The following is a 57,671-nucleotide window of genomic DNA, read 5'->3' as shown; positions in this document are numbered from 1 at the left end:
GGCGAAAACCTCGATCTATTTGACGAGCTACGCGCGCAAGGCTTTGTACGGGTGCGGGTGGATGGTGAAGTATTCGAGATGGACGAGCTGCCCAAGCTCGATAAAAACAAAAAACACAGTATTGAAGTCGTGATCGACCGGCTGAAAGTGCGTGCCGATTTGCAGCAGCGCCTGGCTGAATCATTCGAAACCGCGCTGCGCCACGCCGATGGCCGCGCCATTGCGGTAGAAATGGATTCCGGCCAAGAGCATTGGTTCTCGGCCAAATTTGCCTGCCCGGTCTGCAGCTACAGCCTGCCCGAGCTCGAGCCGCGCTTGTTCTCGTTCAATAACCCGATGGGCGCCTGCCCCAGCTGTGATGGCTTGGGCCAGCGCACTTTCTTTGATCCGAAACGCGTAGTGGCGCACCCCGACATCAGCCTCGCCGCCGGCGCAATCAAGGGCTGGGATAAGCGCAACCAGTTTTATTTCCAGATGCTGCTGAGTCTGGCCAAACATTACGATTTCAATATCGACACCGCCTGGAGCGACTTGCCCGAGCGCATTCAGCAAATCGTGCTGCATGGTTCCGGCCGCGAAGAAATTGCCTTTGTGTATATGAATGAGCGCGGCAGCAAGTTCGAGCGCGTGCACAATTTCGAAGGCATTATCCCGAACCTGGAACGCCGCTACCGCGAAACCGACTCCACCTCGGTGCGCGAAGAGCTGGCCAAATATCAAAATAACCAAGCCTGCCCGGCTTGCCACGGCGCGCGCCTGCGCAAAGAAGCCCGCCATGTACAGGTGGGGGGTAATACCCTGCACGCCTTATCCAAGCTGGCTTTGCGCGATACACTCCACTTCTTCCAATCGCTCAACTTGGAAGGCAGCAAGGCGCAAATCGCCGAAAAAATCATCAAGGAAATCAGCGAGCGCTTGGGCTTCTTGGTGAATGTCGGGCTGGATTACCTGTGCCTTGAGCGCAGCGCCGATACCCTGTCGGGCGGCGAAGCGCAGCGCATTCGCCTCGCCAGCCAGATTGGCTCCGGCCTCACCGGCGTGATGTATGTGCTGGATGAGCCCTCCATCGGCTTGCATCAGCGCGATAACGACCGCCTGATCGGCACGCTGAAACACCTGCGCAATCTCGACAACACCGTGATCGTGGTCGAGCACGACGAAGACGCGATGCGCGCCGCCGATTATCTGGTGGATATGGGCCCGGGCGCCGGCGTGCATGGCGGGCAAGTGATTGCCTGCGGCACGCCCGACGAAGTATTTAATAATCCCGACTCGATCACCGGCCAATTTATGACCGGCAAGCGCAAAATCACCCAGCCCGACCAGCGCCGCGTCCCCGATGCCGACAAATGGCTGCGTCTGATCGGCGCCACCGGCAATAATCTGAAAGACGTCACGCTGGAATTACCGGTGGGCCTGATGGTCTGCATCACCGGCGTATCGGGCTCGGGTAAATCCACGCTGATCAACGACACGCTGTACACCATTGCCGCGCGCGACCTCAACGGCGCCAGCGCCGAGCCCGCGCCGTACCGCGAAGTGACTGGCCTGGAGCATTTCGACAAAGTCATCAACGTCGATCAATCGCCGATCGGCCGCACCCCGCGCTCGAATCCGGCCACCTACACCGGCCTGTTTACCCCGATTCGCGAGCTATTTGCCGGCGTGCCCTCCAGCCGCGAACGCGGCTACGGCCCGGGGCGCTTCTCGTTCAACGTGAAAGGCGGCCGCTGCGAAGCCTGTCAGGGCGATGGCGTACTGAAAGTCGAAATGCACTTCTTGCCCGATGTGTACGTGCCCTGCGACGTCTGCCACGGCCAGCGCTACAACCGCGAAACGCTGGAAGTGCAATACAAAGGCAAAAACATCACCGAAGTGCTGGAAATGACGGTGGAAGACGCGCTGGAATTCTTCAGCGCCGTACCGACAGTGGCGCGCAAACTGCAAACCCTGCTCGACGTCGGCCTCGGTTACATCCGCCTTGGTCAAAGTGCGACGACGCTCTCGGGCGGTGAAGCGCAGCGGGTTAAACTCGCGCTCGAGCTCTCAAAACGCGACACCGGCCGCACGCTGTACATCCTCGACGAGCCCACCACCGGCCTGCATTTCCACGACATCGACCTGCTGCTAAAAGTGGTGCAGCGCCTATCCAGCCACGGCAATACCGTAGTGATCATCGAGCACAATCTGGACGTGATCAAAACCGCCGACTGGATCGTCGACCTCGGCCCCGAAGGCGGCGCCGGCGGCGGGCAGATCGTAGCGACCGGCACGCCGGAAGAAGTGGCGCGCAATCAGGCTAGTCATACAGGGTTGTATTTGGCGAGGACGTTGGGGATAGCGCGGGAGTAATTGGTTTTATTGGTATACGGCTGTAGCTATTGATTGGATTGGGCTACAGACATATACCCATGCATAACTAGCGTAGGGCGAGTTAGCCGAAGGCGTAACCCACCAATTTAGCGATTGATCAAGTTGCAGTTCAGCGCGGTTCATGAACTATCCTACATGGCTTCATGTATAGCGGGCCCTTAAGCCTATTATGTAGCACCAACCGATTAATGCAATTACATTGCGGCGTGGCGTTTATTTGAATGAATTACTTTGTAATTTCTCTATATTCACTGGCACTTATTTTTGCCATTTCTTCTTTTTGCATTGTTTGCCGAATTTGGTACCGCCCCACATTTAAAGACAAATGGTCTGGCACCATTTCAAAAATGCTGACTTTTTACTCTAGAAGAGGCTCTGCTTTAGCCAAGACTGGATTGCTACTTTTTAGGGCGTGGCAAGTAATGGCTTTGCTAGTTCTATTGGTTGTAATAATTGGAAGAAGTAAATAATCATTGAAAAAGCCTTGTCGCTCCATAGGTCGTAATCTCAAGACACCACGACACACGAATCAAACTCAAGCTAGCCAGTTACAGCTGTTCTTCTTTACGAACAATTTATGATCCCCCCAATTGGCGGCTATGCGCCGCGGCACTTACTTCTCTTGCTTTGCCAAGAGAAGTAAGCAAGAGAAGGCAACCCGGGCGAAAAGCACTCCGCGCTGCCCTTGCTTCGTCGTGAGCCAAACGATAAAACCGTTTGTCTCCCTCCTCGCCGCGGTTTTCGCTACACGGGAAACCAAGCCCCAGCTTCACCAGCGCGGTAAATACTGGCAGCAGTATTGTGTTGAAGGTGATGCTGCTTTTTGGTTTCGTGAATATACCCCTGCCGAGATTAGCACAGTTCGCCCGTGGAGCCGCGCCGTTCGGGAGGCGGTTGGCAAGGTTTTAAGATGCGGCTGTTTGAGCGTTGCGACGCTAGCGCAACGCGAGTTTCCGCATCGCCTTGCCAAGCGCTGGACGGACGGGGTTTCGCGGTGATCGGGCGCGCGGGGGTTGCAAGGGGCGGAGCAAGACCCGCCCCTTGCTCGTCCGGCGGGCGAAACCGCCGGTTTACCGCCTGCGCCAGCAGGCTAAGCACAGAAGATCAAACCGTCTTGCTTGGCATTTTGGCTGGCAATATGCAATCAACGGGCATTGGCGGCTATGCGCCGCGGCACTTACTTCTCTTGCTTTGCCAAGAGAAGTAAGCAAGAGAAGGCAACCCGGGCGAAAAGCGCTCCGCACTGCCCTTGCTTCGTCGTGAGCCAAACGATAAATCCGTTCGTCTCCCTCCTTGCTGCGGTTTTCGCTACACGGGAAACCAAGCCCCAACTTCACCAGCGCGGCAAATACTAGCTGCAGTATTGTGCTGAAGGCGTTGCAGGACTTTGGTTTGGCGCATATACCTCTGCACTCCACAGCAGTTGCTTTATTCGCGCTGTGTGGCTTGGGGCTTTAATCCCCTGTCGCCCATCGCCGAGGGAGTGGAGTGAGACAAATGGCTTTATCGTTTGGCTCACGACCGACTGAGGGTAGCCCGGAGGGCCGCAGGCGAGGGGCTCCTTTGGGGTGTTGGGGGCTTTGGAGAAGCAAAGCCCCCAACCTGCCCGCGCGGCGGAACGCGCATTCAAACATCGCGACGTAGCCGCATAAAACCCAAACTCGCGTAGCGAGTTTTGCGGCGCATTGCCAAGCGCTGGACAGACCGGGGTTTGCGGTGATCGGGCGCGTTAGGGCTGCAAGGGGCAAGGCAAGACCGACTGGCCTAAGGCCACGGCCTTCGCTAAGGCGCTAAAGCGCCAAGCTTCGTCACGCCTTGCTCGTCCGGCGGGCGAAACCGCCGGTTTACCGCCTGCGCCAGCAGGCCATCCCCAGCATGAAACAAGCACTACACTTACCGCCAGCGCAGAGGCCCCTAACTTTCCCAACGTAGCTTATGCAAGCAGAAGTATTGCGTTAGAGGATAGGTGCACTATGCCATTGCTGAGCATACCCCCAGCACCCGTACACAGGCCGCAAAACAAAAACCCCGCCGTAGCGGGGTTTTCATCACAGCTAATCACGCTCGATCAGCCGCCTACCGACAACAGTCGATCCAGCCATTTACTGGCAGTCAGCCGCTGCGACATGCTGCCGCGATACAGCATTTCCTCCAGCCGCTGGAAGGCTTCCGAGCGGGCGCCGGCTTCGATCAGCTCGGCGATTTCTTTCAGGGCCGGGTCCTCCGAATTAAACCCGCTGCTGGGGGCCCGCGGCGCGGCGGCGGGGCTGGTGGCTGGCGCACTGGCAGCTGGTGCGGCCACTTCAAGCGGGGTGACGATGTCTTCAATAACCGGCTGCAACTCCACTTCATCCAGCGTTTCAACCGCATCGATTGAAATTTCGATTTCTTCGGCGTCGGCCTGCTCGGCCACTGGGCTAGCGCTAAGCTCGCTTAAGGCCGATTCGTGCACCGAATCTAGCGCCAAGCCCTCGCTGGGGCTGTGATACACCAGCTCGGGATTGAAAATGGTATCGCGATCAAGCTGGCTGGCCTGCCCTTCTTCCCACGTCCAGCCGCTGGGTTCATCCAGCGTTGGCGCGGGCGCTTCGTCCGCGACTGCGGCGCTGCCGGCGGCCTGCATGGCGCTGGCAAAGGCTTGCTCTTGCTGCTGATTTTGCGGGGCTAGCAGCATCGGCTCAGCGGGCTCTAGGTTTTGATATAAGGGGTTGGAAGGATCGAGCTGGCGGCCCATATCCTGAACATTGCGCCACATGCCATCGCTGGAAAATTGCAGGCGGAAAGCCACGGCTTTTTCCTGAAATTCATCGGCCAAGCCATTGCGTTGGAAAATTTCAAATAGCTTCATCCACAGCGCCAGCGCAGTGGGGTATTGCTGGATTTCGTGATTAAGCAGATTGATGGCCTGCGGTACCAGGCCATGATCAAGCAGCAGCTGGGCTTCTTCGGTGACATTGCCGGGCGAGACGACATCCATATCGGCATCGTGCCACTCTTCGCGAGCTTCGCGATGAATTGGCGTGGCGATTTCGCGTGTATCTAGCCCGCCAGAAGTGAGGGTATGGCGCGGCGCGCTATTCTCGTATTGGTTTTGCGCCAGATACGTGGTGGAAATCGGGATAGCCGTGTATAGCTCTTGCTCATCTTGCCGCCGGCCTTGCCAATAGCGCCATGCCAGCCACAGCGCCGGCACGCACACCAGCCCCAGCAGCGCCCAAACCCAGTCGCCCAGCGGCGAGCTGCCGCCCTCGGCATCCGGCTCGGTGCTGGCGGGCTTGGCTTTCAGATGGGCGAGCTGTTTTTCCAGATCAGCAATCTGGTATTTCAGCTGCAGCATTTGCGCGGCCTGCTCGTCCGACTCGAGCGAAAGCAGTTGCTCTCGCAATTGCAGGGTTTGTTCGGGCGTGAGGGTGTTTTGTCGCTGGGTATCCAGTTGCGGCATCGACAGGCGCAGGCGGAATTCGCCGCTGCCGCTATTATTCGGCGCGGGTACGTTGTCGCCATCCAGCGTCAGCCGATCCGCAGGCGGATTGGCCGGTAAGGCAGGGAGTGGCAACGGCGCCAAGCGCATCGCTTCGAGCGGGCGCGGCGCTGGCGCGGCGGCAGGTTTGCTCAGGTTAACGCCCGGCGGCAGCTGAATACGCCAGTCACCGGTCAGCCGTGCCGTGGTGCTTTGCGGCAGATCGGGGTTTAGCTCGTAAATACCAGCCACCAGCGCTTGCTGGCGGGCTTTATCATTGGGGTAATAGCTGGCGGCGATTTTGGCGACCGAATCGCCCTCTTCACTCAACCACGCCGTGCCCAGCGGCGGCAGTTTGCGGCGGCTGGTGGCAGGCTTGGTAGCCGGCGTGCTCTGGCCAATGGCTGGTAAATTGGGTCGGTATTCGGGCGGATCGAGCATGATGCGGTAATCACGCTGAAATACCCGCTCATCTTCACCGGGGCATTTTACTTTGATGGCCAGCGTTACCAGCGGCTCGTTCAGCGTATCGTCGCCGCGAATCAGCAGGCGGCCACCACCGGCTTCGTATTGGTAGACCAGCCGTGCGCGGCGCAATACGCCGCTGGCTTGCTCATCTTGCGGGCTAACCAGCCGAAAACAGGCCGCGCTCAGCTCTTCATCATCGGCCGCGGCGACAGTCACCACCGCATTAAAGCGGTCCCCCAATGCCGAACGCACCTGGATCTCGCCAAGCATGGCGGCCAGGGCTGGTTGGGCTAGACCCGCTGTCAGCCAAATCCACAGTCCGGCCCGCAGGGCAAACTGTGGCATGGAAGTTAAAATCATAGATCCCGCAGCGCTAGGTTTACTTCACGATGTCCAGGTGCTCAAGACCCGACAGCACATCGCGTTTTTTGGCATCCGAGCCGTTCAGCTTGATCTGCAGTCGCAAATCATTCACCGAGTCGGCATTGCGCAATGCATCTTCATATGTGATCCGGCCACCTTCAAACAGATCAAACAGCGACTGATCGAAGGTTTGCATGCCCAGCTCACGCGATTTCTTCATGATTTCTTTGATCTCGTGCACTTCGCCTTTGAAGATCAATTCAGAGATCAGTGGTGAATTGAGCATGACCTCCACCGCCGCTACGCGGCCTTTGCCCGAGGCATGCGGAATCAAGCGCTGCGACACAAAGGCTTTCAAGTTCAGCGACAAATCCATCAACAGCTGCTGGCGACGCTCTTCGGGAAAGAAGTTGATAATCCGGTCCAGCGCCTGATTGGATGAGTTGGCGTGCAAGGTGGCCATACACAAGTGGCCGGTCTCGGCGAAGGCAATGGCGTAATCCATGGTTTCGCGGTCGCGAATCTCACCGATCAAAATCACATCGGGAGCTTGGCGCAGCGTGTTTTTCAGCGCGGCCATCCATGAATCGGTATCTACACCCACTTCACGCTGGGTAATGATCGAGTTTTTATGCTCATGCACGTATTCGATCGGGTCTTCAATCGTGATGATGTGGTCGTAAGCATTGTCATTGCGGTGACCAATCATCGCTGCCAGCGAAGTTGATTTACCCGAACCGGTACCGCCGACAAAAATCACCAAGCCGCGCTTGGTCATCGCGATGTCTTCCAGCACTGGCGGCAGATTAAGCTCAGCCAGTTTTGGAATTTCCGAGTTGATCGTCCGCAGCACCATGCCGACCCGGCCTTGCTGCATAAAGGCATTCACCCGAAAGCGCCCCATATTGCCGGGGCTGATCGCGAAATTACACTCTTTATTGGCCTCAAAATCTTCGGCCTGCCGATCATTCATGATCGCTCGCGCCAGCTCTTTGGTGTGCTGCACGCTGAGCTGCTGATTGGAGACTGGCGTTACCCGGCCATCGATTTTCATTGCCGGCGGAAAATCCACGGTGATGAACAGGTCGGATGCATTCTTGGCGCGCATATGGCGCAGCAAGTCATGCATAAATTTGGCGGCTTGTTCTTTTTCCATCTTGCATCTACCTAGCGGGCTTAGCCTTTGAAGTTATCCGGGATCGCGGCTTTATTGCGCGCTTCGCCCACCGAAACAATATTGCGCTGGACAAGGTTTTGCAGGCACTGATCCAGCGTTTGCATGCCAAATTGCGACCCCGTCTGGATCGCCGAATACATTTGCGCGATTTTGTTCTCGCGAATCAGGTTACGAATTGCCGGAATCCCGATCATGATTTCATGCGCCGCCACCCGGCCGGTGCCGTCTTTGGTTTTTAGCAGCGTTTGCGAAATTACCGCGCGCAATGATTCAGAGAGCATCGCCCGCACCATTTCTTTTTCCGCCGCCGGGAATACGTCCACAACCCGGTCGATGGTTTTTGCCGCCGAACTCGTGTGCAGGGTACCAAACACCAAGTGACCGGTTTCCGCCGCGGTCAGTGCCAAGCGAATAGTTTCCAAATCCCGCATCTCGCCCACCAGAATCACATCCGGGTCTTCCCGCAGGGCGCTGCGCAGCGCATTGGAGAACGACATGGTATGCGGGCCCACTTCACGCTGGTTGACCAGACATTTTTTCGATTGGTGCACAAACTCGATCGGGTCTTCCACAGTCAGGATGTGGCCGTATTCATTGTCGTTGATGAAGTTGATCATCCCCGCCAAGGTGGTGGATTTACCCGAGCCAGTAGGTCCTGTCACCAGCACCAGCCCGCGCGGGTTCATGGCGATATCCTGGAATACTTTCGGGGCGTTAAGCTCTTCCAGCGTCAGTACTTTGGAAGGAATCGTCCGGAACACGGCGCCAGCACCGCGATTTTGCACAAAGGCATTCACCCGGAAACGCGCGAGATTAGGGATCTCGAAGGAGAAATCGCACTCCAGCGTGTCTTCGTAAATTTTGCGCTGGCCATCGTTCATGATGTCGTACACCATGTCGTGCACATCTTTGTGATCCATCGGCGGCAAATTAATCCGCCGGACATCACCATGCACACGAATCATCGGCGGCAAGCCGGCTGATAAATGCAGATCGGAAGCCTTATTCTTAACTGAAAACGCTAAGAGTTCTGAAATTTCCATTTATAATTCTTCCTCTCATCCATTCGCGACAGCCCCGCGTAGCCCGTATTTATTAGGCTAGCGGCGTTTGAGCCTGACAAAATTCTGTTCATTATGGCAACGTTATTTGAAGCATGGCAAGGCGTACAGAGCCGGATCGACGCTGCGAGCACGGCCTGCGGTCGAAAAGCGACAGAAATCACTTTATTGGCGGTGAGTAAAACCTTTTCGTCCGCCGATGTGCGCGCGCTGTACGCGGCGGGCCAGCGCGCATTTGGTGAAAATTATGCGCAAGAGTTACAGCAAAAACACGCCGAGCTCAGCGATTGCCCGGAGTTGATCTGGCACTTTATCGGCCCGCTGCAAAGCAATAAAACCCGCATGGTGGCCGAATGTGCCGCCTGGGTGCATAGCATTGAACGCCTAAAGATTGCCGAACGCCTCAGCCAGCAGCGCCCAGCTCAGCTGCCGCCGCTGCAACTTTGCCTGCAGGTGAATGTCTCTGGGGAGGCCAGTAAATCCGGCGTCAGCCCCGAGGAATTACTGCCACTGGCGCAAGCCATCAGCCTGTTACCGCGAGTGCAGCTACGCGGGCTGATGTGCATCCCCGAGGCAACGCTGGATACAGTAAAGCTCGCCAAACAGTTTGAAATGCTGAAACAATGTCAGCTTATGCTGCAAGCGCACGGCCTCGCGCTGGACACCCTTTCGATGGGGATGTCAGGCGATATGGATCTGGCAATTGCGCATGGCTCAACTTTAGTTCGGGTTGGCACCGCCATTTTTGGCACCCGCCACTACCCAACACAGGAAGCGGAATGACTATTACTTTTATCGGTGGCGGCAATATGGCCACCGCCATGATCGGCGGCATGTTAAACCAAGGCTTTAGTAGCCAAGACATCCACGTGATCGAACCGGATGCTGGCAAACGCGCCGAGCTGACCCAACAATACGGCATCAGCACCTCAGCCCCCGGCGAGGCCTTTCCGGCCAGCGAAGCGGTGCTGTTTGCGGTGAAACCACAGCAGTTTAAAGCGGTGACCGCCGAAGTATTGCCACATCTGGGTAATGCCTTGGTGATCTCGATCGCTGCGGGCATTCGCGTAGATACCCTCTCCCGGTTCCTGCAGGGACACAGCAGAATCATTCGCGTGATGCCCAATACCCCCGCCTTGGTGCAAGCCGGTATTTCTGGTGTGTATGCCAGCGAAGCCGTGAGCGAAGCCGATCGCGCCCTCACCAGCCGCATTCTGGCCTCGATTGGCGAACAGGTATGGGTTGAGGAAGAAAGCCAGATTGATGGCATTACCGCGATTTCTGGCAGTGGCCCAGCGTATATTTTCTATTTTATGGAAGCGCTGCAAGCCGCCGCGCGGGCGCAAGGCTTTAGCCCCGACATTGCGCACAAACTCGCCTATCAAACCTTTGCCGGCGCTGTGAAACTCGCGCTCAATAGCGCCGATGATGCGGGCACTTTGCAGCAAAAAGTGACCTCCAAAGGCGGCACCACCGAGCGGGCGATCAAAGCGCTGGAAACCAGCCAGGTGCGCTCGACCATTATTGCCGCCGCAGCGGCAGCGGCTGCGCGTTCGCGCGAGCTGGGCGAAGAGCTCGGCCGCGACATCGAGCCCTAAGCCCCGGCCCGGGAGAGACCTATGCTGACAGGCATTCTGGATTTTCTGATCCGCAATTTGCTGGAATTTCTGATTCTGCTGTTGCTGGCGCGCTTTTACCTGCAAGCGGCGCAAGTGTCGTTCCGTCACCCGCTGGGGCAGTTTGTACTGGCACTGACCAACTGGCTGGTGTTGCCCGTACGCAAACTGATTCCGCCCTTTAAAGGCTACGACAGCACCAGCTTGGTCATGGCGTGGGTAACGGCGCTGGTGATGCATGCGCTGCTGTTGGCGATTACACCCTGGCCGTTTGATTTTTCGGCCGCCGGCTCGCTGATTGCACTGGGGCTCACGGCCACGCTAGAGCTGATCAAAATGTCGCTGTATCTGCTATTTGCGGCGGTGATCGGGCAAGTGCTGATGAGCTGGTTGTCACCGTACAACCCGCTGATGCCCACGCTCACCGGCCTGACGGCGCCGTTTTTGCGGCCGATTCAGAAAATCATTCCACCGATTGGCGGGATTGATATTTCACCGATGGTGCTGATTTTGCTGATTCAGCTGATTTTGAATGTGGTCATCGCCCAGCTGGAAGTGATTATTCTGCAAGGCGTGCAGATCATCGGCTAAAGCAGCCGCGCATCAAACCAAAAACCGCAGCTGGACTGCGGTTTTTTATTTCGATCGCGCCTATTGCCGCGGGGTGACTAGATTTTGCTTGGGGTCACTTCACATGTCCGCGCAGCCCATCGCCGGCGAGAGCGCAAGCCTGCTCAATCACCACCTACAGCACTACTTCACAACATACCCAACCGGGTATTGCCCTGCAAAGCAGCCCTAATAAGGCTTACTCGCCAATACGGCGCTGATGAGGATCGGCCTGCGGATCTACGCGGCGGTATTCGCCATCAATCACGCCCTCTTCGCGCGCAGCAGTCGGGCGCGCTTGAAACGGCACGCCTTGCCGGCCCCACGGCAGCAGCAGCGCAATGGCAATCACATCCCCCAGCAGACCGGGAATAATCAGCAGCACCGCTGCGATATAATAGCGGGCCACGCTGAGTAGGCTATGCCAGCCGATCTGACCACTGCGCAGATCGTTCATTAGCGTCATGGCCACGCCCAGGCGCTGGTGGCGCAACATCAGGACACCAGCGGCAAAGCTGGCCAGCACCACCAACAAGGTTGCCAGCCCGCCGATTTGGTCAGCGAGCCAGATCAGTGACATGATTTCCAGAAACGGATAAGCCAGCACGCTGGCCAGGATAAAATACGGCATGAATGCTCCTTCAGAATCGCTGGTAGTATGGTGTAATTGCCCCGACGAGGCCAGCGCCACCACTTTGGCGCAGGGCCTGCTTGCCGGTCGGCTGGCCGCTTGTGTGAACTTACTGCCTTCGGTAAAGTCCATCTACCACTGGCATGATGGTGTCGAAACCAGCCTAGAAGTTCCGCTGATGATTAAAACCACCCGCGCAGCTTACCCAGCCCTGGAGGCTTGGCTATTGGCCCATCATCCCTATGAAATCCCCGAGATTATTGCCCTGCCCATCGTGGCTGGCAGCGCCAGTTATCTCGCATGGTTGGCACAGGAAACGCAATAAACGATGCTGCACCGCTGGTTACTTACCCTAATGACATGGGCCTGCTTGGGCCTGATTTCAATCATCGCCCAAGCCAGTAGCGACTTTTTACCGCCCGAGCAGGCGTTTAAACCGTCGATTGTGAAAATTAACGACAACACGGTGGAAATCCGCTTCGCGATTGCGCCCAAGTACTACCTCTATCGTGACCGTATCTCGATCAGCGCCAATGGTCATCAGCTCTCCACGCAGATACCTCAGGGCGAAATCAAAGACGACCCCAGCTTTGGCAAAGTGGCGGTGTTTCATAATGCGTTGATTGTGCGCGTGAGCAGCAATCAGCCGATTGCCGACCAGCAACCGTTCAATATCAAATTCCAGGGTTGCGCCGAAGCCGGCATCTGCTACCCACCTCAAACGCAAGTCTTGCAGCCAGGGCAAAGCAGTAAGCCCCCAGCCCTCAAACAACTTTTCGGCCAAAGCAGCCCCACCGACACCACCCCCGAACCTGACTACTTCGGGGGTAGTTTTTTGGGCACGCTGGGGGTGTTTTTCCTCGCCGGGATTGGCTTGGCGCTCACCGCCTGTATGTATCCGCTGATCCCGATTGTGTCGGGCATTGTGATCGGTGGGCCGCAGCGTGGCCGCTGGCATGCCTTTGGCCTCACCTTCGTTTATGTGCAAGGGATGGCGATTTCCTACACCGCCATCGGGCTGGCGGCGGCAGCCACCGGTACTTTGCTGGTGGTGGCATTGCAGCAGCCATGGGTAATTGCGCTGTTTGCGCTGTTTTTTGTACTGATGGCCTTGTCGATGTTCGGGCTATTTAGCCTGCAACTGCCAGCGGGCTGGCAAAGCCGCCTGAATGAACTCTCAATGCGCCTGCCCGGCGGGCAATGGCTGTCAGTATTGCTGATGGGTCTACTGTCAGCGCTGATTATTGGCCCCTGCATCGCGCCACCGCTGGCGGCGGCCCTGGCCTATATCGGCCAGAGCGGCGATTTACTGCTGGGCGGCAGCGCGCTATACATGATGGCACTGGGGCTAGGCCTGCCGCTGCTGGCGATCGGGGCGTTTGGCTCCACCGTGTTGCCGCGCCTATCCGGGCGCGTGATGCAGGGCGTGAAAATCGTGTTCGGCATCGGCATGCTGGCGATGGCAATCTTGATTGCCCGCCCGCTCTGGAGCCCCTATCTGCCCGCCAGCACCACCGCTCATGCTTTAACCATGCAAACCGTGCGCAGCAGCGCCGAGCTCGATCGCGCGCTACAGGCTGCACGAGGCAAGCCGGTGATGGTGGATTTTTATGCCGACTGGTGTGTGGCCTGCATCGAGTTTGAGCGCGAAACCCTGAGCCAGCCGGAGGTGCAAGCAGCCTTGGCTGATTATCAGCTCATCCGCGTGGATGTCACCGCCAATAGCCCAGCCGACGCTGAGCTACTCGCGCGCTACAAGCTCTATGGGCCGCCGGCACTGATTTTTTATGATCGCGCCGGGCAAGAGCTGCCGCGCCGGGTGATTGGTTTTCAAGCCCCAAGCGCCTTCCTGGCCACTTTACGCAGTCTGCCCTAACCCCACGCCGGGTGGCGCGGCGCCCCCGGCCAAACTGACACAGCGAGCACCTTATGCGTTTCACTCACCGTCTGACTCTTTGGCTGGCAGCCAGTTTGCTAACCGGTCTGAGCTACGCCAGCGACCCGCTCTGGGCGCTTAAATTGCCCGACCCGCAAGGCAAAAGCCAGGCCCTGCAGCAATGGCAAGGCAAGCCAGTGATCGTGAATTACTGGGCCACCTGGTGCGGCCCCTGCCGGCAGGAAATGCCGGAAATGGTGGCACTGCAAAAGCAATACGCCGGCAAGATTCAGTTTATCGGGATCGCGATTGATGAGCCGCAGCCCGTGGCGCAGTTTGCCAAGCAGCTCAAAGTGAACTACCCGATTCTGATCGGCGGCGATAGCGCGATGCAGCTGATGCGCCAGCAAGGCAACGCCATGGGCGGGCTGCCATTTACCGTTTTTTTTGATGGCAAAGGCCAGCGGGTGCACCAGCATTTAGGCAAAATCAGCCACGCGCAACTGGAAGAGCAGATCAAGCGTCTGCTGAACGCACGCTAATCGCCGCACGCGGCTAAAGCGCAGAAAAAGAAAAAGCGCCCCATGGGGCGCTTGGCATACTCTGGCGGGGTATTGCCCGCCAAACCAGCAGAAATACTAGAATCCGCAGAATACATCCCGCATCATCGCCACCACCACTAGCGTGCGAATATCGCCCACCCGGTAGTACACGCGATTAGCGTCTTTGCGCGTACGCAAAACGCCTTTCTCGCGCATCAGCGCCAAATGCTGGGAGATATTGGATTGGGTGGTACCCACCCGTTCCACAATATCCTGCACACTGACTTCCTGATCAGCCAGCACGCACAGAATTTTTAGCCGCAGCGGGTGCGACATCGCTTTCATCGCCCGTGACGCTTGGTCGATGTGCTCATCATCCATTTCTTCAATCGAATCAATCATCGTGAATTCTTTTTATTGGTATTGTTGGCGGGCAGACTTGAGCCGTATCAGCATAATGCCAAATAGCGGCGAGATTGCCTTCGCTTGAGTTAGAATACTAACCGTGTTTGAAATCTATTCGCAACCACCAGACAGCTGAGTATTTTAGCAAGGTCACTGCGAATCACCATAGGACTTTGTCATGTCGCAACAGATTACTCCGGTATTACTACTTATTCTTGACGGCTTTGGCTACCGCACCGGCGGAGATGACAATGCCATTTTGCACGCCCGCAAACACCATTTCGATCGCCTGTTTAGCCAATACCCTTTCACCACCATCAATGCCTCTGAGCAATTCGTGGGTCTGCCAGCTGGCCAGTTTGGTAATTCGGAAGTGGGCCACCTGAATATTGGCGCCGGCCGCATCGTGCAACAGGATATCAGCCGCATCGACTGTGATGTGGCCGACAAAACCATCGGCAATAATCCGGTGTTCAAACAAGCCATCGACACCGCCAAAGCCAATGGCAAAGCCCTGCACATCATGGGCCTGATGTCGGATGGTGGCGTACATAGCCACGAAAACCACGTTTTCGGCATCATCGAAGCCGCCGCCCAAGCCGGTGTCAGCGACATCCGCGTGCACGCTTTCCTTGATGGCCGCGATACCCCACCGCGCAGCGCCGAAGTGTATCTGCAACGTCTGCAAACCGTGTGTGATGCCAATGGTGCCAAAATCGCCGGTATCGTAGGCCGCTACTGGGCGATGGATCGCGATAACCGCTGGGAGCGCGTCGAGCCTGCCTACAAACTGCTGGTTGATGGGGTCGGCCTGTACGCTGCCGACACGGCACTGGAAGGCCTGAAAGACGCCTACGCCCGCGATGAAAACGACGAATTTGTATCGGCCACCGTAATTGGCACCCCTACCCAGATGGCCGATGGCGATGCGGTGATCTTCATGAATTTCCGCGCCGACCGTGCGCGCCAGATCACCACCGCACTGACCAAAGCCGATTTTAATGGCTTTGAACATCCACAACGCCAGCCGCAACTGGCCTTCTTCTGCTCGGCCACCGATTACGGCTCGGCCTACAGCCACCCAGTGGCCTACACCAAAGAAAAAGTGAAAAACAGCTTTGGTGAATACATTGCCGGCCTGGGGCTGAAACAACTGCGGATCGCCGAAACCGAGAAATACCCGCACGTTACGTATTTCCTCTCCGGTGGTGAAGAAAAAGAATTCGCCGGTGAAGACCGCATCCTGGTGCCATCACCCAAAGTGGCGACTTACGATCTAAAACCCGAAATGTCAGCCCAGGAAGTCACCGACAAATTGGTGGATGCGATCAACAGCAAGCAATACGCCGCCATCATTTGTAACTACGCCAATGGCGATATGGTCGGTCATAGCGGTATTTTCGCTGCGGCGGTGAAAGCGGTCGAAGCACTGGATGAGTGCGTGGGCCGCGTGGTGAGCGCGCAATTGGCGGCTGGGGGTGAAGTACTGATCACCGCCGACCACGGCAACTGCGAAATGATGTTCGATAAAGAATCAGGCCAGGCGCATACCCAGCACACCACCGACCTAGTACCGTTCTGCTACATCGGCCGTCCAGCCCGCTTGTCACCGGGCGGCGCGCTGAAAGACATCGCCCCATCGCTCTTGGCGATGATGGGTCTGTCTCAGCCTGAGGAAATGACGGGTCAATCGCTGATCAATTTCCTGTAAAAAGTCGTAATTGGGTTTAGCGAACACGGCGAATCAAGTAAAGTTATGCACTCGTAGCCTCCCCTGACGGATCAACCGGTGCCACGACGTTTACTTGTTTCGCTGTTTTTTTTGCTCGCCACCCCGTTCGGGTTCGCGGCGGCTAAGCCGAGCCCAACCCCTAGCCAGAATGCGGTCAAAGACCGTGCAGCCAAACAGGCCGAGCTGAAAGACCTACGTGGGCAGATTCAGCAACTGCAAAAACAGCTCACCGCCAATGAGTCATCGCGCAGCGAAGCGGCCGATGCGCTCAAAGATTCCGAGCAAGCCATCTCCGAAGCCAATCGCGTCTTGCGTGAGCTAGCCCAACAGCGCGAGCTCACCAGCAATGAGCTGGCACGCCTCGAGGCCGACATTGCCCGCACCCGCACACACATTCGCGCCAGCCAAGATCGGCTGGGCCAGCTGTTGGCCAGTCGCTACAAAACCGGCCAGCTCGAAGCCTGGCGCCTGCTACTGAACCAAAAAGACCCCAACCAAGTTAGCCGTGACCTGACCTATTACAAACACCTCGCTCGTGCGCAACAGGCACTGGCCAAGCAGCTGGAAACCCAGCTTGGCGAGCTTAACCAGCTGGCGGAAGAAATCCGCCAGAAAAACGCCGAGCTGCAAGACATTGCCCGCAATAAACAACAGCAACGCGCCCTGCTGGTGAACGAACAGCAAGAAAAACAGGCGGTGGTCAGCAAATTATCTAAGCAGATTGCCGTGCAGCGCGACCAGATTGAAAAACTGGCAGCCGATGAAAAACGCCTCACCGCACTGACCGAACGCCTGAATGCCATCATTCGCCAGCAGGAAGCCGAGCGCGCCCGCCAGCTGGCCAAACAACGCGAAGAAGCGAAAAAACGTGCCGAGGCGCAAGCCAAGGCCAAAGCCGAACGCGCTGCGCGCCAAGCCATGAAAGAGCAAGCCGCCAAAGCCGCCGGTAAACCGATCCCAACGCCCGAACCCGAGCCGAAAGAAGAAAGCGGCAAAACCAATGAAGTCTTACCTGATCCGGCCCAGGCTGGCAGTAATTTCGCCGCACTCAAGGGCAAGCTAGCCCTGCCCGCCCGTGGCACGGTGATTGGCCGCTTTGGTGCACCACGTGGGGAAGGTGGCACCTGGAAAGGGGTGATGATCAAAGCCAACAACGGCCAAACCGTGCACGCGGTAGCCACCGGCCGGGTGGTGTTTGCCGACTGGCTGCGTGGCTTTGGCAATCTGCTGATTATTGACCATGGCGGCGGCTATATGAGCCTGTACGGCGGCAATGAAAGCCTGCTGAAACGGGTGGGCGATAGCGTTAAACCCGCCGATGTGATTGCTACCGTGGGCAACAGCGGTGGCATGGCAGAATCTGGCGTATACTTTGAAATCCGCTACAACAGCCGACCTCTGGACCCGCAACAGTGGGCCAAATAAACCCGAGACCACAGGAAAAAACAGGGATGTCCAACAAGCCATACAGCCGCTGGCAAAAAATCAGCCTTCTGGCGGCCGGTGCCGGCCTCGGCGCCGTACTGAGTTTGTCGTATAACGCCGTTGCCAATAAAGAAGCCGGCGGCAATCCACTGCCGATCGACGAGCTGCGCGCTTTCTCGACCGTGTTTGGCCTGATTAAACAAAGCTATGTCGAACCCGTTGAAGATAAAAAGCTGATCAACGAAGCGATTAAAGGCATGGTGACCGGGCTGGATCCGCATTCCAGCTATCTGGATGAAGAAGCCTTCAAAGATCTGAAAGAGAGCACCCAGGGCGAATTTGGCGGGCTGGGGCTGGAAGTGAATATGGAAGACGGGCTGGTGCGCATCGTATCGCCGATCGAAGACACCCCGGCCTTCCGCGCAGGTATCAAAGCCGGCGACTACATCATGAAAATCGATGACGCACAGGTGCAAGGCATGGCCTTGAACGAAGCGGTATCGAAAATGCGCGGTAAACCCGGCACCAGCGTGACGCTCACGATTCTGCGCAAAGGCGAATCCAAACCGCTGGTGATCAGCCTGAAACGCGCCATTATCAAAACCCAAAGCGTGAAATCCAAGCTAGCTGAGCCGGGTTATGGCTACATCCGCGTGACCCAATTCCAGGAAAAAACCACCGAAAACCTCGCGCTGTCCATTAACGAGCTGTACAAGGAAAACAAAGCGCCGCTGAAAGGCTTGGTGCTCGATCTGCGCAATGATCCGGGCGGCTTGCTGGATGGCGCAGTCGGTGTATCTGCGGCCTTCCTACCTAAAGACGTACTGGTGGTCTACACCGAGGGTCGCACCCCGGATGCGAAAATCCGCCTGACGGCCAATCCGCAGTTCTATCAGCGCGATGCCGGCAAAGATTATTTCAAAAACACCCCGAAAGAAGTCAAAACCGTACCGCTGGTGGTGCTGGTGAATGGCGGCTCGGCATCGGCGTCGGAAATCGTGGCTGGTGCCTTGCAAGATCACAAACGCGCACTGGTAGTCGGCACGCAAACCTTTGGTAAAGGCTCGGTACAGACGATTCTGCCGATTGATGCCAAGAGCGCGCTCAAGCTCACCACCGCTCGCTACTTCACGCCAAATGGCCGCTCAATTCAGGCCAAAGGCATCACCCCGGATATCGTGGTGGAAGACGCAACGCTAAATGGCAAAGAAGATAATGCCTTCCGCCTGCGCGAAGCGGATCTGGGCCGCCATCTGGATAACCCAACCGACAAAGATGCCGGCAAGGCCACACCAAGCCCAGCTGCCGCGCCGAAAGCGACGCCAAAACCGGTAGCAAAAGCGGCCAGCAGCAGCGAGAGCGAAGAAAATCCGCGCGAGTTGGCGCCTAAATCAGACTATCAGTTGCAGCAAGCCCTGAATGTACTGAAAGTGCAGCAGCTGTTACTGAATAAACCTGCTAGCAAGTAATCTGCACCACCCCACTCACACCCCTGCATACCCTGCAGGGGTGTTTTCATTTCAGGCATATCAATCAAGCCTGCCAGTCATATACCCCTTGCCCAGCTCAATCCATCCCACCACTGCACGACAAGTGCGAAAAAAAGGCTGCGAACCAATCCGAAAAGCGTTAATCTAAATCGACGATAAGGCTTATCGAGTGGGGGAAAAATGAAAACCAACGCTAACGATATCAAACATCGGGATATTGTATTCACTGCGCTGCCGCTGGATCAGGCCAGCCAAGCCATGCGCCTGCTCAAGCGCCTTGAGGGCATTCAGTGTCAGGCACATCCCGAGCAGCACAAAATCTCGCTGCAATACAATCTGAACCAGCATCGGCTGGTGGATCTGGAAGAGCGCCTGCAAGCGGCCGGCTTTCATCTGGACAACAGCATTTTGCAGAAAATTCTGCGGGCGCTCGCGCATTACAGCGAAGAAGTGCATCACGATAATCAGCACATCCCCGAACACAATGTAAAAAGCCGCGACGTCTACGCCAAAGTGTGGGAAAACCACCCGCACGGCGATCACGACGATACGCCAGAAGAACTGCGCCGCTATCTCTAGCCGCCGCACACCGCCAGCCCAGACTGGCCAGCATCGCCAAAGCCCGCCTAACGCGGGCCTTTTCTTGTCGGGGTTTCACTCTGCAGCCTGACTCAGCGCAAGCCGCCCGCCAGTGCACGCGGTATACTGCACAGATTGCCATCGATTGAGCTTACCCATGTCTGTTTGCCCTACCCGCGCGGCCCACGTAGAGCTGGATGATCAAGGCCTGTTGCGCTATAGCCGGCATATTTTGCTCGATGAGCTGGGCGTGGAGGGGCAAGAACGTATTTGCAGCGCGCATGTGCTGGTGATTGGCGCGGGCGGGCTGGGCTCACCGGTAGCTTTGTATCTGGCCAGCGCCGGCGTGGGTACGCTTACCATCGTGGATGACGATGTGGTGGATCTCACCAACCTGCAGCGACAAATCGTGCACACCGAAGCCCGGGTGGGGCAGAACAAAGCCTATTCGGCCCAGCAAACCTTGCAAGCGCTAAATCCACAAGTGCAGGTGCACGCGCTCGCCGAGCGCGCCACGCCTGCGCGACTGGCTGAGCTGGTGGCTGCAGCCGATGTGGTACTCGATTGCAGCGACAATTTCAGCACCCGCCATGCCCTGAATCGCGCCTGTGTGGCGGCGGGCAAACCGCTAGTGTCCGGCGCTGCCGTGCAATTTAGTGGCCAGATCACCACCTTTGCACTGCACGAAGCCGATGCGCCCTGCTATCACTGCCTGTTTGCTGAAGAAGGCGAAGACAGCGATAGCCCCTGCGCTACTTTTGGCGTTTTTGCGCCCCTGGTCGGCATCATCGGCACGGCGCAAGCCTCCGAAGCACTGAAACTCTTAAGCGGTTGCGGCGAAATCCTGCGCGGTCGCTTGCAGCTCTACGACGCCCGCACCGCCCGCTGGAAGGAAATGAAGTACCAACGTGATCCAGCCTGCCCAGTTTGCGCTCAGCGCCACGCTGGAGCGAGCCGATGAATCACCCCAGCGACAAGCCCCGCCGCCGCCCCACAATGCAAGATGTGGCCGAGCGGGTCGGCACCTCGAAAATGACCATCAGCCGCTATTTGCGCTCGCCCGATCTGGTGGCCACCGCCACCGCAGAGCGGATCGCCGCGGTGATGGCCGAGCTCGGTTATATCCCCAGCCGAGTACCGGAAATGCTGGCCAACGATCGCAGCCGTGCCATCGGCGTGCTGCTGCCATCGATTTCCAATCAGGTATTTTCTGCTGTGGCGCATGGCATCGAGGCCATCACCACGCCGGCGGGTTACCATGTTCTGTACGGCCACTATGGCTACGATCCCGCCGAAGAAGCCCGCCAGGTTGAGCAGCTATTGTCATTTCACATCGACGGCATTCTGCTCTCGGAAGCCCAGCACTTGGAGCGCACGCGCCAGATGCTGGCCGTCGCCGGTATTCCGGTGGTGGAAATGATGGATTTGCCGCCTGACCCCATCGATCAAGCGGTTGGCCTCGATCATCGGGCGGCCGCCGAGGCCATGGTGCAGGCGATGCTGGCCAGCGGCAAACGCCAAATCTGCTATCTGGCCGCCCGGCTCGATTCGCGCACCCAATTGCGCGCCGAGGGCTACCGCGCGGCGATGCAGGCCGCGGGCCTGCCCAGCCAGATTATCCAGACGGATCGGCCCTCCAGTTTTAGCTTGGGAGGCGAATTGTTACGCGAAGCACAGCGCCAATATCCGCAGCTGGATGGCCTATTTTGCACCAATGATGACATCGCCGCCGGCGCCCTGCTGGCGGCGCAAGCGCAAGGCCTTAAGATCCCCACCGAGCTTGCAATTGCCGGCGTTAATCAACTGGATATTGGCCAGGCCCTGCAACCGCGGCTGGCCAGTATCGTTACCCCACGCCGCCGAATCGGCGAACTAGCCGCCGAGCGGCTTTTGGCGCGGATCAACGGTGAAACTTTTTCCGCCCAAGTACAAGATGTGGGTTATGTGCTGGATATGGGCGGTAGCGTCTAACCACATACCCCTACTCTGTATAACCATCAAATCCAATCAATAAAAAGATTTGGTAGCAATACCTCGCATCATGCCAAATAGTAGTTTGCGCTAGATCAGATTTTTCACCGATTTCTTACTTGTATGTACTTCTCCCTATTGCCACTACAAATCGGCAACGGCAGAATGTTACCCATAACATGTTATCGGTAACAAACCGATGGGGGTCGATATGTCTTCACCACGTATTTATGTTTTGATGGGGGTCTCGGGCTGCGGTAAATCTGCCGTCGCGGCCCAGCTGGCGCACAATCTGCAAGCCGCCTTGCTCGATGGCGACTTTCTGCATCCGCGTGCCAATATCAACAAAATGGCGGCTGGCCAGCCGCTGAATGATGCCGATCGCGCGCCTTGGCTGGCGGCCATTAACGACGCAGCCTTTGCCATGCAGCGCACCAATACGCTGTCCTTTATTGTGTGCTCGGCACTGAAAAAGCAATATCGTGATCAATTGCGCGCGGGCAATCCCAATCTGCGCTTTGTCTTTCTGCACGGCCCGTTTGAAGTGATTGCCGAGCGCCTTGCTGCGCGCCAAGGCCATTTCCAGAAAACCGGCATGCTCGAATCGCAATTTGCCACCTTGGAAGTGCCCGGTGCCGATGAAGCCGATGTACTCCACATCGACATTACGCCCACCCTAGCTGAAGTGGTGGCCGCCGCCCAAGAGGCGATTGTTGCACAAGGAGAAGCCTGATCATGGATACCCTCACACTGATTTTTACCGCGCTGGGCTCGGTGCTATTGCTGCTCTTTTTGGTGATGAAAGCCCGCCTGCATGCCTTTGTGGCGCTGATGATCGTCTCGATCGGGGCCGGGATCTTCTCGGGCATGCCGGTCGATAAAATTGCCGATACCATGCAAAAAGGCATGGGCGGCACGCTGGGCTTTCTGGCGGTGGTGGTAGCGCTGGGCGCCATGTTTGGCAAAATCTTGCATGAAACCGGCGCACTGGATCAGATCGCGGTAAAACTACTCGACCATTTTGGCGAGCGCCGGGCCAATGTCGCTCTTGGGATTGCCGGCCTGATCTGTACCCTGCCGCTCTTCTTTGATGTCGCGATTGTGTTGCTGATCGGCGTGGTCTTCGCGGTAGCGCGGCGCACAGGCGGGAATGTGGTCAAACTGGCGATTCCACTCTTTGCCGGTGTCGCCGCCTCAGCCGCCTTCCTTTTACCCGGCCCCACCGCCATGCTGGTGGCCTCGCAGATGAAAGCCGACTTTGGCTGGATGATCTTGCTGGGCTTGGCAGCCGCCATTCCGGGCATGCTGCTGGCCGGGCCGCTGTATGGCAACTTCATTAGCCGCCATGTCACACTGACGATTCCCAACGATGTCAGCGAGCCGAGTCTGGGCAAAGGCCAGCTGCCATCATTCGGCTTTAGTGTGGCGCTGGTATTGTTCCCCTTGCTGCTGGTCGGTCTGAAAACGATTGTGGCGCGTTTTGTACCCGCCGATGGTCAGCTGTATGCCTGGCTGCAACTGATTGGCCACCCCTTCACCGCCATCCTCGCCGCCTGCTTGCTGGCCATTTACGGTCTAGCTCTGCGCCGGGGTATGAGCCGGGAAAAAGTCATGGAAGTCTGCAGCGCGGCGTTGCAGCCCGCCGGGATTATCCTGCTGGTGACCGGTGCTGGTGGGGTGTTCAAGCAAGTGCTAGTTGATTCAGGCGTCGGCCCCGCGCTGGGCAACGCCCTAATCGGCGCGGGCTTGCCAATCGCCATCGCCTGCTTTGTGCTGGCTGCTGCGGTGCGCGTCATTCAAGGCTCGGCCACCGTCGCCTGCCTCACAACCGTGGGCTTGGTGCTGCCGGTGATCGAACTGGCCGGTTTTAGCGGCGCCCAACTGGCTGCGCTCTCGATTTGTATTGCCGGTGGCTCGATTGTACTCAGCCACGTTAATGATTCGGGCTTCTGGCTATTTGGTAAATTCACCGGCGCCAATGAAGTCGAAACCCTCAAAACCTGGACGGTAATGGAAACCATACTGGGCAGCACAGGTGCGCTGGTTGGGATGGTGGCGTTTAGCGTGCTTTGAGAGGCAGATTGATTGCTGCAATAAAAAAACCGCCCAACAGGGCGGTTTTTTTATTAGGCGTCTGCCAAATTAGGCTTGGGCCGCCATTTTGCGACGACGCGCAGCCAGCAAGCCCACCAGACCTAGACCCATCAGCGCATAAGTTTCTGGCTCTGGAACTGGAGCTACGTTTGCATCCAGAGTGCCTTTCCAGCCTTGGAAACCGGCAACTACACCACGCACGCCAAAATAAATATTCCCAGGAGCATTCAAATTGATTGTGAAAGGCTTGCCCGCGGTTGAGAAAGTGTTTGAGTTCAGGTTCACTGTCTGAAACAGATAACGGGTTCCTTGCGCATCTGTAGTATAGATATCCAGATTAGCAAAATTACCCTGTTGGGCATTGATTGGGGTAAGTGCAAAGTTGATATTGTATGCGCCCGCTTTTGCTGCGCTACCAACTTGAACATCCCACCAGTCAAACGAACCACGTGGCACTGAAATATCATGCAATTTGGCTTGAGCCAGAGTTGAAACTGCTAACAAAGCGGCAGCAAGCACGGTTTTTTTCAAAGTCATCATATACTCCATAAGTAAATAATTAATTACTAACCGATTGATATTTAAACACTTTTTGTTTGGCCGCATTTAAACACCTTGTTTAATGCACGTCAACTTTCAGAAAGAGAAAGTTGCGAACTTTTATCGAACGCTACACACACTTGAGATGCAAAGCGCCAAATATTGCTGCGTGTTGAATCTGAGCAATGTCGAACACCGATTGTGCACGCAGCACAGCGAGGGTATTTGCGATCTCGCGCAGCTGCGCCGGCTCATTGCGCCCTGGCGGTGGGCCGGCGAGCCAGCTGGGGGGGATGTCGGGGGCGTCGGTTTCGAGCACGATGTGCTCAAGCGGCAAAGTCTGGGCGAGGCGGCGGATGCGTTGGGAGCCGCTGTAGGTCATGGCGCCACCAAAACCGAGGGCAAAACCCAGTTTGATAAATTCATACGCTTGCTGCTCGCTGCCGTTAAAAGCATGAGCGATGCCGCCCTTTACCCGCCATTTGCGCAGGTATTTCAGCACCTGATCCTGGCTGCGGCGGATATGCACGATCACCGGTAAATCAAAATCGCGCGCTAGTTTCAGCTGAGCTTCAAAAAGGGCAATTTGCCGGTTGGCATCGAGCCCCGGTACAAAAAAATCCAGCCCGATTTCCCCGACGGCAATCGCCTCACCCTGCGCTAGCTGCGCACGCAGTAAATCGAGATGCTCATCCCGATGTGTATGGACATAGATTGGATGTAGCCCGTAGGCGATCCACGCACCATACTGCACTTGCATCTGTCGCGTGCTGGCAAAGGTGGCGGCGCTAACGGCAGGTACTAGCCATTGCGTCACCCCGGCCGCGCGCGAGCGGGCCACCACGGCGTCGCGGTCGGCATCAAATTCGGGCGCATCCAAATGACAGTGACTGTCAATGAAACTAATTGGCATCGCATCACTCATAGTTAAGTTTGGCGCTTGGCGCCTTATACTGATGACAGTATTGAATATTCGCTAACAGGGTAAGGAAACGATATGGCATTTTTACTTGAACTGTGGGTCGGCTACCCTTTGTGGGTGTGGCTCATGTTCTTTGGCTTGGTGATTGGCCTGCTGGCCTTTGATCTGGGCGTATTACACAAAGATCAACACGAAATCTCCGTAAGCGAGAGCCTGAAGCTTTCGGCATTTTACATCGCAATGGGTCTGGCGTTTGGCGCTTGGCTGTGGTGGTATAAAGGCGCGACCGCGGGGATGGAATACATCACCGGCTATCTGATCGAGAAATCCCTCTCGATGGATAATGTATTTGTGATTGCCCTGATCTTTACCAGCCTGGGCGTGCCGCGCATGTATCAGCATCGCGTGCTGTTCTGGGGCATTTTGGGGGTGATCGTGATGCGCGCCATTATGATCGGCCTGGGTGCCGTGCTGGTGGCGAAATATCAGGCCGTGTTGGTGCTGTTTGGTGCCTTCCTGATCTTCACCGGGATCAAAATGCTGATGAGTGATGATGAACACGGCAAGCTGGAAGACAATAAATTCTACCAGTGGCTGCGCAGCCATATGCGCTTTACCCCGACGCTGCATGGCGAGAAATTCTGGGTGCGTGGCGAGGCGCATGGCCTGACGCCGGGCTGGTGGGCCACCCCGCTGTTCCTGACCCTGATTCTGGTAGAAACCGCCGATCTGGTGTTTGCGGTGGATAGTATCCCAGCCATTTTCGCGATTACTCAAGATCCGTTTATTGTCTACACCTCGAATATCTTCGCGATTCTGGGCTTGCGCGCGCTGTATTTCGCGCTGGCGGCGATGGTGCATCGCTTCCACTATCTGAAATACGCGCTCTCGGTGGTGCTGGTATTTATCGGTGTGAAAGTCGGCTTGGTGTATTTCAACCACGAAGGTTTGATCGACTTCAAGATTCCAACCGCCGTATCGTTGGGCGTAACTTTTGGCTTGCTGCTGGCGGGCGTGCTCTACTCGCTGTGGAAAACCCGCGGCGAGGCGATCCCAGAGCAGTCTACACATTAAGCACCGCGCTACTTCAACAAAAACCCCGCTTCGGCGGGGTTTTTGTTGGGCGCCAGCTTGATACCCCAACCGCGTATCAGCGTAAACGCCATATTAATTTAGGCTTACTGAGCAATACCCTTATCACGCACCAGCCATGAATGAATCGCCGCAATCACAATCAGCACAGCGGCTACGCCGCCAGTTACCGCCTCGGGAATATGCCAGCGCGCGGCCAGCAACATCACCGCCGCCAAAGCCCCAATCGCCCAGAAAGCGCCATGCTCCAGATATTTAAACGCCGTTAGTGTGCCTTTTTCAACCAGCATTAAGGTAAAGCTACGTACAAACATCGCGCCAATGCCTAGGCCAATGGCGATCAGAAAGATATTTTTGGTTAGCGCAAAGGCGCCCAGCACCCCATCAAACGAGAATGAGGCATCCAAAATCTCGAGATAGATAAAGCCGCCAATCCCGGTTTTGGCCGCAGCGCCAGCATCGCCAATCAGATCGCCCAGCCCATCCACCAACACATACACCAGCACCCCCCAGATACCGGCCTGCAAAAAGCGCAGCGCCTCGGCCACCGGCAAATGGCTGGCCAAGAGCAGCAGCACCAGCAATGCCACCAATACCGAGGCCATTTCCAGCTTGCCCAAATGCGCCAACAGCTGCTCAATCGGCTTAAACCAATGCGTGTCTTTTTCGTAATCGAGAAAGAAATTTAAAAACACCAGCAGCAAAAAAGCCCCGCCAAATGCGGTTACTTCGATATGTGCCGAAGTCAAAATCGCCGCATAACGCTCAGGCTGCAGCAGGGCCATGCTCAGCACATCACTAGCCGGCCAGTGCCCGCTGCTAAAGTAATCGTATAGCGAGACGGGCCCAGGCAGCGGCCAAAGCCCGGCAATCACCGCCACAATCACCAGCGGAAACACCACCCGCATGCCAAACACGGCAATCAGCATGCCCCAGAGCAAAAAGCGCCGCCGCCATTTTTCATCCCAATGCCGCAGCACTGAGGCATTCACCACCGCGTTGTCAAAACTCAGGCTGGTTTCCAGCAAAGCCAGATTAAATGCAATCCACAAACCGCCCCAGCCACCGATCAGCGCCGCCAGTCCCAAGCCCAGCAAAGTCACCATAAACGAAGAAGAAAAAAACCGCATGCGCTGTCCATCCTAAAGTCAGCCGTCATTATGCCGCATTTGCCCCCTGCCCCGCCGGCCGGCGCACGGGGCCAATCTCTGCGCCAGATCAGAATTGCTGTCACGAAAGTGGCAAAGCGCTTGGTCGGCTGGGATAGAGGCTCTATACTCTGCGGTATTGTTCGCGCGGCCCGCTCGCCGGCCGCCTCATTCAACTCTCGGAGCCTAGCATGAGCAACCCGTATCTCGCCCTCGTTCAAGCCCACCACGAATTGCTGCAAAAAGCCGACGCGCCTTTGTTTGCCGATCTGAGCACCCTGGGTAGCGCTGCCCAAGCAGTGGCCGCGGATGCGCCAGTCGCCATGATTTTTGCCCCGCACCCCGATGACGAATGCATTATCGGCGCACTGCCATTGCGCCTAGGTCGTGAAGCCGGCTTTAAAGTCTATAACGTGGCGGTGACTCAAGGCTCGAATCTGAAACGCCAGCCTGAGCGCTGGGCCGAGCTGAAAAATGCTTGCGATTATCTGGGCTGGGGCCTGCTGGAAACCATTCCGGGTGGTCTGATGAGCGTCACCACCAAAACCCGCAGCGAAGATCCTGCCGCTTGGGCCGAAAAAGTGGCCGTGGTGGCCGAAATCATTCGCCAACATCAACCGCAAGTGGTGGTATGCCCGCACGACAATGACTACCACTCAGCCCATATCGGCACTCACTATCTGGTGGTGGATGCGCTGAAAGCCGCCAACCACAGCTGTGTACTGGTACAAAGCGAATTCTGGCGCCAGATGGAAGCGCCTAATGCGCTGATCGCGACCAATCAGCAAGATACTGCCGATCTGATCGCCGCACTGGCTTGCCACGTGGAAGAAGTCCGTCGCAATCCATACCACCTGCGTCTGCCGGGCTGGATGGCCGACAATGTTCGCCGTGGCGCCGAAGTCTGTGGTGGCCAAGGTGCGGCGGCGCCAACCTTCTCGTTTGGCACGATTTATCACATTGGCCGCTTTGATGGTCAAGCCGTGGTGCCGACGAGCCAGAAATTCACCATCAGCGAAAGCGACGACATCAAGGCGGTACTGGCCTAAGCGCCACCCTGCACTGCACGCAACGCCCAAGCCAGCTGGTCTACCAGCTGGCTTTTTTTCGTCCAGCGAAAGCTGAAAGACAATAAATAGCCCCTGCTGATCCGAACTGCACCGCCACATCTGATACCAAACTGAACGTTGATACCAAAACCACGAAAGCAGATACTAAGACCCTAAATCGCTCTACTAGGGGTTTCCCGTATGCTCAGCCGAAAAATCGCCTTACTGGCGGCCGTGGTCGCCACCACCGCCGTAGCCAGCCTGGCCTCGCAATGGGTGGTGCCGCCAACACTGGGGACGCATAGCTGGTTTGATCATGCCCGTAGCGTGCCGCAAGTGGCCTGCTGGCCGGATGAAAGCGCCCAGGCGTGCTGGCGCCGGGCGGAGCACCGCCCCCATTAAACGCTAGGCGCACGATGCAGTGCCCCCGCACTCAGCGCAAGGCGGTTTATTCTGCCAGCGGTAGCTGCATCCCGGGCTGATACACCGTCAGCGCCAGTGGCTTGCGTAGCAAGGCACGAATCTGTTTGGACATATCCAGATCATAAGCGGGGTATGGCGCTGCAAGCAGCTCATCCAATTGACCCTGGCTTGATACTTCACCCAGGTATACCCACTGATCCAAGACCTGCCATACCGGCGCCCAGCTCGGGCCTTCGGCCAGCAAAATCGGCCCGCCATACGGCCACGGCGTGACTTTGTGTTTGGCCAGCGCGGCCAGCAAGCGGGCATTGTGCAGGCTCACCGGTTCGCGCCCCACACAGCCGCCACGGCAATCACCGGTGCTTAATGCCGAACACGGGCTTACCTCATTGCCTTTGCGCGGTTTTTCCAGCCCCAGCAGCTGTCGGCACAAACCCTGCCCTTTGGCGATGCGATTGAGGATATTTTGCGCCTCGCGTGCCCCGCGGAACGGGCCAAACAGCTCGCCATGCGGGCTGCGCAATTCGCCCAGCGTGATCAGCTGGGGCTGCAGCGGCGCCTCTGGCTGAGCTGGATTGAGCGTGAGCGACCACACCACCTGCGTTTGATCGGCTTTTTGCCGCGCCCCGGGATTAAAGCGGGGCTTGAGCTCGCGCAATAAGCGCTGTTCGCGCAGGCTAGCGCCCAGCTCGCCGCTGGTTTCGATCCAATCGATCCGCTGCAAGGCCGCTGCCAGCTGGGCGGCCTGCCCATCGGTGGCCTTTTTGCCAAAATGCTGCAAAATCCGCCGACGCAGATTACTCGCCGCGCCAACATACAGCGGCACATCGTTGGCGCCATAAAATAGATACACGCCGGCGGTATCGGGCAGATCATCCACCTGGCTTTCGTCCAGCTGCGGCGGCAAGGCCAGCGGGCGAATCAACTCATCAATCGCTTGCTGCACCCGCGCCGCGCCCAGCTCGACCACCGCGGCACTTAAAAACTGCTGCACCAGCTCGGCATCGGTCAGCGCGCGATGCCGCTCGCCGTTGTATTGCAGGCCATGACGGGCGATCAGTGCATCCAGGCTGTGCTTGAATTCATCGGGGTAAAGCTTGCGCGAGAGCTGCACGGTGCACAGCACTTTGGCCCGAAACGGCAGCCCCAGGCGCTGGAATTCATTGCGCAAAAAGGTGTAATCAAAGCGGGCATTGTGCGCGACAAAAATCCGCCCCTGCAGCTTGGCCAACAGCTCGCTCGCCACCGCGGCGAAGCGGGGCGCATCGCGCACCATGGCATCATCAATCCCGGTGAGCTGCTGAATAAACTGGGGTATCGGCTGCTCAGGGTTTACCAATGAGCTCCAGCGCTCAATACCCCCATCGGTATCGAGCTGCAAGAGCCCAATTTCGGTAATGCGATCGACCGCCGGCTTGGCGCCAGTGGTTTCCAGATCCAGCAGCACCAGCGGGGCCGGATAAATCGGGTGAGACATGCGACGTTCCATCCAGCATGGCAGGCCACGCGGCCAGCCAGCGGCCTTTAATCTTTAACGAAACGGAAACACTGGTGAATCCGCTTGTTGCGGAAATCTTCCGGCACCGATTGCGCCGTTAGATTTTCACAGCGGCCAACAAACATGGGGTCCAGCTCGAAACTGCGCAGATTATTCGAGAAATACAGCACCCCTTTGGGCGCCAATAGCGACAGACACGCTTCGATCAAAAAGGCGTGATCGCGCTGCACATCCAATACGCCCAGCATTTTTTTCGAATTGGAAAAGCTCGGCGGGTCCATCACGATCAGATCGTAGCGCTGCGGGCTGCAGGTGGCTTCGCGCAAAAACTCGAACACATCGGCGCGCACGCGCTGATGCACGGTTGGGTCCATGCCATTCAAGGCAAAATTGCGCCCCGCCCAATCCAGATAAGTATTGGATAAATCTACCGTGGTGGTGCTCGCCGCACCGCCCGCCGCGGCGTAAACACTAAAGGCGCCGGTATAGCTAAAGAGATTTAAAAAGCGTTTACCTGCCGCCTCCCCCATGACGCGTTTGCGCGTATTGCGGTGATCAAGAAACAGGCCGGTATCGAGATAGGCTTCGAGATTTACCTCGAATTTAAGGCCGTTTTCTTCCACCACAAAAAACTCGCCTGCGTCTTCCTGCTTTTCGTACTGGGTGAGGCCTTTCATCCGTTTACGGATTTTCAGTGCCACATGTTCCAGCGGCACTTCCAGCACTTCGGCAGTGGCGGCGTGGATCTGGTCGATCCACGTTGAATAATCTTCGTCGCTCTCAACCCAGCCGGTATCGAATTCCTGCAGGTGCACGCGATCGCCATACACATCCACAATCATCGGAAACTCAGGCACATCGCGATCATAAATGCGATAGCACTGCAGCCCTTGCCGGCGGGCCCATTTGCCCCAATGGCGGGCATTTTTGTTTAAACGATTACGATAACTGGCGAGATCCATGATGGTATGTGCACTGCAAACTATATAAGGCCGCAGTTTAACAGCTGCCCGCGTGCACTGGCGGGGAAAATGCAACAGCCCGGGCTAGCCGGGCTGTTTCGCTGCGCAAATCGGCCTTTAGGCCGTAGGCTCATCCGCCATCGACACCGGCTGCACGAGCCCGGCCGCCAGCTTGGCGCGATCGCGCGCCACATCGGTATCCGAACCAGCCGCCAGCGCCACGCCCATGCGGCGGCGCTCGAAGGCTTCGGGCTTACCAAACAGGCGCAAATCGCTGCGCGGTACCGCCAGCGCTGCTGCCACCCCATCAAAAGCGATGCCGCTTTCCTCCATCCGGCCATAAATCACGGCGCTGGCCGCTGGCTCGCGTTGGCTCACATCCACGGGCAAGCCCAAAATCGCGCGGGCATGCAGCTCGAATTCGGAAAAGTACTGGCTCATCAAGGTAACGAGGCCCGTATCGTGCGGACGTGGGCTCACTTCCGAGAACCAAACTTCATCGCCTTTCACAAACAGCTCAACCCCAAACAAACCACGGCCGCCCAGCGCGGTGGTGATTTTGCGTGCCATTTCTTGCGCACGCTGCAGGGCCAGCGGATTCATGCGCTGCGGCTGCCAGCTTTCAACATAATCGCCCTTCACCTGCACATGGCCGACCGGCGCGCAGAATGAAGTCAGGATGTCGTTGTCTTCGCCTTGTGAGCGCACGGTGAGCAGGGTGATTTCATATTCAAAATCGATAAAGCCTTCCACAATCACCCGGCCGTGATCCACACGGCTACCAGCTTGCGCGTATTGCCAAGCGGTCTCGACATCGGCGGCCGATTTAAGCAGCGATTGGCCTTTGCCCGACGAAGACATCACTGGTTTGACTAAGCACGGAAACCCAATCTCGGCACACGCGGCTTGCAACTCGGCCAGTGAGCTGGCAAAGCGATAAGGCGAAGTGGCCAAGCCCAGCTCTTCTGCCGCCAGCCGGCGAATACCTTCGCGGTTCATGGTGAGCTGTGTGGCCCGCGCAGTCGGGATAACCGTCGCCAAGCCATCGGCCTCAATGCGTACCAGCTCATCAGTGGCGATCGCCTCGATTTCCGGCACGATCAGATGCGGACGCTCGGCTTCCACCAACGCGCGCAAAGCTTGAGCGTCGCTCATATCAATGACGTGGCTGCGATGGGCGACTTGCATGCCCGGCGCATTGGGATAGCGATCCACTCCGATCACTTCGACCCCTAAGCGCTGCAAGGCGATAATGACTTCTTTGCCCAGCTCACCGCAGCCCAACAACATCACTTTGACGGCCGACGGGCTCAATGGCGTACCGATACGCATAGCGTTTTTCCTTATTCCAGCGACAATAAGGGCCACCCGCAGGCAGCCCAGTCGATATTCAATTCAGATTACTGCCCGACTTTGAGGCCATGCAAAAGGCGCATAAACACCGGGTCAGGCACATATTGTTTCACCACACTTTCCCAGCCCTGCGGGCCTACAAGGCCCTTGACCATGGTCGAGCTGATTTCCGCGATCTCGCGCGGTGGCATTAAAAAGATAGTATCAATGTGCGGCGCCAAATCGGCATTGACGTAACGCATTTTCCGCTCGAATTCGTAATCGGCTGCTTCGCGAATACCGCGCAAAATAAATTGCGCGCCCTGCTCGCGGGCGTAATCCACCAGAAAACGATTCTGAAATACCTCAACCCGCAGATTGGCAATCCCATTGGTGGTTTCACGCAACATCGACAGGCGCTCTTCGAGGCTGAAGGTGTATTTTTTGTCGGGATTTTCACCAATCGCGACGATCATTTCATCAAATAATTGCACCCCACGTTCAATCATCCACAAATGACCCTTGGTCACTGGATCGAAACTGCCGGCATAAACGCCTACGCGCATTGCAAAATCTCCGCGAAATTCAGCCAACACTATACCACCAGCCCACATTAATTTAAGATGAGCCGCATAGATTCACATGCAAAGGGGAGCGTGCATCGTGTTAAAAAAACTCATTATTGCGGCAAGTCTGGCCCTGGCTAGCGGCGCTCAAGCCGATATCAATATTGGCCAGTCTGTACCCACCACCGGGATCGCCGGCGAGACCGGCAAGGCCTTGGCACTGGGTGCTTCAATTTACTTTAACCAGGTAAATGGCCGTGGCGGCGTCAATGGCGAACAGATTAATCATCTGGTCCGCGATGATGGGGATGATCCGAAACGCACGTTGCAAAACACCCAAGATTTCATCGACAAAGAAAATGCCGTAGCGCTGATTTCCTACCACGGCACTGATAATGTCAATGCACTGATAAAAGCCAAAACCCTAGAAAACGCCGGGATTCCTTTGGTGGGCGTACACAGCGGGGCCGAGTTTTTGCGCAGCCCTGGCAGCCCGTATCTCTTTCACACGCGCGCCGGCTTTAACCAGGAAGCCGAGCGGATTGTGAAGCTCTTGACCGAAAACCTGGGGATTACCAAGTTTGGCGTACTGGCGCAAAAAGATGGTTTTGGTGAATCAGGCGTAGCCGCACTGAAAGCGGCGCTGGCCAAAAAACAGCTGAAACTGCAAGCCGAAGCCTGGTATGACCGCGCCAGTGGCGACACCAGCAAAGCGGCCAAAGATCTGGCCAAAGTTAATCCCGAAGTGGTGATTCTGGTGGCGCATACCAAGCCAGCGGCCACCTTTGTGGAAAATTACAAAAACAACGGCGGCACCTCGCAGCTGTACGCCTTCTCAGCCGTGCAGTTTGAAGACATCAGTAAACAGATTGGTAAGCGGACAGCCCACGGCCTCGGTATCAGCCAGGTGCTGCCCTACCCTTACAACACCCGTGCGCGCATCGTGCAAGAATTTCAGGATGATGTGTACGCCGAGCTAGGCTCGGGTATGTCGGGTAAGAAAGAATCGCTGGCCGCGATTTCTAAATACCCAAGCTATGCGATGCTGGAAGGCTATATTTCTGCGCGGATTATCGTGGAAGCACTGAAACGCGCCGGCAAATCACCGACACGAACAGCCGTTTACAATGCACTTGGCTCGCTCAATCGCTATGATCTGGGTGGCTTTGTGGTCGATTACACCGGCAACAAACGCAATGGCTCCAATTTTGGTGAGCTGACCATGATTTCACCGACGGGTGCGCTCACCCGCTAACGCCACGTGCTCAACAAAAAGGCCATTCTTGCGAATGGCCTTTTTTCTTGCTAGTGGGTAGATACCCACCAGCCGTATTACCCTGCAAAGTATTAAATAAAATACCCGCAGGGCAATACCCTATCAAGAAGCGAAGAAATCTTTTACCTTATCCATAAAAGATTTGGCGCGCGGATTGTGTTTATCCGAATCACCCTGGCTGATTTCTTCAAACTCTTTGAGCAGCTCTTTCTGGCGGCCAGTGAGTTTCACTGGGGTTTCCACCACCACGTGGCACATCAAATCGCCGGTAATCGCACTGCGCACACCTTTGATCCCTTTGCCACGCAGACGGAATACTTGCCCGGTTTGCGTTTCGGCCGGAATGGTGATGCGCGCTTTGCCCGACAGCGTTGGGATTTCGATTTCGCCGCCTAACGCCGCGCAGGCAAAGCTAATCGGCATTTCGCAATGCAGATCGTTGCCTTCGCGCTCGAACACCGCGTGCTGCTTGATGTGTGTAACGACGTACAGATCACCCGGTGGCCCGCCATTCACACCCGGCTCGCCCTCGCCCGACAGGCGAATGCGATCGCCCTCGTCCACCCCGGCCGGGATTTTCACCGCCAGCGTTTTGTGGGTGGAAACGCGGCCAGTGCCGTTACATTTACGGCAAGGATCCGGAATGTATTTACCCGTGCCATGACACGTTGGGCAGGTCTGCTGCAGGCTAAAGAAGCCTTGCGCCACGCGCACCTGGCCGTGGCCATTACACGTGTGGCAGGTTTTGGCCTCGGTACCTGGCTTGGCGCCCGTGCCGTGACAGCTATCACACTCTTCGTGCGATGGAATCTTGATCTGCTTTTCTACCCCACGCGCCGCTTCTTCCAGCGTGATTTCCATGTTGTAGCGCAGATCAGCGCCACGGTAGACATTACTGCGACCGCCACGACCACCACCGAAAATATCGCCAAAAATGTCGGCGAAATCGCCAAAGCCACCGCCACCAAAGCCGCCACCGCCCATGCCGGCCTGTGGGTCGACCCCGGCGTGGCCGTATTGATCGTAGGCTGCCCGTTTCTGGCTATCAGAGAGAATCTCGTAGGCTTCTTTGGCTTCCTTGAATTTCTCTTCGGCATCTTTGCTGTCCGGATTGCGGTCCGGATGGTATTTCATCGCCAGCTTGCGGTATGCCTTTTTGATTTCATCATCCGAGGCGTCACGATTTACGCCCAGGATGTCATAAAAATCTTTCTTTGCCATGCTGTTCACCTAAAGAAACAAAAAGGCACAGCCCGGCACCTGCGTGCCGGTTCTGTGCCCCTGAGCGGTTAATTACTTGTCTTTCACTTCGGTGAATTCGGCGTCAACCACGTTGCCGTCGTCTTTGCTATCGCCCGCGGCTTGTGCGCCTTCGGCACCGGCTTGCGCACCTGCTTGCTCGGCGTACATTTTCTCCGCGACTTTGTGGCTGGCTTTCATCAGCGCTTCGGTTTTCGCTTCGATGTCCGCTTTGTCGTCACCTTTTACCACGCCTTCCAGCGCAGTGATGGCGGCTTCGATTTCCACTTTTTCGTCAGCAGTCACTTTATCGCCGGCTTCAGACAGCATTTTCTTCACTTGGTGAATCATGCCTTCGCCTGCATTGCGGGCTTGCACCAGCTCAGCCAGTTTTTTGTCTTCTTCCGCATTCAGCTCAGCGTCTTTCACCATGGCCTGAATTTCAGCTTCAGACAGACCTGAAGAAGCCTGAATGGTGATCTTCGCTTCTTTGCCCGATGCTTTGTCTTTCGCGCTCACGTGCAAGATACCGTTGGCATCGATGTCGAAAGTTACTTCAATCTGTGGCACACCGCGTGGCGCTGGTGGAATATCACCCAGGTTGAACTGACCCAGCGATTTATTCGCCGAGGCTTTTTCACGCTCACCTTGCAGCACGTGAATGGTCACGGCGCTCTGGTTGTCTTCTGCGGTCGAGAAGGTTTGTGACGCTTTAGTCGGGATCGTGGTGTTTTTCTGGATCAGCTTGGTCAGCACGCCGCCCAGGGTTTCAATCCCCAGTGACAGTGGCGTCACGTCCAGCAGCAGGACGTCTTTACGATCGCCGCCCAGTACCGCACCTTGAATCGCTGCACCCACAGCAACGGCTTCGTCTGGATTCACGTCACGGCGTGGCTCTTTGCCGAAGAACTCTTTCACCGCGTCCATTACTTTTGGCATACGGGTTTGACCGCCGACCAAGATCACATCATCGATGTCGCTAGCTTTCAGGCCCGCATCTTTCAGGGCGATACGGCATGGCTCGATCGAACGGGTGATCAGGTCTTCAACCAGAGATTCAAATTTGGCGCGGGTGATTTTCAGCACCAAGTGTTTTGGACCGGTTGCATCCATGGTCACGTATGGCAGATTGATTTCGGTCTGCGCGCTAGAAGACAGTTCGATCTTGGCTTTTTCGGCCGCTTCTTTCAGGCGTTGCAGTGCCATCACGTCGTTTTTCAGATCGATGCCTTGCTCTTTCTTGAACTCGGCAATGATGTAGTCGATCAGACGTTGGTCGAAGTCTTCACCACCGAGGAAAGTATCACCGTTGGTGGCCAGCACTTCGAATTGTTTGTCGCCATCAACGTCAGCAATCTCGATGATCGACACGTCAAACGTACCACCGCCCAAGTCATAGACCGCGATCTTGCGATCGCCTTTTTCCATTTTGTCCATGCCGAATGCCAGCGCAGCAGCGGTTGGCTCGTTGATGATCCGTTTTACTTCCAGACCCGCGATGCGGCCGGCGTCTTTGGTGGCTTGACGTTGGCTATCGTTAAAGTAGGCCGGAACGGTAATCACCGCTTCGGTCACTTCTTCGCCCAAGTAATCTTCGGCGGTTTTTTTCATTTTGCGCAGCACTTCCGCAGAGATTTGCGGTGGTGCCATTTTTTTATCGCGCACCGAAACCCAAGCATCGCCGTTGTCGGCTTTGATGATTGAGAAAGGCATCAGATCGATGTCTTTTTGCACTTCTTTGTCTTCGAAGCGACGACCGATCAGACGTTTTACCGCGTACAGCGTGTTTTTCGGGTTAGTCACCGCTTGGCGTTTGGCAGGAGCACCCACCAGAATCTCGCCATCTTCCTGATAAGCGATGATCGATGGCGTAGTGCGCGCGCCTTCGGCGTTTTCGATTACTTTGGTCTGGCCATTTTCGATTACGGCCACACAGCTGTTGGTTGTACCCAGGTCAATACCAATAATTTTGCCCATTTTTCTTTCCTTCATCTCTAAATCCAGTGGCTTGATTCTGTTGTGATTAACGCCACCGGATGTTGTCAAATAACCATGTCTGCTAAGTGGGGATCAGCTGGCCCATTTCAAGAGCCGATTGATGCAGTGCTTGGCCAAGTGGCCGGACTGCCGCTACCGCCTTACTTCGCGGCAGCCACCACCACCATGGCGGGACGCAAAATGCGCCCAGCCAACTCATAACCTTTTTGCATGACCTGTACGACGGTATTGGCTTCTTCGTCGCTCGGTACCATTGAAATGGCCTGATGCTTATTCGGATCGAGTTTTTCACCCATCGGGTTGATTTCAACCAGCTCGAATTTCTCGAACGCACTGGTCAGTGCCTTGGCGGTGAGATCCACACCCATTTTCAGGCCATCAAAGTTACCCGACTGATCCAGCAGCGCCATATCGATGGCGTCTTTCACACTAATGATCTCGCGGGCAAATTTTTCAATCGCGAATTTGCGGGCCTTGTCGTTTTCATCCAGCGCGCGGCGGCGAGCGTTTTCGGCCTCGGCACGCACATACAGGATGTCCTGGCGGGCTTTTTCCAGCTCGGCCAGGGCTTGGTTCAGCTGCTCTTCAATACTTGCGCTCGCATCAGCGGCAGTATTTTCAGTGGCAAGCTCAGGGTTTGCCGACTGCTCGGTTTGCTGCTCGGCTTGGTTTTCTGTGTTCACTTCTTGGCTCATGGTGACCTCCAACTACGAATGACAGCCAAGATTGGGATAAGCCATACCTTTTCAAGGGTTATTGAAGAAAAAAAATCCGCCCCAGCCATCAGTCAGCTAAGTAATTCACCCGATATGTAGTGAATATTTTTCGACTACAATTTGTGCTGCATCGCAAAATTTGTTGCGATGCAAAAATTACCTGCTTCAATCAATAACACAGCTTGCCGTATTGATCAGATCTGCCGTCTTCACCACAGGGAGCGCATCATGAGTACCGCCACTGACCGCATTGCAGCACTGGAACACGACTGGAAAACCAACCCGCGCTGGGCCGGCATTCGCCGCCCGTATTCAGCCGCCGATGTCGAGCGTCTGCGTGGTACTTTGCTGCAGGAGCACACCATTGCCCGCCATGGTGCAATGAAGCTCTGGCGCTTACTGCACGACACGCCCTATGTACACGCGCTGGGCGCCCTCACCGGCAATCAGGCCATGCAGCAAGTGAAAGCCGGTCTGAAAGCGATTTATCTCTCCGGCTGGCAGGTAGCGGCCGACGCCAATATCGCCGGCGAAATGTACCCCGATCAATCGCTGTATCCGGCCAATTCGGTGCCACAAGTGGTACGACGCATTAATCACACGCTGGCGCGGGCCGATCAGATTCACCATGCTGAGGGCGATGACAGCATTGATTGGTATGCCCCGATTGTGGCCGATGCCGAAGCTGGCTTTGGTGGTGTATTGAACGCTTTTGAGCTGATGAAAGGCATGATCGAAGCTGGCGCCGCCGGCGTGCATTTTGAAGATCAGCTGGCCAGCGTGAAAAAATGCGGGCATATGGGCGGCAAGGTGCTGGTACCAACCCGCGAGGCAGTGGAAAAACTGGTGGCCGCGCGGCTGGCTGCCGATGTAATGGGCGTACCGACCATCATCGTGGCGCGCACCGATGCCGAGGCCGCTGATTTGCTGACCAGCGACGTGGATGACAACGACAAACCCTTCTGCACCGGCGAGCGCACGGTCGAAGGTTTTTACAAAACCTACCCAGGGCTGGAGCAGGCGATTTCGCGCGGGCTTGCCTACGCCCCCTACGCCGATCTGATCTGGTGTGAAACCGGCAAACCCGATCTGGAATACGCCCGCCAGTTTGCGCAGGCCATTCACAGCAAATACCCGGGCAAACTGCTGGCCTACAATTGCTCGCCTTCGTTTAACTGGAAGAAAAACCTCGACGACGCCACCATCGCTAAGTTCCAGCAGGAGCTCGGCGCGCTGGGGTATAAATTCCAATTCATTACCCTAGCGGGCTTTCATGCCCTCAACTACGGCATGTTCAATCTGGCCCACGGCTATGCTCGCACGGGCATGAGCGCGTTTGTCGAGCTGCAACAAGCCGAATTTGCCGCGGCAGAGCGTGGCTTTACCGCCGTGAAACACCAGCGCGAAGTGGGCACCGGCTACTTTGATCAGGTCACCCAGGTGATCCAGCAAGGTCAGTCTTCAACGACGGCACTGAAAGGCTCGACCGAAGCCGAGCAGTTCCATTAATGGCCAACATCACTTTTGCTTGAGCCCTTGCACGTGCGCGCAACCTCGACCGCTCTGTATCTAGCCCCGAGCTTAGGGTTGCGCCACGTGTTTTTTCAACCCCACTTACCGCGCCTGCGCTTGCCGCTGGCGCTGATGGGAGGCCCGCAGATGACGACCGCCACCGCAGAGCGTATCCAGCTTATTGGCCAGCTCAGCCCCGAACATCGCCAGATTCTTAGTCCGGCAGCCCTTGATTTTCTGGCTGCCCTGCATCGCCAATTTGAGCCGCGCCGCCAGGCCTTGTTGCAGGCGCGCATCCAGCGCCAGCGCAAACTCGATGCTGGGGAAAAACCCGACTTCCTGCCAGCCACCGCGCACATTCGCCACGGCGAATGGAAGATCAACCCGCTACCGGAAGACCTGCAAGATCGCCGGGTCGAAATCACCGGCCCGGTCGAGCGCAAAATGATGATCAATGCGCTCAATTCCGGCGCGAAATGTTTTATGGCAGATTTTGAAGACTCGAATACGCCCACCTGGGACAACCAGCTCGATGGGCAGGTGAATGTCTTTGATGCCTATCGCCGCAGCATCAGCTACACCAGCCCCGAGGGCAAGCATTACAGCCTGAATAAAGACATCGCCACCTTGATCATTCGCCCACGTGGCTGGCATCTGGAGGAAAAACACCTACAGATTGATGGCGAGGTGATGTCAGGCTCGCTATTTGATTTCGGTCTCACCGTTTTTCATAACCTGCAATATCGGCTCAGCGTCGGCAGTAGCTGCTATTTTTATCTGCCGAAAATGGAATCGCACCTTGAAGCCCGCTTGTGGAATGATGTGTTTAACTGGGCCGAGCGCGAGCTAAACGCCCCACATGGCTGCATCAAGGCCACGGTGCTGATCGAAACGATTCTGGCGGCGTTTGAGATGGACGAAATCCTTTACGAATTGCGCGAGCATTCGGCCGGCCTGAATGCCGGACGCTGGGATTACATCTTTAGCTGCATTAAGAAATTCCGCCTCGATCAGGATTTCTGCTTGGCCGAGCGCGGCAAGATCACCATGCTGGTGCCCTTTATGCGCGCCTATTCGCTGCTACTACTGAAAACCTGCCATCAGCGCGGCGCACCCGCGATTGGCGGCATGTCGGCGTACATCCCGGTCAAAACCGACCCTGAGGCTAACGACAAAGCCATGGCGCAAGTGCAGGCCGATAAAGAGCGCGATGCCGGCGACGGCTATGATGGCGGTTGGGTGGCACACCCCGGGCTAGTACCTGTCGCAATGCAAGCGTGGAAAAAGGCTTTGGGGCAATACCCCAATCAAATTCACCGCCAGCGCCCGGATATTCAAGTGAGCGCCGCCGACCTGCTGAATTTCCACCCTGAAGCCCCGATCACCGAGCAGGGCCTGCGCAATAACATCAGCGTGGGGGTGCAATATCTGGCCTCTTGGCTGGCTGGCATGGGCTGTGTACCGATCCATAACCTGATGGAAGACGCGGCCACCGCTGAAATCAGCCGCTCGCAAATCTGGCAATGGATACGCTCGCCCAAAGGCGTGCTGGAGGATGGGCGCAAAGTGGACGTCGCACTTTTTAATACCCTTCTGCAAGAAGAAGTCGCCAAGCTGGAGCAGCAAGGCCGCTACAGCGCCACACTGGCCGAGGCCGCCAAATTGTTTGGCGACATTACCACCAGCGAAGACTTTGTCGAGTTCCTCACTCTACCGGGCTACCGTCGGCTGGCGTAATCTCGCTCGCTCAGGTCCAAAAAAAGCCCCGCCAAAGCGGGGCTTTTTATTGCTGCCGCAGTCAACTTACACGCTAACCACGCGGCTGCGACGGTTACTGCTGCTAAATACCGCTACTTTCATTGTCGCCGTTGCCGCTACTGGGCCGGTGTACAGCGGCGACGCCGGAGTTGGGTCTGAGCCATCGGTGGTGTAGCGAATCGCCAAGCCTGGCGCCGCCACATTGGCATACAGCTGGCCGGCTTCCACTGTCACGCCTGGCAATGGGATGCGATAGCCATAGCCACCAAAGCTTTCCCCGCGCGGGAAGCCATCCAGACGTGGCAGCTCACGCTGGCCCAAACGGTTGGCAAACTCGTTCCAGTCTGCGTCCATTTTGGCTTGGCGCGCGGCCACATCGGCAATCGAAGTCCAGGCCGGGTCTTTCGCCCATGCGCGTTCGGCCAGCGCGATAATCCGTGGCATGGCCAGATATTCCAGCCGCGAACGATCACGGATATTTTCAGCCCACAGCTGGCCTTGAATCCCGATGATGTTTTTAATCCCTTCTGGTGTCAGGCGGACTTTGCTGGCGATATTGTCTTTATCCAGCGGCTTGCCAAACAGATTGACGGTCGCCGTGGTGAAAATATCCAGCGGTACAAATTCATACGCGCCACGGGTTTCGATAAAGCCGCCCCAGTAGTAACCCGGCTCTAGCGGATCTTTGGCATAGGCCAGATCGAAGTAGAGGTTGGTGACGTTCGACAATACCGTTTTGTAGCCGGCGTTGGCCAATTGGTAAGCGAAGTCTTCCTGGCCCCAGCCCCATACGTTATTCCACACATACGGACGGAAATTAGCGTTCACAAACTCAGGGTTCGGGCCGTGGGTATGCTCGCCGTTGACTTCTTTTTTCACCAGCGCAATTTCTTCCCAACCACCAAATACCAGGCCATATTTCTTCAGCAGATCGCGGTAACGGGCGAGGAAGTAATTTTGCAGCTCAACGATTTTGGTCATGCCTTTTTCTTGCATAAAGGCCTGGCAAATCGGTGATTTTTCCCACGCGCCATTAGGCACTTCATCGCCGCCGGTGTGCATGGTGGTGAATGGCGCGCCAGCTTCTTCAAACATGGCTTTCACATCGTGCAGCACGGTTTCGATGAAGTTGTAGCACGACTCAAGCGCAATGCAGATCACATTGTCGTGCCACAGCTGCACGGATTCATACACCGAGGCGTCGTTAAAGTCGCACAGCAGGTATTGCTTCGCTTCGGCTTCGCGGCCTTCGGCCATCAAACGCGTGTAGCGCACATTCATGGCTTTGATCGCGGCGCGGGCATGGCCTGGTACGTCGATTTCGGGCACCACTTCGATGTGGCGCGCGGTGGCGTATTTCAGGATTTCAATGAAATCGGCTTTGCTGTAATGGCCACTACCGGCTTTACCCGCTACGTCGCCGCCCGAGCCAAAGCATGGCACGAGGTTATCGGTTTCGTCCGCGGTGTAACCACGCAAGCTACCAATCTCGGTCAGCTCTGGCAGGCTCGGAATTTCCAGGCGCCAGCCTTCGTCGTCGGTGAGGTGGAAGTGGAATTGGTTGAGTTTATACAGCGCCATGCAGTCCAGCAGACGCAATACTGTTTCTTTACTGGTGAAGTTACGCCCCACATCCAGATGCAAACCGCGATAGGCAAAGCGCGGCGCGTCTTGCACTTGGCAGGCGGCCACAGCCAGCTCGGCTTGCGGGTTCAGATATGCAGCAACTGGCAGCAATTGACGCAGTGATTGAATGGCATTGCACACGCCTGCGGCGCTGGCGCCGGTAAGCACGATGCCCTCTGCGCTCACTTGCAGCTGATAGGCTTCGCCTGGAGCCAGCGTGTCTTTCACTGCCACAGGCGCGATTTTCAGCTCAATCGCGGCCGCGCCAGCCGGCTTGAAGGCGGCGCGTTGCAGCGTTTGCCCGCTGACATCTTTAATCGCCGCCTGCAATAAGGCGGCTTCATTCGCCAGCTCTGCACCATGCACGATAAAGGTGTTGGCATTGATCACAAACTGCCCGGCACCGGCGCTATATTGCAGCGGCGTCGGGGTAATTTTGCTCACTGCGTCGGCCGGCAACAGGCTCAGGCAGGCATTATCGGCAAAGGTTTTGCCGGCACTGGCAAGGGCAACTTCATCGCTGTCATTGCGATTGCGCTGGCCTTCGGTGGCAAATGGGGCGATATGCGGGTCGCCAATCACTTGCATCTGCGCTTGTGGGGTATTGGGGTCGTACACAATGTAGAAACCGAGTGGCGCATCGGTTTCGCTAATCACCCAGAACAGGCCTTCATAATCAAAAGTGCGAGATTCGCCCGGCTGTAGCGGCGCAAAACCTGCAGCCGGCGCCAAGCTCCAGAAATCGCCGTTGATGTGCGTCACCAGCACGTTACCAGTGACAGTTTCGGGTTTAATTTTGCGGCAAGTGTTGAAGTACAACGCCCAGCCTGAGGCTGGCAGCACTTGATCTGACAGATTGGTCAGCGTGAGCGCGGCGAGAAAATTATCACCGTTGTGGGCATTGGTTTTACATGCCCAGGCTAAATGGAGGTGCGCACCAGCTGGCTTATTCATTATGTATTCTCCCTCAGGATGAAATAGTGGGTTGACCCTGCACCCAGACAGTGTAGAAGCGCGATGCGCGCTCTGCCAAGCCAAGGTCAGCCGCTGTCGCCCGAATGCTGCGCCAGCGCTGCTTGAGCGTATTTATAGACCGCAGCTGGCGCGGCTATTCCACTATCAGCCCAATTCACCCTACAATCAGCTCAAAAGGGGAAACACGCATGTTGATACGGGAATGGATCGGTAATTCGCAAGGCCATGCATGGCGGCTGAATCATCATGTGGCCGCTGAGATTCCGTTTAATCTGCATTTTCACCCTGAATTTGAGCTTACCCTCACCTTGGGTGCGCAAGGGTTGCGGCAAATCGGCAGTGATCGCGCGCAGTTTCAGCAATGTGATCTGGCGCTGGTAGCGCCCAACCAGCCGCACAGTTGGCAAGCCGGCCCACGGGCGGATGCCCGCGATATCGAGCTGCAAGTCGTCTTATTTCGCCTCGATTGGCTGGTCGCGCTGGCCGAACATGGCCTGCCCGAGATCCGCCCGCTGTGCCAATGGCTGGCCAGCATTCGCCAGGGCGTGGTATTTAGCCACAGCTGTGCGCAAAGCCTGGCTCGCCAGCTGGCGCATTTGCATGAATTACAAGGCCTGCAGCGGCTGACCACCTTGCTGGATATTCTGGCGGCGCTGCAGCACGATAGTGGGGCACGCTTTATTGCTGGTGAAGCCACCGCGGCCGCCCCTGATCGCCGGCTGGAGCGAGCGATGGCATATATGCAGGCGCATTTTCATACCCCGCTGACGCTGGATGAGCTGGCCACCGCCGCGGCCTGCAGCGTCACGACGCTCAAGCGCCTTTTTAGCCAGCAATTGCAATCGAGCTTCAGCCACGAACTGAGCCGGCTGCGCATTGCTCATGCCTGCCAGCTTCTGGTGAGCAGTGAGCGCGGTGTGGCCTGGGTGGCGGCGCAAAGTGGCTATCCGTGCAGCAGTCTGTTTTACCGGCATTTCCAAGCGCATACCGGCCAAACCCCGAGCGATTTTCGCCAACACAGCCGCCTTGGCAAACCCACCCGGGGTATTGCCAGCCAGGCAAACTGATTCAGACCTCGCAGAGCAATACCCTAAAAATCGACTTTCGCCAGAGCTTTCGGCAACGCCCCACCGCCCAGCAGACGCCCCTGCAAGGGTCTGCCAGTAGCATGACGCGCCTTGCAAGCCAGCGATTTTGCGGCTAAGCAGATGTTTTCTTTCCCCTAAATCAAGGCAATTTTCGGTATCATTACGTACTTTTTGCCACATTTCTGGGTTAACAAGACATGGCCAATGTGCTCCAACTACGCGGCGGTACCGCGCTGTCACCGTTCCGGATTGAAAAACTCACCTCAGCGCTGGCTGCGCAAGGGCTGAGCGTCAACCTGTATGCCGAATACTGGCACTTTGCCGAACTGACTGCCGAACTAAGCCACGAAGAACACGCGGTACTGGCGCGCATTCTGAGCTACGGCGAGCCGGCGGCGGCCGAGCTGGCTAGCGGCACCCCGCTGTTGGTATTGCCCCGCTTGGGCACTATTTCGCCATGGTCTTCCAAAGCCACCGACATCGCGCTGCACTGCGGCCTGGATGGCAAAATCGCCCGCATCGAGCGCGGCATGGCGCTGTACGCTAGCAAGGCCGATGGCCAGCCGCTGTCGACTGCCGAACAAAATCTGCTGCTGCCACTGATTCACGACCGGATGACGGAGCAGGTTTTCCGCGGTCTGGAAGCCGGCAACGAGCTCTTCCGCCACTTTGAGCCCAAACCACTGGAAACCGTGGATATCCTCGGTGGTGGTCGCGCCGCGCTGGAGCGCGCCAATGGCGAATACGGCCTGGCCCTGTCGGACGACGAAATCGAATATTTGGTGGCCAATTTCACCAAGCTGGGCCGCAACCCAAGCGACGTTGAGTTGACCATGTTTGCGCAGGCCAACTCTGAGCATTGCCGTCACAAGATTTTTAATGCGAACTTCATCATCGACGGCCAAGCGCAAGATTACAGCTTGTTTGGCATGATTCGCGAAACGCACAAAGCCTCGCCAGAAGGCACGGTGGTTGCCTACTCAGACAACTCATCGGTGATCGAAGGGGCGCAAATCGAGCGTTTCTTCCCCGCCAGCAACGGCGCGGAATACGGCTTTGAAACGCAAAAAACCCACATTCTGATGAAAGTGGAAACCCACAATCACCCAACGGCGATTTCGCCATTCCCCGGCGCGGCCACCGGCTCGGGCGGTGAGATTCGTGACGAAGGCGCCACCGGTCGTGGCTCGAAACCGAAAGCGGGCTTGTGTGGCTTTACCGTTTCGAATCTGAATATCCCTGGCTACGTGCAAGACTGGGAAGACCCGGCTTACGGCAAGCCAGATCGTATCGCTTCGGCACTCGACATCATGATCGAAGGCCCGATTGGCGCCGCGGCATTTAATAATGAATTTGGTCGCCCGAACCTGGCCGGTTACTTCCGTACGTTCGAGCTGGACGTAAATGGCGAGCGCCGTGGCTACCACAAGCCAATCATGATCGCCGGTGGCTTGGGCAATATCAACGATGCCCACGTCACCAAAAACGGCCTGCCTGATGGCTCGTTGCTGATCCAGCTTGGTGGCCCGGGCATGTTGATCGGGATGGGTGGCGGCGCAGCATCGTCGATGGATACCGGCGCGAACGCGGCGGATCTCGATTTTGACTCGGTACAGCGCGGCAACCCAGAAATGGAACGTCGTTGTCAGGAAGTGATTGACCGCTGCTGGCAGCTGGGCGACAAAAACCCGATTCAATCGATCCACGACGTGGGCGCGGGCGGTATTTCCAATGCCTTCCCAGAACTCGTGAACGACGCGGGCATGGGCGCGGTGTTTAACTTGCGTAAAGTGAACATCGAAGAACACGGCATGGCGCCGAAAGAAATCTGGTCGAACGAATCGCAAGAGCGTTATGTACTCGGCATTCACCCAAGCGATTTGCTGACCTTTGAAGCGATCTGTGAGCGCGAGCGTTGCCCGTTTGCGGTGATTGGCCATACCACCACCGAGCGCCATCTGACAGTAGAAGACCCGCATTTCGGCAACAAGCCAGTCGATATGCCGATGGACGTGCTGCTGGGCAAGCCACCCAAAATGACCCGCGATGTAACGCGGGTCAAACCCGAGCTCAAAGTATTCGATTCATCTGCGCTGGATCTGAAAGAGTCGCTGTACAAAGTACTGCAACTGCCATCGGTGGCAGATAAATCATTCCTGATCAATATCGGCGATCGTACCGTGGGCGGCTTTACCGCACGCGACCAGATGGTAGGCCCATGGCAAGTGCCTGTGGCCGACGTAGCGGTCACCACGATGGGCTACAACACCCTGCAAGGTGAAGCGATGGCCATGGGTGAGCGCACCCCGCTGGCACTGATTAACGCCGCAGCTTCTGGCCGGATGGCCGTGGGTGAAGCGCTGACCAATCTGGTTGCCGCGCCGATCGCCAAACTGGGCGATGTGAAGCTTTCCGCCAACTGGATGGCCCCAGCGGGCCACCCGGGTGAAGACGCCAATCTGTACGACACCGTGAAGGCCGTGGGCCTGGATTTGTGTCGCCAGCTCGGCGTATCGATTCCGGTGGGTAAAGACTCGCTGTCGATGAAAACCGTATGGGAAGAAAACGGCGACAAGAAAGCCGTGGTGGCGCCATTGTCACTGATCATTTCCGGCTTTGCGCCAGTAACGGACGTAACCAAAACGCTGACACCACAGCTCTCTACCGAGCACGACACCGACCTGCTGTTGATCGATCTGGGCACCGGCAAATGCCGTCTGGGTGGCTCGGCACTGGCACAAGTGCACAATCAGCTGGGTAACTGGGCGCCGGATGTAGTGAGCGTCGAGCACCTGAAATCATTCTTTGCCACCGTGCAGCAGCTGAATCAGGACGGCAAAATCTTGGCTTACCACGATCGCTCTGATGGCGGCCTGATTGCCGCTGTGACCGAGATGATGTTTGCCTCGCATTGCGGCGTAACGCTGGAAATCGACGAGCTGTGTATTGACCGCCGCGTGCGTCAGCGTCAGCAACACGAAATCACACCGGAAGACGTGGCGCGCGCCGAAAACGGCCGCGTGATGGGTGTGCTGTTTAATGAAGAGCTGGGTGCGGTACTGCAAGTACGCCGTAGCGACACCGCCGCCGTGATTGCCGCGTTTATGAAGGCGCAACTGGCTGGCGAGCTGCATGTGATTGGCACCACCAATTCTGACGACAAGCTAAAAATCAAAAAGCGCAATCGTCTGCTGCTGGATGAATCACGCATCAGCCTGCATCAGGCTTGGAGCAAAACCAGCTGGCAAATCCAGCGTCTGCGCGACAATCCTGCCTGCGCTGATGCCGAATACGCACGTATCGCCGACAAAGCCGACAAAGGCCTGTTTGCGAAACTGAGCTACAACCCAAGCGACGACATCGCTGCGCCATACATTGCCAAAGGGGCGAAACCGCGGGTTGCCATCTTGCGCGAGCAAGGGGTGAATGGTCACGTGGAAATGGCCGCCGCCTTTACCCGTGCGGGCTTTGCCGCTACCGACGTGCACATGAGTGACGTGATTGCTGGCCGCATCAACTTGGCAGACTTTATGGGCCTGGCGGCTTGCGGTGGCTTCTCTTACGGTGACGTACTGGGTGCCGGCGAAGGTTGGGCCAAATCGATCCTGTTTAATGCCGCCGCGCGGGCGCAGTTTGAGGCCTTCTTCCAGCGGACCGACACCTTCGGTCTGGGTGTATGTAACGGCTGCCAGATGATGGCGAACTTGTCGGGTATTATCCCGGGCGCCGAACACTGGCCAAAATTCACCCGCAATCAGAGCGAGCAGTTTGAGGCGCGCTTTGTGATGGTGGAAGTACCGCAATCGCCATCGCTGTTCTTCAACGGCATGGCCGGCAGCCAGATGCCCGTGGTGGTGAGCCACGGTGAAGGCTTTGCCAATTTCAGCCAGCAAGGTGATATCGGCCAGGCACTGGTGGCCATGCGCTACATCGATAGCCACGGCAAACCAACCCAGCAATACCCGCTCAATCCAAACGGCAGCCCGCAAGGCATCGCCGGCGTCACCACCGCCGACGGCCGCTTTAGCATCATGATGCCGCACCCAGAGCGCGTATTCCGCACCGTACAAAACAGCTGGCATCCAAGCGATTGGAGCGAAGACGGCGCATGGTTGCGGATGTTCCGCAATGCACGTGCCTTCATCGGCTAAGCCCGGCACTGGCCGCTATGGCCAGTCAGCAAAAAGCCCCGCATTGCGGGGCTTTTTATTACTTAAAGCGCGAAAAGCTTATTTTTGCTCTTCGATGTGCAGCTCGATCTCAACGTTCTCAGCTGAGTATTGGATTTGCGCCAACAACACCGCATCAACGCAGTTAGCAAAGCGGCGCAAAACAATCGATTTGGCCAAAGCCGGGCCCATTTCAGAGCGGAATTCTTTCACATACTGCAGCGCGCCCACGTGATCGCTTTCCAGCTCATCTTCGTAATCGCTCACGATGTCTTTTACTTTTTTGCGTACATCGCGTACTTCTTTAAACAGCTCGCTCGAAATCTCGCACAAAGCATCAAACTGGAATGAAGCGTCTACCAAGCTGCCTGGGACCATATAACGGGCAAAGGTTTTTGAGCTGGCTTTCAGCAATTCAAAATGCTGATCTTCCAGAGTCAGTTTCAGCGGGAAATATTCTTCAACGGCAGATAGGGCTTGGCGAATGCCATCGTTGCTGCGCAGAGATTCTGGCAATTTGGTGCTGGCGCGGGCATAAACGCGATAGCGAGCGGAAGTTGTCATCACATATTCTCCAATGGGGTTGCGACACACTGTATAGCAAGAGTGTGACTGCCCTTTTAATGTGCATCAAGTCGGGCACGGCAAAGTCGCGATTTTGCAGACAGCACTAGACAAAGCGCCGCCGAGCCGTTAATATTCCGTTCCTCACGAAATGCATACCTCATTAGCTTTTGTGAGTGTTAGTTAGTGCGCGATTGGTGGAATTGGTAGACACGCAGCGTTGAGGTCGCTGTGCCGCAAGGCGTGCGAGTTCGAGTCTCGTGTTGCGCACCACCTGCTTCTGGCAGGACAAGTAGAAAAGCCCGCAAAACCACGTATTTACTAGGTTTTGCGGGCTTTTTTCATTTCTGCGCCGCCACGAAAAAATGCAGAAAACCACATAAAAACACTATAAAACCGCACCCAAGTGTCCCCGTTTTGTCCCGGCTATTGTCACGACCGGTTGTCACTACTTGGCCACGGGATTTGCATTCATCTGTTCAAACGTATTGAGCAGAACGCAGGTCATCACAGCAAAAAGCGCCTCGCAAGAATCAGGCCGATGGTGAGCCCCAGCCTGCTCAATCACAACACTGCATTAAGGCAGCGATCTAAGCGCCAACACTGCCACGCTAAAACTGACGCGGGCATGCTAAGCTCTAGCTACTTTCTCGCCTCGCCATCAGCCATGCCCGCACATCCTGCTCCGGAATTTATGCTTGCCGCCCTGAATGAAGCTTCGATTGCGCTTGAAGCCGGCAACTTACCCATTGGGGCTGCGATTGTTCACCATGATCGAGTTATTGCGCTGGGCCGTAATGCCATCTCCACTCCCGCCGATGACACGCGACATGCCGAGCTGGCAGCCATTGAATCGATCGCGTCATTTCTGGCTGAACATAAACGCGAGTGCACGCTCTACACCACGCTTGAGCCCTGCATGATGTGCTTGGGGGCGATCATTAATGTGGGCATTGAATCAATCGTGATCGCCCGGCCCGACCCCGATGTGGGCGCGTTGCGCCTGCTGCCACATGCAGACTATTACGCCTACAAACACAGCCGCTTGCAGGTGATCACGGGCTTTATGCAGGCCGAGGCACAAGCTTTACTTACCGAATACGTGCGCCGCACGGGAGTGCGTCAGCATTTAGCCGCGAATGCCGAGGGCTAGCGCAATAGCTGGCGCTAAGTGCAGTTGTCAACGGCAGTGATCGACTCACTGAAAACCAGCTCCAAGCTGAATCACAGCGAGAGTAGCGCTAGGTTTTGCTGGGAAAAAGGTGGCTGATTATCGTGGTGAAGCGGGCATGATTTGTGCCCACTGTGGGCTGCGTTTTAACTTGTGCAAGCCGCGATTAAAGCGCGCTATCAACTCTTGGGCATGTTCATGCTGGCGATTAATTACGAGGTGTATCGGCGACTCGTGCAGCGCCTCTTTGGTGGTGGCAAATTGGCCTTGCTCCGCCGGCGGCCAATGCGTTTGAATCAGATTCCAGCACACGGCTTCATCACAGGGAAAGCCATCAATATAGCCGGCGGCCAGTTTTTTCAGATTGGTCAGATCATCTACCGCCTCATCCAGCGTATTTTGCGCACCGGGCTGAGTGAGCGCCGGCCACACTGCCGCGCCATAATCATAGCCGCGTGATAAGCCCAGCCGCCGCCCTTTGATCAGGCGCCACGGCGACCAGGGCGCAGTGCTATCGCGGCGGTAAAACATCACTACGCGGCCGGTGTAGAGCGGGTCGGAAAACAGAAAATCGCGCTGTCGATCAGGAGTGAGCAACCAGCCCACCGAGCCCGCCACCCGCCCTTGTCGGGCATCGTGCAGCGCACGCACCCAGGGCATAAATTGATAGCGAACACTGACATTTTCGCTCGCGAATGCCTCACTCACCACCCGGCTTAAGCGCCCGCCCCCAGGCAGCTTTTCGCCCATATACGGCGGCCATTCACCATTGCTCAGCGTGATGCTCAGCGCAGGCGCCGCCGGCACCGTGGCGCACCAGCCCAGCAAAAAAAAGAGTAGCCAGCAGCGTGGCATGGGGTTATCCGAGTCAGCAAGACACCACTCAGACTAGCAGCGTGTATAGCGCCCTGCCAGTGCACCTGCGCTTAGGTATGCACGGCGCACCGCCAAGCATTACAATCGCCCGCTTTAGCCACTGGCACCGCTGTGCCAGCCTTGCTCCCAGCGATTGATCATGCCTCAAGCAGCCACTTCTTCTACCCATTTGCATCCTGCCCCCGTCTTGCCCCGGCGGCAGTTTTTAGCGGGCCTTGCCGCCGGCGCACTCCTGCCGGCTTGCCAAACGCAAGCCGAACCACAATGGGTATTGGGTCAAATGGCAAATAGGGATTGGCTGCTACGGACATACATACCAGGTGTATATCCACAGCTGCAGTTGCAACTGGCTCAGCAGCAGCTCGCACCGCTGCAACTACAGGTGCTTGAGGGCTGGACGAGCGCGCTGTTTCAGCTGCCCGCCCACTTCGCCGGCCAAACACTGGCTGCGCAACTGCGCGCGAACGATCAAACGCTCGGCGCTGCGCGCAGTATTCAGCTACCGGTCGCCGCACCGGCGAGCGAGCACACGCTCTACATCGGCTCTTGCCTGCAAAAACTGGGCTGGTTTGGGCGAGAGCCGATTTTGGCCAGCATCGTCGCCGATGCACGCCAGCAACCCAATCCGGCCATGCTGTGGCTGGGCGATCATCTGTACTTCACGCCCGATGATCTCAGCCAGGCGGGCGCCATGTGCCGCGCCTATCAGCGGCAACGCCAGCATGCCGCGCTGGCCGAATTACTGACCGCCATGCCCAATTATGCCATTTGGGATGACCACGATTTTGGCCTGAACGACGCCGACAGCAGCGCCCCCAGCGCGAAATTAAGTGCGCAGGTGTTTTCCCTCATGTGGGCCAACCCACCCAGTGGCACGCCGTATTTTGCGCTCCAGCTCGGGCAGGTGCGGCTCTTGTTCACCGATAACCGCAGTGCGCGGCGCGGCCGTAGTGTACCGGCCTATCAGCGCCAGCTCTTTGGCGAGGCCCAGCTCGCGTGGTTGCACCAACAAGTGCAGCAGCGCGATGTGGCCCACACCCTGTTGCTGGGCGGTAGCCAGTGGTGGGTCGGTGCGCCGGGCGAGGAAGGCTGGTCGCATGCGGCGGTCGAGCAGCAGCGCTGGCGCGAACGACTGTTGCAACAACCGCCCGCCAGCCGCTTGCTCTACATGAGCGGCGATCGCCATCACAGCGCCGAATTCACCCGCCAGTTTGACCAAGAAGTCGTGCATGAGCTCACCACCTCTGCCCTCACCTCGCCGCCTGATCCCGAGCAAACCGGCTACGGCGCTACGCAGCTGCGGCAGTTCTATGCCGAGAATAACTATCTGCGCGTACAGATTCGTGGCGCCGCGCTCAGCTGGCAATGGTTTGGCGCCAACGGCCAGCCGCTAGGGCCGGTCACCACGCGCTAAGCTCAGGCCCCCGGGCCAAACACCTGCGCCCGCCATTGCGCCACGGCTTGCGTATAACGCTCTTCACTCCAGCCTTGTGCCTGCCGTTGCTGCGCCAGCGCCTGCAAGCCCTGCTGATAATTCGCCCGTTGCTGTTGCTGCTGGGCCTGCTGGCGGAACTGCTCGGCGCGCTCACGGGCCGCCAGCGGCTCGAAGTAGCGGTTGAGTAGCTGCTCACGCAACTGCGTGGCCTGCTCGGGGCTAGGTTGATCCAGCAGGGCCAGCCGGTATTCCAGCTCGAAGCGTTGCGCCGGTGTTTCGGCGGCCTTCAGCTCAGCATAATAATCGCCATAATGCTGCACCCGCAGCGCCTCCAGCGCTTGCAACCGCGCTGGCTGGCGCAGGGTTTTCGCCTCATGGCGGGCAAAATCATTCACCGCGGCCTTGTACGCCACCAGCGCTTCTTCTTGCCCAAACCACGCCTTAGCCGCCTCGGGCCCCATCACCTGCTGGCGCAATTGGCTGAGCTTAGCCAGCCGCTCGGCCAGCGGCGTATTGAGCGATTGCACCAGTTTTGGCTCAGCTTCGTTGAGCTTGGGTAGCGTTTGCAAGGCTTGCAGTAACACTTGCTGCGCCGGTGTTGCCGGTTGTGCCGCCAGCACCGCTAGCCAATAACCCCGGCAGTCCGTTTCGGCCGCGCGCGCGCAGTCTTGCTGCGCCTGCTGCCACCAGCGCTGCAGCTGGCCTTGCTGGGCCCATTGCTGCACTGGCCCCGCCGCCGCCTGCCATTGCGCAGCTTGCCGCGCAGCCAGCTCTGGCGAAGTGCTCCGGCCCCAGTGGGCCGGAAAACTCGCCGTGGCATTGCGCGCAGCAGCGGCTGACGCCACCGCCGGCGCGGGCTCAGGCGTGGTTGAGTTTGGCGCTAGCGCATACCAGGCTAGGCCGCTGAGCGCGGCCAGCGCGATGATCGCAATTCGGTTCGGCCGCATGATTAAAAGCTAAACAAACCGGCAACCGGAAAATGATCGGACAAATCGCGGATCGACCACAGCTCGGGGCGCAAGGTGCGCAAAACACGCACATCGTTGCTCGCACTCAGTGGCTGGCGCGTGCCGCTACCGACCAGCACATAATCCAGATACTCCACCGTACCGCCCGAAAGCCCATTGCCCGCATTGAGGTTTACCCCGGCATCAAAGGTGTTTTTGTAGCCGGTACTGCTTGGTGCCGTCGCGCGCAAAATGCTGAGCATCTGCGCATAATCATCAGGGAATTTGTATTTATTGACGTTCATATCCCCGGCGATCAGCACCACATCTTGGCTGGCTACGCTCTGGGCATCGAGCAGGCCACGAATTTTGCCAAAAGCATATTTGCGCAGCTGCCGTGCTTCATCGCTATCAAATGAGGGCGCATGGGTATTGGTTAGATGATAGATCTGGCCTTTTTTCAACACCTGCACGTAATTAGCGCCTTTATTGGCCAAGCAATCCGAGCCGGTACACTGATCAAACACGATGGTTTTGTCTTGCAAAATCGGCCAGCGGCTCAGAATCAGCGTGCCGCCATCCTGATAAATATTGTCGGGAATATCCACCAGAGACGATTGATACGGAAATTGCGTGCGCAGCTTATTCAGGAAAGCGGCGCGGCAATCGTTATCAAAGGCTTCCTGCACCGCCACCGCATCATAGCCGGCCAGATTGTTGGCTATTTCATCCAAGCGCACGCAGTTATTGCTCGACACCGGCGGCAAGGCCCACAGATTGTAGGTCAGCAGCTTGAATTCATTATCTTTGCTGGCGCGCTCTGGCTGGTTATCCGGCTGGATGATGTAATACAAATCATCGTAGCCGCCGGTAAATTCCGCCCGGTAAGACACTTTGCTCGCAAGGCCAGCGTATTGCGTAGCCCGGGTATGAATGTCGCGATCGCCATACCAAGGATCGGTAAAGCTCGCGTCGCTCGCCGAATGGCTTAAATTGCTGGAAGAAAAAGTCCCGGTGAGTTTTTGTTTCAGCGTAACCACGCTGCCAGCGGCGCTAATGCGGGTATCAAAATAATAAGTTTTCCCGTTTTTGATGCCCACATTGCGGTTCATCCACAGCACTTTGCGGGTGGCATAGGGTGGAATCTCAGTCGCCTCGGTGCCCCAGGTACTACCCTTGGCCAAAGTGCCAGCGCCGCTTTGCACGGTCGACACCTGCACCGTATGCGCGGTTGAGTTCGTCACATACACATAAGTTTCGGCGTGCACCACACCGCACAGCCACAATACACACCAGCATAACCAGACCCGCATAAGCCACCTCCTGGGCAAAAGCGGGCAGCTTAAGTAGCGAAAGTTACATCTAGACATATTTCAGGTTGCAGGGGCATGAAAGAAAAAAGTCATTTCAAAACATGCCGATAGCATGGCCACGCGTCACATCGCAGAACAGGGTATAGCCACAAAAACCAATAAATAAAAGGGCTTCAAGGCTATACCCACAAGAAGATCAAAAGTCGAACGACTTTTAGCCCACCCAATAAAACTGATCGCAGCTCGAAGCACTGTTGCATTTGGCGCAGCCAACGCACCAGCAAGCGGATCAGCCTAAACACCCGCTAGCCGACTCGCTGGCCAACGCATTCGGCCACAAGGGCATAAAAAAACGGCGACCATGGGTCGCCGTTTTAAACGTTGAGACTAACTACCGCTTAGTCCACCAGCAATTTACCGGTTTTGATCAGATCTTGAATAATGGCCTGATCATTGCCAGCCGTAGTCAGATCTACACCTTGCAGCGTAATCACCTGATCTTCCTTGGCCACCCAGTTACTGCCGCTGAATTCGCCTTTACTGCTGATGTGCACGATGGTGTCGGTACCTGATTTTTCAAAGTGCAGGTATTGCGTAATATTGTTCGAGTTCTCGCCTTGCAGCAGATCCTTCAAGTGCAATACGTCCTTCTCACCACCCGCACCAAAATCGGTAATGGTGTCGCGCGCTGGCGTGCCAACGGCACCTTGATCGCCCAAGCTCCAATAAAAGACGTCGGCACCAGCCCCGCCGGTTAAGGTGTCATTGCCACTATCGCCGCGCAAGACATCATTCCCACCGCGGCCATCCAGCGTGTCATTACCAAGACCGCCACGCAAACCATCCACACCGCCATTCGTACTTGTCGCGTCATTACCAACAATGTAGTCATCCCCAGCACCGCCATGGGCAACCAGATTGCCACCTTGGCCAATAATGTGGTCGTTACCTCGACCAGTATTCACGGTATCGGAAATCGGCTGCACTTGGCTTAGTGCGTCCTGCTTCGCAATCCCATCCGCATCAATAATTGCATTGGCCCCAGTCAAAGAGCCTGTCATGAATTTTGATGCCAAGATGGTGCTTTGTGTCGGGTTACTGCTCAGCGCATTTGGCAATGATGAGCCGGTATAAACCGTGTTGTTAGCATGGCTAATACCCAGATCAACGTAATCGTTACTGTCATTGGAACGGATGGTCAGATCGGTATCCACCGTCACCTGTACTTGTTTCTGCACCTGCATCCCTGGCCCGGCACCAATATCGGCCCACACCGGTTGACCATTGGCATTCTGGTACATATAGGAATTCAGGCTGATATTCAGCACGGCGTTTTTTCCCGAACCTGAAGTCAGCTGGAAAGTATCTACCCCGCCGGCACCGTAGTAGGCGTTGCGTTCATCCAGAATCGTTGCCATGCCACTATCGTTGTAGTCTTTACCATTGCTGGTCAGCTTGGCGCTCAGACTGAAGTTTTCGTCGGGCTCCTTGATGCCATCAGCCACCGTGATGGTTTTGACTTGCAGGTCGTTCGTGCCGGCTTTCAGCGCAATCGCACCGGTGTACGTTGTCCACGTTTTGCCGCCATCCAGACTGTAGCTGTA

46 protein-coding genes and 1 tRNA gene (1 of these 47 running past the window's edge) are annotated in these 57,671 nt (G+C 56.7%); 26 read left to right on the top strand and 21 right to left on the bottom strand.

Annotation, left to right across the window (positions count from 1 at the left end; all coding sequences use genetic code 11):
- Nucleotides 1-2,352: the 3' portion of an excinuclease ABC subunit UvrA gene (gene uvrA, locus G482_RS0101335; RefSeq protein ID WP_051258638.1), read on the top strand. It extends 507 nt beyond the left edge of the window; only the last 2,352 of its 2,859 coding nucleotides appear in the window; the start codon falls outside the window, past its left edge; its stop codon occupies nucleotides 2,350-2,352.
- A 2,089-nt stretch (nucleotides 2,353-4,441) separates the two neighbouring features.
- Here the strand turns inward: uvrA and G482_RS0101325 are convergent.
- From G482_RS0101325 to G482_RS0101315, 3 genes are read right to left on the bottom strand one after another with little or no spacing between them, the layout of a single operon-like run.
- Nucleotides 4,442-6,661 carry a type IV pilus assembly protein FimV gene (locus G482_RS0101325; RefSeq protein ID WP_034618582.1) on the bottom strand — a complete coding sequence of 740 codons (2,220 nt, stop codon included), beginning with the start codon at nucleotides 6,659-6,661 and terminating at the stop codon, nucleotides 4,442-4,444.
- 19 nt (nucleotides 6,662-6,680) lie between these two features.
- Nucleotides 6,681-7,820 (bottom strand): PilT/PilU family type 4a pilus ATPase, encoded by a 1,140-nt coding sequence (locus G482_RS0101320; protein ID WP_028448503.1) that lies wholly within the window; start codon nucleotides 7,818-7,820, stop codon nucleotides 6,681-6,683.
- A gap of 20 nt (nucleotides 7,821-7,840) precedes the next feature.
- Complete coding sequence (locus tag G482_RS0101315) at nucleotides 7,841-8,884, bottom strand: type IV pilus twitching motility protein PilT (RefSeq protein ID WP_028448502.1); 1,044 nt, start codon at nucleotides 8,882-8,884, stop codon at nucleotides 7,841-7,843.
- Between the two features lie 93 nt (nucleotides 8,885-8,977).
- Between G482_RS0101315 and G482_RS0101310 the strand changes: the two genes are divergently transcribed.
- From G482_RS0101310 to G482_RS0101300, 3 genes are read left to right on the top strand one after another with little or no spacing between them, the layout of a single operon-like run.
- Complete coding sequence (locus G482_RS0101310; protein ID WP_028448501.1) at nucleotides 8,978-9,685, top strand: YggS family pyridoxal phosphate-dependent enzyme; 708 nt, start codon at nucleotides 8,978-8,980, stop codon at nucleotides 9,683-9,685.
- Nucleotides 9,682-10,500 (top strand): pyrroline-5-carboxylate reductase, encoded by an 819-nt coding sequence (gene proC / locus G482_RS0101305; RefSeq protein ID WP_028448500.1) that lies wholly within the window; start codon nucleotides 9,682-9,684, stop codon nucleotides 10,498-10,500. The genes G482_RS0101310 and proC overlap by 4 nt, the downstream gene beginning before the upstream one ends.
- A gap of 21 nt (nucleotides 10,501-10,521) precedes the next feature.
- Nucleotides 10,522-11,109, top strand: a complete 588-nt coding sequence (locus G482_RS0101300) for a YggT family protein (protein ID WP_028448499.1) — start codon at nucleotides 10,522-10,524, stop codon at nucleotides 11,107-11,109.
- Between the two features lie 217 nt (nucleotides 11,110-11,326).
- Here the strand turns inward: G482_RS0101300 and G482_RS16855 are convergent, their stop codons facing one another.
- On the bottom strand, nucleotides 11,327-11,758 hold the full coding sequence (locus tag G482_RS16855; protein WP_034618579.1) for an FxsA family protein: 432 nt from the start codon (nucleotides 11,756-11,758) through the stop codon (nucleotides 11,327-11,329).
- Here G482_RS16855 and cutA point away from each other — a divergent pair.
- Genes cutA through G482_RS0101280 form a run of 3 tightly spaced genes read left to right on the top strand, consistent with a single transcriptional unit; the run spans nucleotide 11,757 to nucleotide 14,176 of the window.
- Nucleotides 11,757-12,083, top strand: a complete 327-nt coding sequence (gene cutA, locus G482_RS0101290; protein WP_028448498.1) for a divalent-cation tolerance protein CutA — start codon at nucleotides 11,757-11,759, stop codon at nucleotides 12,081-12,083. The two genes, G482_RS16855 and cutA, sit on opposite strands and share 2 nt — an antisense overlap.
- 3 nt (nucleotides 12,084-12,086) lie before the next feature.
- A complete protein-coding gene (gene dsbD, locus G482_RS0101285; protein ID WP_034618577.1) occupies nucleotides 12,087-13,634 on the top strand; it encodes a protein-disulfide reductase DsbD in 1,548 nt (515 codons plus the stop codon).
- 53 nt (nucleotides 13,635-13,687) lie between these two features.
- On the top strand, nucleotides 13,688-14,176 hold the full coding sequence (locus G482_RS0101280; protein ID WP_028448496.1) for a TlpA family protein disulfide reductase: 489 nt from the start codon (nucleotides 13,688-13,690) through the stop codon (nucleotides 14,174-14,176).
- A 96-nt stretch (nucleotides 14,177-14,272) separates the two neighbouring features.
- Here the strand turns inward: G482_RS0101280 and G482_RS0101275 are convergent, their stop codons facing one another.
- On the bottom strand, nucleotides 14,273-14,578 hold the full coding sequence (locus G482_RS0101275; RefSeq protein ID WP_034618574.1) for an ArsR/SmtB family transcription factor: 306 nt from the start codon (nucleotides 14,576-14,578) through the stop codon (nucleotides 14,273-14,275).
- Between the two features lie 181 nt (nucleotides 14,579-14,759).
- On the opposite strand from G482_RS0101275, the gene gpmI reads away from it, so the two are divergent.
- The 8 genes from gpmI (at nucleotide 14,760) to gntU (ending at nucleotide 23,851) form a co-directional block, all read left to right on the top strand.
- Nucleotides 14,760-16,292, top strand: a complete 1,533-nt coding sequence (gene gpmI / locus G482_RS0101270; protein WP_028448494.1) for a 2,3-bisphosphoglycerate-independent phosphoglycerate mutase — start codon at nucleotides 14,760-14,762, stop codon at nucleotides 16,290-16,292.
- Nucleotides 16,293-16,370: 78 nt separating this feature from the next.
- A complete protein-coding gene (locus tag G482_RS16850) occupies nucleotides 16,371-17,738 on the top strand; it encodes a murein hydrolase activator EnvC family protein (protein WP_051258637.1) in 1,368 nt (455 codons plus the stop codon).
- Nucleotides 17,739-17,764: 26 nt separating this feature from the next.
- Nucleotides 17,765-19,207: a S41 family peptidase gene (locus G482_RS0101260; protein WP_028448493.1), complete on the top strand. Its 1,443-nt coding sequence runs from the start codon at nucleotides 17,765-17,767 to the stop codon at nucleotides 19,205-19,207.
- A 201-nt stretch (nucleotides 19,208-19,408) separates the two neighbouring features.
- Nucleotides 19,409-19,807 (top strand): hypothetical protein, encoded by a 399-nt coding sequence (locus G482_RS0101255; RefSeq protein ID WP_028448492.1) that lies wholly within the window; start codon nucleotides 19,409-19,411, stop codon nucleotides 19,805-19,807.
- A 157-nt stretch (nucleotides 19,808-19,964) separates the two neighbouring features.
- Complete coding sequence (locus G482_RS0101250; protein ID WP_211227545.1) at nucleotides 19,965-20,768, top strand: HesA/MoeB/ThiF family protein; 804 nt, start codon at nucleotides 19,965-19,967, stop codon at nucleotides 20,766-20,768.
- Nucleotides 20,765-21,778, top strand: a complete 1,014-nt coding sequence (locus G482_RS0101245; protein ID WP_028448490.1) for a substrate-binding domain-containing protein — start codon at nucleotides 20,765-20,767, stop codon at nucleotides 21,776-21,778. The genes G482_RS0101250 and G482_RS0101245 overlap by 4 nt, the downstream gene beginning before the upstream one ends.
- Before the next feature lie 211 nt (nucleotides 21,779-21,989).
- Nucleotides 21,990-22,511 (top strand): gluconokinase, encoded by a 522-nt coding sequence (gntK, locus tag G482_RS0101240; protein ID WP_081986619.1) that lies wholly within the window; start codon nucleotides 21,990-21,992, stop codon nucleotides 22,509-22,511.
- Between the two features lie 2 nt (nucleotides 22,512-22,513).
- Nucleotides 22,514-23,851 carry a gluconate transporter gene (gntU, locus tag G482_RS0101235; protein ID WP_028448488.1) on the top strand — a complete coding sequence of 446 codons (1,338 nt, stop codon included), beginning with the start codon at nucleotides 22,514-22,516 and terminating at the stop codon, nucleotides 23,849-23,851.
- Nucleotides 23,852-23,920: 69 nt separating this feature from the next.
- Here the strand turns inward: gntU and G482_RS20460 are convergent, their stop codons facing one another.
- Nucleotides 23,921-24,409 carry an FxDxF family PEP-CTERM protein gene (locus tag G482_RS20460; RefSeq protein WP_051258636.1) on the bottom strand — a complete coding sequence of 163 codons (489 nt, stop codon included), beginning with the start codon at nucleotides 24,407-24,409 and terminating at the stop codon, nucleotides 23,921-23,923.
- A 133-nt stretch (nucleotides 24,410-24,542) separates the two neighbouring features.
- The gene (locus G482_RS16840; protein WP_051258719.1) at nucleotides 24,543-25,325 is read right to left on the bottom strand and encodes a TatD family hydrolase; all 783 of its coding nucleotides are present in this window, start codon (nucleotides 25,323-25,325) and stop codon (nucleotides 24,543-24,545) included.
- Nucleotides 25,326-25,409: 84 nt separating this feature from the next.
- Here G482_RS16840 and G482_RS0101220 point away from each other — a divergent pair, with 84 nt between their 5' ends.
- Nucleotides 25,410-26,408 carry a TerC family protein gene (locus tag G482_RS0101220; RefSeq protein ID WP_028448486.1) on the top strand — a complete coding sequence of 333 codons (999 nt, stop codon included), beginning with the start codon at nucleotides 25,410-25,412 and terminating at the stop codon, nucleotides 26,406-26,408.
- A gap of 104 nt (nucleotides 26,409-26,512) precedes the next feature.
- On the opposite strand, the gene G482_RS0101210 is transcribed toward G482_RS0101220, so the two are convergent.
- The gene (locus G482_RS0101210) at nucleotides 26,513-27,556 is read right to left on the bottom strand and encodes a DUF475 domain-containing protein (protein ID WP_028448485.1); all 1,044 of its coding nucleotides are present in this window, start codon (nucleotides 27,554-27,556) and stop codon (nucleotides 26,513-26,515) included.
- 209 nt (nucleotides 27,557-27,765) lie between these two features.
- On the opposite strand from G482_RS0101210, the gene G482_RS16835 reads away from it, so the two are divergent.
- The gene (locus G482_RS16835; protein ID WP_051258635.1) at nucleotides 27,766-28,623 is read left to right on the top strand and encodes a PIG-L deacetylase family protein; all 858 of its coding nucleotides are present in this window, start codon (nucleotides 27,766-27,768) and stop codon (nucleotides 28,621-28,623) included.
- Between the two features lie 201 nt (nucleotides 28,624-28,824).
- Complete coding sequence (locus tag G482_RS0101200) at nucleotides 28,825-29,025, top strand: hypothetical protein (RefSeq protein WP_028448484.1); 201 nt, start codon at nucleotides 28,825-28,827, stop codon at nucleotides 29,023-29,025.
- A 46-nt stretch (nucleotides 29,026-29,071) separates the two neighbouring features.
- On the opposite strand, the gene G482_RS16830 is transcribed toward G482_RS0101200, so the two are convergent.
- From G482_RS16830 to coaD, 4 genes are all read right to left on the bottom strand, one after another.
- Nucleotides 29,072-30,523, bottom strand: coding sequence for an exonuclease domain-containing protein (locus G482_RS16830; RefSeq protein WP_034618568.1), 1,452 nt, complete (start codon nucleotides 30,521-30,523; stop codon nucleotides 29,072-29,074).
- Nucleotides 30,524-30,570: 47 nt separating this feature from the next.
- A complete protein-coding gene (locus G482_RS0101190) occupies nucleotides 30,571-31,509 on the bottom strand; it encodes a class I SAM-dependent methyltransferase (RefSeq protein ID WP_028448483.1) in 939 nt (312 codons plus the stop codon).
- A gap of 114 nt (nucleotides 31,510-31,623) precedes the next feature.
- Entirely contained in the window at nucleotides 31,624-32,838 is a 1,215-nt protein-coding gene (gene purT, locus G482_RS0101185) for a formate-dependent phosphoribosylglycinamide formyltransferase (RefSeq protein ID WP_034618566.1), read from the bottom strand.
- A gap of 68 nt (nucleotides 32,839-32,906) precedes the next feature.
- A complete protein-coding gene (coaD, locus tag G482_RS0101180; protein WP_028448481.1) occupies nucleotides 32,907-33,404 on the bottom strand; it encodes a pantetheine-phosphate adenylyltransferase in 498 nt (165 codons plus the stop codon).
- 97 nt (nucleotides 33,405-33,501) lie between these two features.
- Here coaD and G482_RS0101175 point away from each other — a divergent pair, with 97 nt between their 5' ends.
- Nucleotides 33,502-34,659, top strand: coding sequence for an ABC transporter substrate-binding protein (locus G482_RS0101175; protein ID WP_051258634.1), 1,158 nt, complete (start codon nucleotides 33,502-33,504; stop codon nucleotides 34,657-34,659).
- A 123-nt stretch (nucleotides 34,660-34,782) separates the two neighbouring features.
- On the opposite strand, the gene dnaJ is transcribed toward G482_RS0101175, so the two are convergent.
- The 3 genes from dnaJ to grpE all read right to left on the bottom strand — a co-directional run bounded on the left by dnaJ (nucleotide 34,783) and on the right by grpE (nucleotide 38,612).
- Nucleotides 34,783-35,901 (bottom strand): molecular chaperone DnaJ, encoded by a 1,119-nt coding sequence (dnaJ, locus tag G482_RS0101170; RefSeq protein WP_028448479.1) that lies wholly within the window; start codon nucleotides 35,899-35,901, stop codon nucleotides 34,783-34,785.
- A 72-nt stretch (nucleotides 35,902-35,973) separates the two neighbouring features.
- Nucleotides 35,974-37,896: a molecular chaperone DnaK gene (gene dnaK / locus G482_RS0101165; protein ID WP_028448478.1), complete on the bottom strand. Its 1,923-nt coding sequence runs from the start codon at nucleotides 37,894-37,896 to the stop codon at nucleotides 35,974-35,976.
- A gap of 161 nt (nucleotides 37,897-38,057) precedes the next feature.
- Nucleotides 38,058-38,612 (bottom strand): nucleotide exchange factor GrpE, encoded by a 555-nt coding sequence (gene grpE / locus G482_RS0101160; RefSeq protein ID WP_028448477.1) that lies wholly within the window; start codon nucleotides 38,610-38,612, stop codon nucleotides 38,058-38,060.
- 249 nt (nucleotides 38,613-38,861) lie between these two features.
- Here grpE and aceA point away from each other — a divergent pair, with 249 nt between their 5' ends.
- On the top strand, nucleotides 38,862-40,142 hold the full coding sequence (gene aceA / locus G482_RS0101155) for an isocitrate lyase (RefSeq protein WP_028448476.1): 1,281 nt from the start codon (nucleotides 38,862-38,864) through the stop codon (nucleotides 40,140-40,142).
- Between the two features lie 150 nt (nucleotides 40,143-40,292).
- Entirely contained in the window at nucleotides 40,293-41,882 is a 1,590-nt protein-coding gene (aceB, locus tag G482_RS0101150) for a malate synthase A (protein WP_028448475.1), read from the top strand.
- A gap of 66 nt (nucleotides 41,883-41,948) precedes the next feature.
- Here aceB and G482_RS16825 read toward each other — a convergent pair whose 3' ends face one another.
- The gene (locus tag G482_RS16825; protein ID WP_034618561.1) at nucleotides 41,949-44,483 is read right to left on the bottom strand and encodes a family 20 glycosylhydrolase; all 2,535 of its coding nucleotides are present in this window, start codon (nucleotides 44,481-44,483) and stop codon (nucleotides 41,949-41,951) included.
- Between the two features lie 209 nt (nucleotides 44,484-44,692).
- On the opposite strand from G482_RS16825, the gene G482_RS16820 reads away from it, so the two are divergent.
- Together G482_RS16820 and purL are read left to right on the top strand one after the other, a co-directional pair.
- The gene (locus tag G482_RS16820) at nucleotides 44,693-45,571 is read left to right on the top strand and encodes a helix-turn-helix domain-containing protein (protein WP_051258633.1); all 879 of its coding nucleotides are present in this window, start codon (nucleotides 44,693-44,695) and stop codon (nucleotides 45,569-45,571) included.
- A 218-nt stretch (nucleotides 45,572-45,789) separates the two neighbouring features.
- Nucleotides 45,790-49,743 carry a phosphoribosylformylglycinamidine synthase gene (purL, locus tag G482_RS0101135; RefSeq protein WP_028448474.1) on the top strand — a complete coding sequence of 1,318 codons (3,954 nt, stop codon included), beginning with the start codon at nucleotides 45,790-45,792 and terminating at the stop codon, nucleotides 49,741-49,743.
- Nucleotides 49,744-49,821: 78 nt separating this feature from the next.
- On the opposite strand, the gene G482_RS0101130 is transcribed toward purL, so the two are convergent.
- The gene (locus tag G482_RS0101130; RefSeq protein WP_028448473.1) at nucleotides 49,822-50,325 is read right to left on the bottom strand and encodes a hypothetical protein; all 504 of its coding nucleotides are present in this window, start codon (nucleotides 50,323-50,325) and stop codon (nucleotides 49,822-49,824) included.
- Nucleotides 50,326-50,513: 188 nt separating this feature from the next.
- Between G482_RS0101130 and G482_RS0101125 the strand changes: the two genes are divergently transcribed.
- Together G482_RS0101125 and G482_RS16815 are read left to right on the top strand one after the other, a co-directional pair.
- Nucleotides 50,514-50,598, top strand: a tRNA-Leu gene (locus tag G482_RS0101125).
- A gap of 394 nt (nucleotides 50,599-50,992) precedes the next feature.
- The gene (locus G482_RS16815; protein WP_169721041.1) at nucleotides 50,993-51,478 is read left to right on the top strand and encodes a nucleoside deaminase; all 486 of its coding nucleotides are present in this window, start codon (nucleotides 50,993-50,995) and stop codon (nucleotides 51,476-51,478) included.
- 117 nt (nucleotides 51,479-51,595) lie between these two features.
- Here the strand turns inward: G482_RS16815 and G482_RS0101115 are convergent, their stop codons facing one another.
- A complete protein-coding gene (locus G482_RS0101115) occupies nucleotides 51,596-52,351 on the bottom strand; it encodes a substrate-binding periplasmic protein (protein WP_028448472.1) in 756 nt (251 codons plus the stop codon).
- A 361-nt stretch (nucleotides 52,352-52,712) separates the two neighbouring features.
- Here G482_RS0101115 and G482_RS0101110 point away from each other — a divergent pair, with 361 nt between their 5' ends.
- Nucleotides 52,713-53,786, top strand: a complete 1,074-nt coding sequence (locus tag G482_RS0101110; protein WP_156905323.1) for a metallophosphoesterase family protein — start codon at nucleotides 52,713-52,715, stop codon at nucleotides 53,784-53,786.
- Nucleotides 53,787-53,788: 2 nt separating this feature from the next.
- Here G482_RS0101110 and G482_RS19335 read toward each other — a convergent pair whose 3' ends face one another.
- The 3 genes from G482_RS19335 to G482_RS20780 all read right to left on the bottom strand — a co-directional run.
- A complete protein-coding gene (locus tag G482_RS19335) occupies nucleotides 53,789-54,754 on the bottom strand; it encodes a lipase secretion chaperone (protein WP_028448470.1) in 966 nt (321 codons plus the stop codon).
- Between the two features lie 2 nt (nucleotides 54,755-54,756).
- Entirely contained in the window at nucleotides 54,757-56,067 is a 1,311-nt protein-coding gene (locus tag G482_RS0101100) for a sphingomyelin phosphodiesterase (protein WP_028448469.1), read from the bottom strand.
- 398 nt (nucleotides 56,068-56,465) lie between these two features.
- The coding region (locus tag G482_RS20780) for a type I secretion C-terminal target domain-containing protein (protein WP_034618556.1) at nucleotides 56,466-57,671 on the bottom strand (1,206 nt) is incomplete at its 5' end.

The organism is Chitinibacter tainanensis DSM 15459 (genome assembly GCF_000429785.1).
GTDB lineage: Bacteria > Pseudomonadota > Gammaproteobacteria > Burkholderiales > Chitinibacteraceae > Chitinibacter > Chitinibacter tainanensis.
Note: the sequence above shows the minus strand (reverse complement) of the source record. Positions and strands in the feature narration are given on the sequence as shown.

Excerpts from the sequence above, each read along its gene's own strand:
- G482_RS0101325 (WP_034618582.1), bottom strand. The coding sequence starts at position 6,661 with ATGATTTTAACTTCCATGCCACAGTTTGCCCTGCGGGCCGGACTGTGG.
- G482_RS0101320 (WP_028448503.1), bottom strand. The coding sequence starts at position 7,820 with ATGGAAAAAGAACAAGCCGCCAAATTTATGCATGACTTGCTGCGCCAT.
- G482_RS0101315 (WP_028448502.1), bottom strand. The coding sequence starts at position 8,884 with ATGGAAATTTCAGAACTCTTAGCGTTTTCAGTTAAGAATAAGGCTTCC.
- G482_RS0101310 (WP_028448501.1), top strand. The coding sequence starts at position 8,978 with ATGGCAACGTTATTTGAAGCATGGCAAGGCGTACAGAGCCGGATCGAC.
- proC (WP_028448500.1), top strand. The coding sequence starts at position 9,682 with ATGACTATTACTTTTATCGGTGGCGGCAATATGGCCACCGCCATGATC.
- G482_RS0101300 (WP_028448499.1), top strand. The coding sequence starts at position 10,522 with ATGCTGACAGGCATTCTGGATTTTCTGATCCGCAATTTGCTGGAATTT.
- cutA (WP_028448498.1), top strand. The coding sequence starts at position 11,757 with ATGAATGCTCCTTCAGAATCGCTGGTAGTATGGTGTAATTGCCCCGAC.
- G482_RS16855 (WP_034618579.1), bottom strand. The coding sequence starts at position 11,758 with ATGCCGTATTTTATCCTGGCCAGCGTGCTGGCTTATCCGTTTCTGGAA.
- dsbD (WP_034618577.1), top strand. The coding sequence starts at position 12,087 with ATGCTGCACCGCTGGTTACTTACCCTAATGACATGGGCCTGCTTGGGC.
- G482_RS0101280 (WP_028448496.1), top strand. The coding sequence starts at position 13,688 with ATGCGTTTCACTCACCGTCTGACTCTTTGGCTGGCAGCCAGTTTGCTA.
- G482_RS0101275 (WP_034618574.1), bottom strand. The coding sequence starts at position 14,578 with ATGATTGATTCGATTGAAGAAATGGATGATGAGCACATCGACCAAGCG.
- gpmI (WP_028448494.1), top strand. The coding sequence starts at position 14,760 with ATGTCGCAACAGATTACTCCGGTATTACTACTTATTCTTGACGGCTTT.
- G482_RS0101260 (WP_028448493.1), top strand. The coding sequence starts at position 17,765 with ATGTCCAACAAGCCATACAGCCGCTGGCAAAAAATCAGCCTTCTGGCG.
- G482_RS0101255 (WP_028448492.1), top strand. The coding sequence starts at position 19,409 with ATGAAAACCAACGCTAACGATATCAAACATCGGGATATTGTATTCACT.
- G482_RS0101250 (WP_211227545.1), top strand. The coding sequence starts at position 19,965 with ATGTCTGTTTGCCCTACCCGCGCGGCCCACGTAGAGCTGGATGATCAA.
- G482_RS0101245 (WP_028448490.1), top strand. The coding sequence starts at position 20,765 with ATGAATCACCCCAGCGACAAGCCCCGCCGCCGCCCCACAATGCAAGAT.
- gntK (WP_081986619.1), top strand. The coding sequence starts at position 21,990 with ATGTCTTCACCACGTATTTATGTTTTGATGGGGGTCTCGGGCTGCGGT.
- gntU (WP_028448488.1), top strand. The coding sequence starts at position 22,514 with ATGGATACCCTCACACTGATTTTTACCGCGCTGGGCTCGGTGCTATTG.
- G482_RS20460 (WP_051258636.1), bottom strand. The coding sequence starts at position 24,409 with ATGACTTTGAAAAAAACCGTGCTTGCTGCCGCTTTGTTAGCAGTTTCA.
- G482_RS16840 (WP_051258719.1), bottom strand. The coding sequence starts at position 25,325 with ATGCCAATTAGTTTCATTGACAGTCACTGTCATTTGGATGCGCCCGAA.
- G482_RS0101220 (WP_028448486.1), top strand. The coding sequence starts at position 25,410 with ATGGCATTTTTACTTGAACTGTGGGTCGGCTACCCTTTGTGGGTGTGG.
- G482_RS0101210 (WP_028448485.1), bottom strand. The coding sequence starts at position 27,556 with ATGCGGTTTTTTTCTTCTTCGTTTATGGTGACTTTGCTGGGCTTGGGA.
- G482_RS16835 (WP_051258635.1), top strand. The coding sequence starts at position 27,766 with ATGAGCAACCCGTATCTCGCCCTCGTTCAAGCCCACCACGAATTGCTG.
- G482_RS0101200 (WP_028448484.1), top strand. The coding sequence starts at position 28,825 with ATGCTCAGCCGAAAAATCGCCTTACTGGCGGCCGTGGTCGCCACCACC.
- G482_RS16830 (WP_034618568.1), bottom strand. The coding sequence starts at position 30,523 with ATGTCTCACCCGATTTATCCGGCCCCGCTGGTGCTGCTGGATCTGGAA.
- purT (WP_034618566.1), bottom strand. The coding sequence starts at position 32,838 with ATGCGTATCGGTACGCCATTGAGCCCGTCGGCCGTCAAAGTGATGTTG.
- coaD (WP_028448481.1), bottom strand. The coding sequence starts at position 33,404 with ATGCGCGTAGGCGTTTATGCCGGCAGTTTCGATCCAGTGACCAAGGGT.
- dnaJ (WP_028448479.1), bottom strand. The coding sequence starts at position 35,901 with ATGGCAAAGAAAGATTTTTATGACATCCTGGGCGTAAATCGTGACGCC.
- dnaK (WP_028448478.1), bottom strand. The coding sequence starts at position 37,896 with ATGGGCAAAATTATTGGTATTGACCTGGGTACAACCAACAGCTGTGTG.
- grpE (WP_028448477.1), bottom strand. The coding sequence starts at position 38,612 with ATGAGCCAAGAAGTGAACACAGAAAACCAAGCCGAGCAGCAAACCGAG.
- aceA (WP_028448476.1), top strand. The coding sequence starts at position 38,862 with ATGAGTACCGCCACTGACCGCATTGCAGCACTGGAACACGACTGGAAA.
- aceB (WP_028448475.1), top strand. The coding sequence starts at position 40,293 with ATGACGACCGCCACCGCAGAGCGTATCCAGCTTATTGGCCAGCTCAGC.
- G482_RS16825 (WP_034618561.1), bottom strand. The coding sequence starts at position 44,483 with ATGAATAAGCCAGCTGGTGCGCACCTCCATTTAGCCTGGGCATGTAAA.
- G482_RS16820 (WP_051258633.1), top strand. The coding sequence starts at position 44,693 with ATGTTGATACGGGAATGGATCGGTAATTCGCAAGGCCATGCATGGCGG.
- purL (WP_028448474.1), top strand. The coding sequence starts at position 45,790 with ATGGCCAATGTGCTCCAACTACGCGGCGGTACCGCGCTGTCACCGTTC.
- G482_RS0101130 (WP_028448473.1), bottom strand. The coding sequence starts at position 50,325 with ATGACAACTTCCGCTCGCTATCGCGTTTATGCCCGCGCCAGCACCAAA.
- G482_RS16815 (WP_169721041.1), top strand. The coding sequence starts at position 50,993 with ATGCCCGCACATCCTGCTCCGGAATTTATGCTTGCCGCCCTGAATGAA.
- G482_RS0101115 (WP_028448472.1), bottom strand. The coding sequence starts at position 52,351 with ATGCCACGCTGCTGGCTACTCTTTTTTTTGCTGGGCTGGTGCGCCACG.
- G482_RS19335 (WP_028448470.1), bottom strand. The coding sequence starts at position 54,754 with ATGCGGCCGAACCGAATTGCGATCATCGCGCTGGCCGCGCTCAGCGGC.
- G482_RS0101100 (WP_028448469.1), bottom strand. The coding sequence starts at position 56,067 with ATGCGGGTCTGGTTATGCTGGTGTGTATTGTGGCTGTGCGGTGTGGTG.